The organism is Thalassotalea atypica, from assembly GCF_030295975.1.
In the GTDB taxonomy this organism is placed as follows: domain Bacteria; phylum Pseudomonadota; class Gammaproteobacteria; order Enterobacterales; family Alteromonadaceae; genus Thalassotalea_F; species Thalassotalea_F atypica.
In genome coordinates this window covers 1,557,130-1,614,800 of sequence record NZ_AP027364.1, presented here as the reverse complement: position 1 = coordinate 1,614,800, position 57,671 = coordinate 1,557,130, and the positions used below count along the sequence as shown (strand labels likewise).

The 57,671-nt window shown below is 39.8% G+C and carries 56 protein-coding genes (2 of these 56 only partly in view); 20 read left to right on the top strand and 36 right to left on the bottom strand.

Translation table 11 applies throughout. The features are described 5' to 3' along the window. Window positions 1-1,022 carry the 5' portion of a transporter substrate-binding domain-containing protein gene (locus QUE03_RS07480; RefSeq protein WP_286266707.1) on the bottom strand. 1,843 nt of this gene lie to the left of the window's left edge, so 1,022 of the gene's 2,865 nt are visible here — the first part of the coding sequence; the start codon lies at window positions 1,020-1,022; its stop codon lies beyond the left edge, outside the window. Window positions 1,023-1,128: 106 nt separating this feature from the next. Between QUE03_RS07480 and cmoA the strand changes: the two genes are divergently transcribed. The 3 genes from cmoA to QUE03_RS07465 are packed head-to-tail and all read left to right on the top strand — an operon-like array spanning window position 1,129 to window position 3,721. Then, window positions 1,129-1,863, top strand: a complete 735-nt coding sequence (gene cmoA / locus QUE03_RS07475) for a carboxy-S-adenosyl-L-methionine synthase CmoA (RefSeq protein WP_286266705.1) — start codon at window positions 1,129-1,131, stop codon at window positions 1,861-1,863. After that, window positions 1,860-2,825 (top strand): tRNA 5-methoxyuridine(34)/uridine 5-oxyacetic acid(34) synthase CmoB, encoded by a 966-nt coding sequence (cmoB, locus tag QUE03_RS07470; RefSeq protein ID WP_286266703.1) that lies wholly within the window; start codon window positions 1,860-1,862, stop codon window positions 2,823-2,825. Before cmoA ends, cmoB begins: the two co-directional genes overlap by 4 nt. Beyond that, complete coding sequence (locus QUE03_RS07465) at window positions 2,825-3,721, top strand: LysR family transcriptional regulator (protein ID WP_350227411.1); 897 nt, start codon at window positions 2,825-2,827, stop codon at window positions 3,719-3,721. The genes cmoB and QUE03_RS07465 overlap by 1 nt, the downstream gene beginning before the upstream one ends. Before the next feature lie 37 nt (window positions 3,722-3,758). Here QUE03_RS07465 and QUE03_RS07460 read toward each other — a convergent pair whose 3' ends face one another. Continuing rightward, window positions 3,759-4,562: a substrate-binding periplasmic protein gene (locus QUE03_RS07460; protein WP_286266701.1), complete on the bottom strand. Its 804-nt coding sequence runs from the start codon at window positions 4,560-4,562 to the stop codon at window positions 3,759-3,761. Between the two features lie 115 nt (window positions 4,563-4,677). On the opposite strand from QUE03_RS07460, the gene QUE03_RS07455 reads away from it, so the two are divergent. Continuing rightward, window positions 4,678-6,021 (top strand): anti-phage deoxyguanosine triphosphatase, encoded by a 1,344-nt coding sequence (locus QUE03_RS07455; RefSeq protein ID WP_286266698.1) that lies wholly within the window; start codon window positions 4,678-4,680, stop codon window positions 6,019-6,021. A gap of 62 nt (window positions 6,022-6,083) precedes the next feature. Here the strand turns inward: QUE03_RS07455 and QUE03_RS07450 are convergent, their stop codons facing one another. The 9 genes from QUE03_RS07450 to seqA form a co-directional block, all read right to left on the bottom strand. After that, the gene (locus tag QUE03_RS07450) at window positions 6,084-6,464 is read right to left on the bottom strand and encodes a VOC family protein (protein ID WP_286266694.1); all 381 of its coding nucleotides are present in this window, start codon (window positions 6,462-6,464) and stop codon (window positions 6,084-6,086) included. 22 nt (window positions 6,465-6,486) lie between these two features. After that, entirely contained in the window at window positions 6,487-8,325 is a 1,839-nt protein-coding gene (locus QUE03_RS07445; protein ID WP_286266692.1) for a protein kinase domain-containing protein, read from the bottom strand. 339 nt (window positions 8,326-8,664) lie between these two features. After that, entirely contained in the window at window positions 8,665-10,239 is a 1,575-nt protein-coding gene (locus tag QUE03_RS07440) for a dihydrolipoyllysine-residue acetyltransferase (protein ID WP_286266690.1), read from the bottom strand. Between the two features lie 9 nt (window positions 10,240-10,248). Continuing rightward, window positions 10,249-11,226: an alpha-ketoacid dehydrogenase subunit beta gene (locus QUE03_RS07435; RefSeq protein WP_286266688.1), complete on the bottom strand. Its 978-nt coding sequence runs from the start codon at window positions 11,224-11,226 to the stop codon at window positions 10,249-10,251. 2 nt (window positions 11,227-11,228) lie between these two features. Next, window positions 11,229-12,410: a thiamine pyrophosphate-dependent dehydrogenase E1 component subunit alpha gene (locus QUE03_RS07430; protein WP_286266686.1), complete on the bottom strand. Its 1,182-nt coding sequence runs from the start codon at window positions 12,408-12,410 to the stop codon at window positions 11,229-11,231. A gap of 416 nt (window positions 12,411-12,826) precedes the next feature. Further along, window positions 12,827-13,879, bottom strand: coding sequence for a succinylglutamate desuccinylase (gene astE, locus QUE03_RS07425; protein ID WP_286266685.1), 1,053 nt, complete (start codon window positions 13,877-13,879; stop codon window positions 12,827-12,829). 85 nt (window positions 13,880-13,964) lie between these two features. Then, entirely contained in the window at window positions 13,965-14,291 is a 327-nt protein-coding gene (locus QUE03_RS07420) for a hypothetical protein (protein ID WP_286266681.1), read from the bottom strand. Between the two features lie 2 nt (window positions 14,292-14,293). Continuing rightward, window positions 14,294-15,940: a phosphoglucomutase (alpha-D-glucose-1,6-bisphosphate-dependent) gene (gene pgm, locus QUE03_RS07415; protein WP_286266679.1), complete on the bottom strand. Its 1,647-nt coding sequence runs from the start codon at window positions 15,938-15,940 to the stop codon at window positions 14,294-14,296. Between the two features lie 8 nt (window positions 15,941-15,948). Beyond that, the gene (gene seqA, locus QUE03_RS07410; RefSeq protein ID WP_286266677.1) at window positions 15,949-16,497 is read right to left on the bottom strand and encodes a replication initiation negative regulator SeqA; all 549 of its coding nucleotides are present in this window, start codon (window positions 16,495-16,497) and stop codon (window positions 15,949-15,951) included. A gap of 164 nt (window positions 16,498-16,661) precedes the next feature. On the opposite strand from seqA, the gene QUE03_RS07405 reads away from it, so the two are divergent. The 5 genes from QUE03_RS07405 to QUE03_RS07385 all read left to right on the top strand — a co-directional run bounded on the left by QUE03_RS07405 (window position 16,662) and on the right by QUE03_RS07385 (window position 19,361). Next, complete coding sequence (locus tag QUE03_RS07405; RefSeq protein ID WP_286266675.1) at window positions 16,662-17,426, top strand: alpha/beta fold hydrolase; 765 nt, start codon at window positions 16,662-16,664, stop codon at window positions 17,424-17,426. A gap of 56 nt (window positions 17,427-17,482) precedes the next feature. Further along, window positions 17,483-17,704: a DUF2788 domain-containing protein gene (locus tag QUE03_RS07400; protein WP_286266673.1), complete on the top strand. Its 222-nt coding sequence runs from the start codon at window positions 17,483-17,485 to the stop codon at window positions 17,702-17,704. Between the two features lie 37 nt (window positions 17,705-17,741). Then, window positions 17,742-18,023, top strand: a complete 282-nt coding sequence (gene ybfE / locus QUE03_RS07395) for a LexA regulated protein (protein WP_286266671.1) — start codon at window positions 17,742-17,744, stop codon at window positions 18,021-18,023. 28 nt (window positions 18,024-18,051) lie between these two features. Continuing rightward, complete coding sequence (gene fldA, locus QUE03_RS07390) at window positions 18,052-18,579, top strand: flavodoxin FldA (protein WP_286266668.1); 528 nt, start codon at window positions 18,052-18,054, stop codon at window positions 18,577-18,579. A 281-nt stretch (window positions 18,580-18,860) separates the two neighbouring features. Further along, window positions 18,861-19,361 carry a SixA phosphatase family protein gene (locus QUE03_RS07385; RefSeq protein WP_286266665.1) on the top strand — a complete coding sequence of 167 codons (501 nt, stop codon included), beginning with the start codon at window positions 18,861-18,863 and terminating at the stop codon, window positions 19,359-19,361. A 16-nt stretch (window positions 19,362-19,377) separates the two neighbouring features. On the opposite strand, the gene QUE03_RS07380 is transcribed toward QUE03_RS07385, so the two are convergent. After that, entirely contained in the window at window positions 19,378-21,891 is a 2,514-nt protein-coding gene (locus QUE03_RS07380) for an EAL domain-containing protein (protein WP_286266663.1), read from the bottom strand. 334 nt (window positions 21,892-22,225) lie between these two features. On the opposite strand from QUE03_RS07380, the gene fur reads away from it, so the two are divergent. Then, window positions 22,226-22,669 carry a ferric iron uptake transcriptional regulator gene (fur, locus tag QUE03_RS07375; RefSeq protein ID WP_286266661.1) on the top strand — a complete coding sequence of 148 codons (444 nt, stop codon included), beginning with the start codon at window positions 22,226-22,228 and terminating at the stop codon, window positions 22,667-22,669. 79 nt (window positions 22,670-22,748) lie between these two features. Here fur and glnS read toward each other — a convergent pair whose 3' ends face one another. Together glnS and QUE03_RS07365 are read right to left on the bottom strand one after the other, a co-directional pair. Continuing rightward, window positions 22,749-24,419: a glutamine--tRNA ligase gene (gene glnS, locus QUE03_RS07370; protein WP_286266659.1), complete on the bottom strand. Its 1,671-nt coding sequence runs from the start codon at window positions 24,417-24,419 to the stop codon at window positions 22,749-22,751. A 306-nt stretch (window positions 24,420-24,725) separates the two neighbouring features. After that, a complete protein-coding gene (locus tag QUE03_RS07365) occupies window positions 24,726-25,196 on the bottom strand; it encodes a VOC family protein (RefSeq protein WP_286266656.1) in 471 nt (156 codons plus the stop codon). 115 nt (window positions 25,197-25,311) lie between these two features. Here QUE03_RS07365 and QUE03_RS07360 point away from each other — a divergent pair, with 115 nt between their 5' ends. Continuing rightward, on the top strand, window positions 25,312-25,950 hold the full coding sequence (locus QUE03_RS07360; RefSeq protein WP_286266654.1) for an NAD(P)H-binding protein: 639 nt from the start codon (window positions 25,312-25,314) through the stop codon (window positions 25,948-25,950). Here the strand turns inward: QUE03_RS07360 and QUE03_RS07355 are convergent. The 3 genes from QUE03_RS07355 to QUE03_RS07345 form a co-directional block, all read right to left on the bottom strand. Beyond that, the gene (locus QUE03_RS07355) at window positions 25,947-26,570 is read right to left on the bottom strand and encodes a glutathione S-transferase family protein (protein ID WP_286266652.1); all 624 of its coding nucleotides are present in this window, start codon (window positions 26,568-26,570) and stop codon (window positions 25,947-25,949) included. The genes QUE03_RS07360 and QUE03_RS07355 overlap by 4 nt on opposite strands. A 60-nt stretch (window positions 26,571-26,630) precedes the next feature. Beyond that, window positions 26,631-27,356, bottom strand: coding sequence for a hypothetical protein (locus QUE03_RS07350; RefSeq protein WP_286266650.1), 726 nt, complete (start codon window positions 27,354-27,356; stop codon window positions 26,631-26,633). A gap of 197 nt (window positions 27,357-27,553) precedes the next feature. Further along, window positions 27,554-27,880 carry a DUF6172 family protein gene (locus QUE03_RS07345; RefSeq protein ID WP_286266648.1) on the bottom strand — a complete coding sequence of 109 codons (327 nt, stop codon included), beginning with the start codon at window positions 27,878-27,880 and terminating at the stop codon, window positions 27,554-27,556. Between the two features lie 313 nt (window positions 27,881-28,193). Here QUE03_RS07345 and QUE03_RS07340 point away from each other — a divergent pair, with 313 nt between their 5' ends. Continuing rightward, window positions 28,194-29,120, top strand: coding sequence for an alpha/beta hydrolase (locus QUE03_RS07340; RefSeq protein ID WP_286266646.1), 927 nt, complete (start codon window positions 28,194-28,196; stop codon window positions 29,118-29,120). Window positions 29,121-29,197: 77 nt separating this feature from the next. On the opposite strand, the gene QUE03_RS07335 is transcribed toward QUE03_RS07340, so the two are convergent. The 3 genes from QUE03_RS07335 to QUE03_RS07325 all read right to left on the bottom strand — a co-directional run bounded on the left by QUE03_RS07335 (window position 29,198) and on the right by QUE03_RS07325 (window position 31,221). Next, complete coding sequence (locus QUE03_RS07335) at window positions 29,198-30,472, bottom strand: outer membrane protein transport protein (RefSeq protein WP_286266644.1); 1,275 nt, start codon at window positions 30,470-30,472, stop codon at window positions 29,198-29,200. A 192-nt stretch (window positions 30,473-30,664) separates the two neighbouring features. Then, entirely contained in the window at window positions 30,665-30,838 is a 174-nt protein-coding gene (locus QUE03_RS07330) for a DUF3545 family protein (protein WP_286266642.1), read from the bottom strand. A 209-nt stretch (window positions 30,839-31,047) separates the two neighbouring features. Continuing rightward, window positions 31,048-31,221: a hypothetical protein gene (locus QUE03_RS07325; protein WP_286266640.1), complete on the bottom strand. Its 174-nt coding sequence runs from the start codon at window positions 31,219-31,221 to the stop codon at window positions 31,048-31,050. A 511-nt stretch (window positions 31,222-31,732) separates the two neighbouring features. Between QUE03_RS07325 and trxC the strand changes: the two genes are divergently transcribed. Together trxC and QUE03_RS07315 are read left to right on the top strand one after the other, a co-directional pair. After that, the gene (gene trxC / locus QUE03_RS07320; RefSeq protein WP_286266638.1) at window positions 31,733-32,170 is read left to right on the top strand and encodes a thioredoxin TrxC; all 438 of its coding nucleotides are present in this window, start codon (window positions 31,733-31,735) and stop codon (window positions 32,168-32,170) included. Between the two features lie 125 nt (window positions 32,171-32,295). Beyond that, complete coding sequence (locus QUE03_RS07315; RefSeq protein WP_286266636.1) at window positions 32,296-33,048, top strand: tetratricopeptide repeat protein; 753 nt, start codon at window positions 32,296-32,298, stop codon at window positions 33,046-33,048. A 105-nt stretch (window positions 33,049-33,153) separates the two neighbouring features. On the opposite strand, the gene QUE03_RS07310 is transcribed toward QUE03_RS07315, so the two are convergent. Next, window positions 33,154-33,357, bottom strand: coding sequence for a hypothetical protein (locus tag QUE03_RS07310; RefSeq protein ID WP_286266634.1), 204 nt, complete (start codon window positions 33,355-33,357; stop codon window positions 33,154-33,156). Between the two features lie 211 nt (window positions 33,358-33,568). Then, window positions 33,569-34,873 (bottom strand): inosine/guanosine kinase, encoded by a 1,305-nt coding sequence (locus QUE03_RS07305; RefSeq protein WP_286266633.1) that lies wholly within the window; start codon window positions 34,871-34,873, stop codon window positions 33,569-33,571. A gap of 185 nt (window positions 34,874-35,058) precedes the next feature. On the opposite strand from QUE03_RS07305, the gene QUE03_RS07300 reads away from it, so the two are divergent. Then, window positions 35,059-35,538 (top strand): aminoacyl-tRNA deacylase, encoded by a 480-nt coding sequence (locus tag QUE03_RS07300; protein ID WP_286266630.1) that lies wholly within the window; start codon window positions 35,059-35,061, stop codon window positions 35,536-35,538. Between the two features lie 52 nt (window positions 35,539-35,590). Here QUE03_RS07300 and QUE03_RS07295 read toward each other — a convergent pair whose 3' ends face one another. The 3 genes from QUE03_RS07295 to QUE03_RS07285 all read right to left on the bottom strand — a co-directional run bounded on the left by QUE03_RS07295 (window position 35,591) and on the right by QUE03_RS07285 (window position 38,197). After that, window positions 35,591-36,649 carry a serine hydrolase domain-containing protein gene (locus QUE03_RS07295; protein ID WP_286266628.1) on the bottom strand — a complete coding sequence of 353 codons (1,059 nt, stop codon included), beginning with the start codon at window positions 36,647-36,649 and terminating at the stop codon, window positions 35,591-35,593. Between the two features lie 174 nt (window positions 36,650-36,823). Next, on the bottom strand, window positions 36,824-37,213 hold the full coding sequence (locus tag QUE03_RS07290; protein ID WP_286266627.1) for a hypothetical protein: 390 nt from the start codon (window positions 37,211-37,213) through the stop codon (window positions 36,824-36,826). A 192-nt stretch (window positions 37,214-37,405) separates the two neighbouring features. Then, window positions 37,406-38,197: a hypothetical protein gene (locus QUE03_RS07285; RefSeq protein WP_286266625.1), complete on the bottom strand. Its 792-nt coding sequence runs from the start codon at window positions 38,195-38,197 to the stop codon at window positions 37,406-37,408. A gap of 312 nt (window positions 38,198-38,509) precedes the next feature. Here QUE03_RS07285 and QUE03_RS07280 point away from each other — a divergent pair, with 312 nt between their 5' ends. Both QUE03_RS07280 and QUE03_RS07275 read left to right on the top strand, forming a co-directional pair. Next, a complete protein-coding gene (locus tag QUE03_RS07280) occupies window positions 38,510-38,908 on the top strand; it encodes a hypothetical protein (RefSeq protein WP_286266623.1) in 399 nt (132 codons plus the stop codon). 212 nt (window positions 38,909-39,120) lie between these two features. Continuing rightward, window positions 39,121-39,540 (top strand): hypothetical protein, encoded by a 420-nt coding sequence (locus QUE03_RS07275; RefSeq protein WP_286266620.1) that lies wholly within the window; start codon window positions 39,121-39,123, stop codon window positions 39,538-39,540. Between the two features lie 1,629 nt (window positions 39,541-41,169). Here QUE03_RS07275 and QUE03_RS07270 read toward each other — a convergent pair. From QUE03_RS07270 to sdhC, 9 genes are all read right to left on the bottom strand, one after another. Further along, complete coding sequence (locus QUE03_RS07270) at window positions 41,170-41,898, bottom strand: substrate-binding periplasmic protein (protein ID WP_286266618.1); 729 nt, start codon at window positions 41,896-41,898, stop codon at window positions 41,170-41,172. Between the two features lie 153 nt (window positions 41,899-42,051). Then, window positions 42,052-42,924, bottom strand: a complete 873-nt coding sequence (gene sucD / locus QUE03_RS07265) for a succinate--CoA ligase subunit alpha (protein WP_286266616.1) — start codon at window positions 42,922-42,924, stop codon at window positions 42,052-42,054. After that, window positions 42,924-44,090, bottom strand: coding sequence for an ADP-forming succinate--CoA ligase subunit beta (sucC, locus tag QUE03_RS07260; protein WP_286266613.1), 1,167 nt, complete (start codon window positions 44,088-44,090; stop codon window positions 42,924-42,926). The genes sucD and sucC overlap by 1 nt, the downstream gene beginning before the upstream one ends. Window positions 44,091-44,244: 154 nt before the next feature. Beyond that, window positions 44,245-45,708 (bottom strand): 2-oxoglutarate dehydrogenase complex dihydrolipoyllysine-residue succinyltransferase, encoded by a 1,464-nt coding sequence (gene odhB / locus QUE03_RS07255; RefSeq protein ID WP_286266611.1) that lies wholly within the window; start codon window positions 45,706-45,708, stop codon window positions 44,245-44,247. Window positions 45,709-45,749: 41 nt separating this feature from the next. Then, window positions 45,750-48,554, bottom strand: a complete 2,805-nt coding sequence (gene sucA / locus QUE03_RS07250; RefSeq protein ID WP_286266609.1) for a 2-oxoglutarate dehydrogenase E1 component — start codon at window positions 48,552-48,554, stop codon at window positions 45,750-45,752. A 166-nt stretch (window positions 48,555-48,720) separates the two neighbouring features. Further along, window positions 48,721-49,431, bottom strand: a complete 711-nt coding sequence (locus QUE03_RS07245) for a succinate dehydrogenase iron-sulfur subunit (protein ID WP_286266608.1) — start codon at window positions 49,429-49,431, stop codon at window positions 48,721-48,723. A 13-nt stretch (window positions 49,432-49,444) separates the two neighbouring features. Next, a complete protein-coding gene (sdhA, locus tag QUE03_RS07240; RefSeq protein ID WP_286266606.1) occupies window positions 49,445-51,214 on the bottom strand; it encodes a succinate dehydrogenase flavoprotein subunit in 1,770 nt (589 codons plus the stop codon). After that, on the bottom strand, window positions 51,215-51,562 hold the full coding sequence (gene sdhD, locus QUE03_RS07235; protein ID WP_286266604.1) for a succinate dehydrogenase, hydrophobic membrane anchor protein: 348 nt from the start codon (window positions 51,560-51,562) through the stop codon (window positions 51,215-51,217). Then, window positions 51,556-51,930, bottom strand: coding sequence for a succinate dehydrogenase, cytochrome b556 subunit (gene sdhC, locus QUE03_RS07230; protein ID WP_286266601.1), 375 nt, complete (start codon window positions 51,928-51,930; stop codon window positions 51,556-51,558). Before sdhC ends, sdhD begins: the two co-directional genes overlap by 7 nt. A 368-nt stretch (window positions 51,931-52,298) precedes the next feature. On the opposite strand from sdhC, the gene QUE03_RS07225 reads away from it, so the two are divergent. Together QUE03_RS07225 and QUE03_RS07220 are read left to right on the top strand one after the other, a co-directional pair. Continuing rightward, window positions 52,299-53,585 carry a citrate synthase gene (locus QUE03_RS07225; protein WP_286266600.1) on the top strand — a complete coding sequence of 429 codons (1,287 nt, stop codon included), beginning with the start codon at window positions 52,299-52,301 and terminating at the stop codon, window positions 53,583-53,585. Window positions 53,586-53,722: 137 nt separating this feature from the next. Continuing rightward, window positions 53,723-55,234, top strand: a complete 1,512-nt coding sequence (locus QUE03_RS07220; protein ID WP_286266598.1) for a hybrid sensor histidine kinase/response regulator — start codon at window positions 53,723-53,725, stop codon at window positions 55,232-55,234. Window positions 55,235-55,362: 128 nt separating this feature from the next. Here the strand turns inward: QUE03_RS07220 and QUE03_RS07215 are convergent, their stop codons facing one another. Further along, window positions 55,363-56,358 (bottom strand): GlxA family transcriptional regulator, encoded by a 996-nt coding sequence (locus tag QUE03_RS07215; protein WP_286266596.1) that lies wholly within the window; start codon window positions 56,356-56,358, stop codon window positions 55,363-55,365. Window positions 56,359-56,801: 443 nt separating this feature from the next. On the opposite strand from QUE03_RS07215, the gene tcdA reads away from it, so the two are divergent. Beyond that, the gene (gene tcdA / locus QUE03_RS07210; protein ID WP_286266592.1) at window positions 56,802-57,587 is read left to right on the top strand and encodes a tRNA cyclic N6-threonylcarbamoyladenosine(37) synthase TcdA; all 786 of its coding nucleotides are present in this window, start codon (window positions 56,802-56,804) and stop codon (window positions 57,585-57,587) included. Between the two features lie 63 nt (window positions 57,588-57,650). Here tcdA and QUE03_RS07205 read toward each other — a convergent pair whose 3' ends face one another. Continuing rightward, window positions 57,651-57,671, bottom strand: the 3' portion of a protein-coding gene (locus QUE03_RS07205; RefSeq protein ID WP_286266590.1) for a SufS family cysteine desulfurase. 1,614 nt of this gene lie beyond the right edge of the window; only the last 21 of its 1,635 coding nucleotides appear in the window; the start codon falls outside the window, past its right edge; its stop codon occupies window positions 57,651-57,653.

Below are 57,671 nucleotides of genomic sequence, written 5' to 3'. Positions count from 1 at the left end.
TTCTTTTCAGGGTAAGCCAAGTGAACATCGGCTTCTTCTTGTTTCACTAATTCTATAGAACCCGACATCGTTTCTGGTACAAATTCAACATCAATACCCGTGGTTTCTGACCACAATCGCCATATATCAATAAATAGACCTTGTGCTCTACCAGAAGGAGAAACCCCCATATAGGGTGAAAGATTTGAGGTAAATACCAGCTGCAGCGCATCTGATTTTCTAATCATCTGAGTCCATTTCTGATAAATCGCGTCTTTCTGTTCTTGACTGATTTTAGCGATGCCATCATTAATAAGTTGGAGAAGGTGCTTATTACCAATGCTCACTGCGGTGCTGTATTGGCCTTCAAAATACTTAAGTCGGCGATATTTGGGGTAAAATTCACGAATCGCATCAATGCGCTCATAACCTTGAGTTAATGTATTTGAAGCGGCAAATGCCATGATTTGATTATCTAAAGCAGCATCGAATTGTGTATTACGATCAGTAAACTCCCTTAATTTTATCGCTTTGTTTTTTTCTATAATTGATAAAGCTTGGCTTGAACCTTCGATAACGCCAATGGCATAAGGCGACAATTCATCTATTGATGTTATCATCGGCATATCACGATGTAGGTATATATAACTGTTTTGTGTGAATATTGACTCGCTGTAAGCAAAACGGCCTTTTCGACTTTCAACTTGCATCAAACCAGCATGAAAGTCGACTTGACCTTGCTCTACTGCCTCTAATGAATCCTGCCAATTATAGTGTTTAAAATTTATACTGACGTTTTGCTTCTCAGCCCACAGTTGCCAGAAATCTACCAACATACCCGCAGGTCGATTATTGTCATCGAGAAAATGATAAGGAAAGCTCTGATTGCTTAGTGCTATGGTCAGCGTTTGATTTACTGTGTTTGTATCTAGCTCTGGTTCTTGCGCATAAGAGACAATGCTAACTAACACTAACAAATAAAACAGAGAACCTTTGCTATAAAACATGAAAATGCGTATGAATTTAAAATAAGTATCGTTCATTATCACCTTGTTTCTTGTTGCTATGCAATAATATCTTATCAAGATCAAACAGTTCAGCTAAAATACACAGTAATTTACCATGATTATACATTTCTAAAGATAGATTATGACATCGTCTGATACCGATTTAATTTATTCAAACCCACACGGTCAAGTCAAAGACTTTACTTTTGACGCACAAGTTGTGGAAGTATTTCCTGATATGATCAGCCGCTCCGTACCGGGCTACAATACGATCATCGACACTATAGGGCGCTTAAGTCAACACTATGTTACAGACCATTCAACAGTCTACGATTTAGGTTGTTCACTTGGAGCGGCCACATTGGCCATGCGCCGAGCAATAACCGCAAATCACTGCAACATCATAGGTGTTGATAATTCAGCGGCTATGGTTGAGCGCTGCAAGACACATATTAATGCATTTAAAGGCAATACACCGGTCGATATCGTGCAAGCAAATATCCAAGACATTGACATAGAAGATGCGTCCATGGTGGTACTAAACTTCACCTTACAATTCATAGACAAAAATGAACGTCAGGGGTTGATAACTAAGATAGCAAAAGGGCTTAAATCAGGCGGGATTCTCGTTATATCAGAAAAAGTAGCCCATGATGATCCTGCTTGTAACGAATTACTCATTAACTTGCATCATGACTTTAAGCGAGCCAATGGCTACAGCGAATTAGAAATTGCTCAAAAGCGCTCTGCCCTTGAACATGTTATGAAACCTGACCCGCTTGAAACCCACTTTGAGCGATTAACGCAGGCAGGGTTTAGCCACATGACGCAGTGGTTTCAATGCTTTAACTTTTTATCTATTGTGGCCATCAAATGAATCAATTTAACACGTTTTATCAATCTATCGCGGTTAATCGTTTAAGTCATTGGCTTAATACCTTACCCAGCCAACTCGATGACTGGCAACGCAATCACTTACATGGCGAATTTAAGCATTGGCAGAAAACCTTAGATGCACTGCCGCAAACCACGCCAAGCACTTTGGATTTAAGTCACTCAGTGACCGCTGGAATTCGTTCAGACATAAATGAAGGCGAATATAAACGCCTTGAAAGCTTGCTCAAAAAACTGAAACCATGGCGTAAGGGACCGTACCATATTCACGGTTTGCATATAGATACCGAATGGCGTTCTGATTTTAAGTGGGATCGATTAGTCCCTCACATCAGCGATTTAAAAGATCGCTACGTTTTAGATATCGGTTGTGGCAGTGGTTATCATTTATGGCGCATGCGCGGTGAAGGGGCAAAATTTGTTGTAGGTATCGACCCCACTCAGTTGTTTGTTATGCAATTTAATGCCATACAACATTTCATTAAAGATACCAACGTCAACTTGTTGCCTTTAGGTGTTGAGCAACTACCTGAATTAAAGGCATTTGATACTGTCTTTGCCATGGGCGTGTTATATCATCGCCGTTCGCCGATAGATTTTTTATACCAATTGAAATCTCAACTGAACAAAGGGGGTGAGCTTGTCCTCGAAACTTTGATTGTCAACGGCGATGAAAATACAGTATTGGTTCCTGGCGAGCGCTACGCAAAAATGCGAAATGTTTGGTTTTTACCAAGCGGTGAGGCCATGTGTGCTTGGCTAGAACGTTGTGGCTTTAAAAACGTTCGCATGGTTAATACTGACATCACAGCTGTCGAAGAGCAAAGAAAGACGGATTGGATTGATACAGAATCCTTAAGCGACTTCCTTGACCCTAACGATGAGACAAAAACCATTGAAGGTTACCCTGCTCCACAACGTGCCATTTTTATAGCAAATACATAATGGATAAAATATTCAGGGCCAAATCTACGCTTGAACAGTGGCGCATACTGCAATCTGTAGTAGATTACGGCGGTTATGCCAAAGCCGCCGAAAAACTCAACAAAAGTCAGTCTTCGCTAAATCACGCCGTCGCTAAATTGCAAACACAACTGGGCATTCAATTACTGGAGATCAAAGGAAGAAAGGCCTTTCTCACCAATGCTGGTGAAACCATGTTACGTCGTGCGAGGCAAATTTTACAAGACGTTGAAGCGCTTGAATCTCTAGCTGACACATTGAACAAAGGCTGGGAACCTGAAATCACTTGCTCTGTTGAATTAATCTACCCAAAAGAAATTTTATATCAAATACTTAAACAATTTTTACCACAAAGTCGTGGTAGTCGCATAAAAATCATCGACGCTGTCATTTCCGGAAGCGAAGAGGCTATTAATGAAAAAACCGTCGACCTTGCAATAACGAATATAGTACCTAAAGGACATCTCGCGAATACGTTATGCTCGGTAAAAATGATCCCGGTGACAAGCATCAACAATACCGAAATAAGTTCTGATGAAATTAGCCAAGACCAGCTAGCAAATTCACTGCAAATCGTTATCAGTGATACAGGAAAAGCTAAAAGATCTCAGGGTTGGCTAAAAGCAGAACAGCGATGGACAGTTGCAAATTTTCATGAGGCCTTATCTATTTTGGCGACAGATATAGGGTTTTGTTGGATACCAGAGTCAATTGCCAAGCCTTATCTGACGCGCAAAGAAATCCGAAAAATCAAAATAAAGCACTATGATGAACGCCATATTCCTTTACATTTAGTGATCCCTGATCGGGACAATGTAGGGCCCGCCACATTACTACTGGAAAAACTATTCTATCAATACCACCAGTTAGAATGCTAACTTTGGCATTTTAGACGTAATAAAAGATACTAGGTGGTTAGTGCATTACTTTAGAAAATTGTCCTTTATCGTCCTGATAACGAGCGAGAATTTCCAAATATTGTCCATTAGATTTTAACTTGGCAACGCCTTTGATAAATTTATCACGGATGATCTTATCCCTAAAGCCTGCGACATAACCTCGCATAGGGAAGATGTGGTGAACTGAAACTGATTTATTGTAAATGCCGCCTCGCCTTATTTTACGGAAATAATTATAAATATTGACATCAGCAATAACGATGTCCGATTTATTTTCAAAAAGGTTACGCATTTGTTTAAATTGATCAGCAAACTCCTGGTAATGGCACGATTGCGCAATTGCTGCCTGATACTCGGCCCCTAAGAATTTAGTCGCATTTTGGAATGCTGCGACACGCTTGCCGCTCAAATCCATTACTTGCTCAATAGAGAATTTATTCGCACTTAAGCTTAATGCGACATTTTCATAAAAAATATAAGGGTTAGAAAAATGAATGCCATCAAGCTCTTGCGTCTCACGCATAGTAATAATGCCATCAAAATTCAATTTTTGATAACTTGATTGATGCCGAGCAAGAGGAACATGAACAAAATTGACCTCAATTTCACTCAATTTGAACGCTTCTCGTATGATTTCTAGCTGTAGGCCTTTACCATTTTCTTCAATAATAAAAGGCGGCTTAACCATTCCTGCAATTAACGTAACAACTTCACGATCATCAAACGGTTTACTATAAGACATCGCACAATAGCCAGCGACGAAAAAAGCAACACTAGCTAGCAGAGTTATCCGATTTTTAATCCATTTTAACTTACTCAACAAAATTCCTTATTGCACAGCGCCGTACATCTTGATAAATGTAATAGCACAGGACTGTTTAATACAACTTAATTTAAACGACTCTCATTTAATTATTATACTAGAAGAGTGCAAAATGCAAAAATCATGGTTAGATCGTCGTTTGAATAAAGTAAGTGAACGTCAACAAGATCACCGCAGCCCTTTTCAACGGGACAGAGCAAGGATATTACATTCAGCCGCCTTTCGGCGATTGCAGTCGAAAACACAAGTCATTGGTAGTGGTCAAAGCGATTTTTATCGTACACGCTTGACCCATTCGCTCGAGGCCTCTCAAATAGGCTCCGGGATTAGTTCTCAATTACGGTCAAAATACCCTGAACTAACAAGCCAGTTTTTTCCTGACGATGATACTTTAATTGAGTCTATTTGCTTGGCACATGATATCGGTCACCCGCCCTTCGGTCACGGTGGTGAAGTGGCGTTACATTATATGATGAGAGAGCATGGTGGGTTTGAGGGGAATGGTCAAACGTTAAGAATCGTATCAAAACTAGAGCCTTTTAGTGAACATCATGGTATGAATTTGTCACGTAGGACTTTACTTGGCTTGATAAAATACCCTCAAACGCTTGATGTATTACAAAATAAACCTGATGTCATTGAGCCAACAAATTTACGTGGATTGAAAGCCAGTGATTGGCATCCTCCTAAAGGATTGTACGTTGATGATAACGATATAATCGATTGGGTTTTTTCTCCACTTAGCGAAAGCGATCGAGCCTTATTTCAATCCATTAAGAAAAGAGAGCATCAACACTTTAAGACCGTCTACAAATCACTTGATTGTTCGATCATGGAACTAGCTGATGATATTGCCTATGGCATTCATGACCTTGAAGATGCAATTGTAACCGACGTAGTGAATCGCAATGACTTTGACGAACATGTAATTGAAAAGCTTAAAAGTATTGATGACAAATGGTTGGTGCAATATTGCGATGGACTGACCGAAAGAATGTTCTCGGCACAACATCACCTGCAAAAGGACGCAATTGGCGGCTTGGTAAATTACCTTATTACCGCAATTGAACTTAAACTAGTTGATACTGGTGACGGGCAATTTATCGAGCCTTTATTAAAATACAATGCACAGCTCCCATCAGAAAAAGCTAAAGTACTGCAAATATTCAAAGACTTTGTCTTTCAATTTGTTATCAAACAACCGTCTATTCAGCGAATAGAATATCGCGGACAACAAATTGTCATGGAATTATTTGAGGCACTTGCCTCAGATCCAACTCGGCTACTTTCACCGAATACTGTTAAAAGGTGGCAACATGCGGGTGAAAAAGGTGAAAACCAACATCGCATTATTGCAGATTATGTCTCAGGAATGACTGATGATTATGCAACAAAACTGTACCAAACACTGTTCTTGCCGCTTAATACCAGCTCACACCCAGAATCTACAATGTAGTGCCCCTATTATTAGCCAGCTCTTAAAATAATGATATAGATTGCTGACAATTCCAGACCGTATTAACCTTTTTGATACAAAGCACAGGCAGCGCCAGCGGGATCTTTGATAACAACATATTTGTCTTTGCCCATGGTTTTAATCGGTGTGACTAAATGACCTCCCTGCAATTTTACTTGTTCAGTCGCACTGGCCACGTCTTCCACTAAGAAATACGGGAGCCACATCGGTGGCAAATCTTTGTTGCCACCACGTGCATGGCAAATACCGCTAACAGCCTGCCTTGACTCTGCACTTATCATGGTAAAGTCTTCGTACTCACCCATTGATACTGCTTCGCTCTTCCATCCAATTACGTCTTGATAGAAAGACTTTATCTCCTCTGCGTTATCAACAGTTAGATCTAACCAAGCCTGTTCACCTGTTTGCTGATTTTCCATCATGATTCCTTACTTAAGTTAACGTCTAGTCATTAATTACTTTTCTGGGGTTTTTCGGATAGTACTTTTCTGGCAATGTATTTAGGTGTTCAAAGAAACGTGTGTCTTTATATGGAAGCTTCATAAACCCAGAAATACCGTTACCTTTAATTGTAGGTAGTAATTTCATTATGTTATCTAAACATTGCGCAAACTCTTCACGTTTCTCATGGTTTAATAGCATCAAATAGCTATGAATTTTCAAGTGAGTCGGCAACACCTCAAAAATAATACAACCGGTGTGATGAATTAAATTCAATTTAGCAAGCTCCGCCATAATAACGTCAGGTAGGTACAAATATTCATCCGGATCTTTCCCGTCCTCAAAATACGAGTGTAGCTTGGTAATATCGTCAAGCTCGGGAACCACACTGACGTCAAATGGAATAAATTGCTCAAACGTAGGGACAAAAGACTCTTTTTCATTATCACGTTCCACATGCAGCGTATTACGGGCGTTAAACAGGCAGCTTTTAAACATACCAACCCTGAAAATGCCTTGCGCTAAATGAACCATATTATTCACCGCACTATGAAAAGACGCTTTTAGAGATGGATTAAACATGGTCAAATTGGAATCTATATAAACACCATCTTTTTCCCAACGTATGGCGAGGCCACCAACAACGGGAAAGTTTCCCAATCTACTCACAGCAGCAATAAACGCTTTTTCTGTATCCCCCATGCCCATTAAGTAATTCTTGTAGTATTTTTCTAATTGGACATCATCAACTGTAGAAAGGGCCTCTCCTTCACTTTGTTCGCGCAGAAACGATTTTCGAGAGCCATAGACCACGGTATCGATTAACTCATCATCTAGTGTTGATTTACACCACACAGGGATCATAGGCTCTGATGGCACTATTGCTTTAGGTTTTGCCAACACCAATTGTTTTAAGTAGTGCAAATTATTAAAAAAATAGTCGCCCGCTCGGGCACGAGTTTGATCATTACCACTAAGCATGCCGTCTATCATTTTTGCCAACACTCTTGGTAATCCCAATGCGCTGGCGGAAATCACATCTTTGCCATATCGACATGATTGCCCTGATGCCAGCGCATACAAAGTTGCAGCGAGACCTTGTTCATCAAATCGTGGCGAAGACAGTCCACCATTAAGCTGTTCCGGTCCTATAAAGTAGACATCACCAAGCCTTGCGTTACTGTTTTGCAAATCACTGCTCATCAAATCCATGACGTTAGTGGCTGTACTTTGGCCATTAACGTCTTGCTGCGCGGCAACTGACGACCCCCAATCCACTAAATAAACTTTGTCAGTGGATTCATCATAAACCACATTCGACGGTTTAATATCGCCATGTACGTATGGCTTATTGGTTGAGTGAAGACTCGAATTACGCAAATAGATCAGTATTTCACCCAGTTGAATCGCAATATTAACAACCAACTCTGGCAACAAAGGGCCATGAAGATGAGAATACTCTTCTAAATTAATGCCTGGAGCACGGGTCATCTGTAAAATACATTGACGTTTGATTTTTCGATATTCAATTACTTGTGGAATGCGGCTATGGTGTAGGTGTTGTTGAATATCAGCTTCTTCTTCTAACCTGTCTTGAACATGTTGCGGTAGGTTTATTCTAGAGAATTTAAAGACAAATTGATGCTGCTGCTCATCTTCTCCAGAAAAAACAAAACCGTATGCGCCTTTACCGACCAGTTCAATATTTTGATAACCCAATAACGATAATTGCTGTTTGCAGAGTTCAACCCAGCGTTTAAGTTTGGTTGCGTCTTTCTGGCTCAATAAATAAATAGATTGCTCTTCAGCAATATAAAAGTGTTGCAACTTTTTCTCGGCCAATGGTTTACCTACCGTTTATGATTTTTCTTGATTGTAGCGCTTATCGATGTCCAGTCTACAGGTTAATTAAATTAACGTATTCTAATCATCAGCTTTTGTCATTAAATTGTCATATTCATCGACTACGATGAACAACAGTCATTCGCCGTACACTTTAATTTGTAAAGTGGTTTAGCAAATTTTTGTAATTCTTAATTCGCATTCACGACTCTCCCGTCTTGTTGATGCTTAGCCCTACTACGGTAGGGCTTTTTTTATGCTACAACTACAAAAAAGCCTGACAAATAAAAAATGTCAGGCTTTTTTTAATAAGCAAACTCAATAGGCTAATTAAGCCGTTTAGCTCATCGCCACTAACATTGAGCTTGGATCTTCTAGGTATGACTTCCAAAGATTGCTAAAACGAGCAATGGTCCCGCCATCTATCACACGATGATCGCCAGACCAGCTCACTTGCATAATTGAACGTGCAACTACATTTCCTTGATCATCAAAACGAGGAAGTTTTTGCAATTTACCTAGTGCAACAATAGCAACTTCTGGTTTATTAATGATCGGTGTAGCAACCGTACCACCTAACGCACCAATGTTAGATATTGAAATTGTGCCGCCTTTAATGTCGTCCGGACTAACACGGCCAGAGCGTGCATCATTGGTCAAACGCGTAATGTCTTGTGCTAAGTCAATGATGGTTTTAGTTTGCACTTGCTTAACATTAGGCACTAGCAAGCCAACTTTTGAATCTACTGCCATGCCAATATTATGATCGTCAAAATAGGTCAATTCAGTGCAGTCATCGTTCACCTGAGCATTAACAACAGGGAACTCTTTTAACGCTAATGACATTGCTTTCATAAAGAATGGCATCATCGTCAATTTAATGTCCTGCTTAGCGTACTTCTCTTTTAACTTAACGCGTAGTGCAATCAAATCAGTCATGTCTATTTCTTCGCAATAAGTGAAATGCGGAATAGATGAAACAGAAGCAACCATAGCTTTCGCCATAGCGGCTTTTACGCCACGTATAGGCTCAACTCGAGTGCCACCAATAACAGGCGCAGCTGCTGTGACTATCGTTTCTTCAGTAACCACAACAGCACCATTATCATTAAACGAAATCACATCTTCTTTATACACACGGCCTTTTTTACCGCTGCCAGGCACTTGATGAATGTTAACCCCTAATTCACGGGCTACGCGTCTAACGGCTGGGCTAGCGATGGCTTTAGAGTTACCTTCTTTTGCTTTAACTGGTGTTGTAGCTTGCGCATTAGTAGCAGATTTTTCTGCTGGGGATGCTTTAGCAGGTTCATTTTTAGAAGCCACTGGCATAGTTGTTGACGGCATCACGTTACCATCACTTATACGTTCTATGGCAAATAAAGGAGCGTGTACTTTTGCTATTTCACCTTTGGCGTAGTAAAGCTTAACCACTTTACCTGAATGCATAGCAGGAATTTGTACCAGCGCTTTATCGGTCATTACATCAGCAACAGGTTGATCTTCTTCAATTTCATCACCTTCACCAACCAGCCACTCAACCAGTTCGCATTCAACAATACCTTCACCAATATCAGGCAAGATAAAGTCTTCCACTTGAGTGCCTCCCCCATTAACAGGCGCTGAATCAACTGAATCTTCAACAACAGACTCAACTGGTGCAGCAACGGCTTCTCCGTCAGGTGTCATCGCAAATAGTGGCTGGTGTACTTTAGCAATGTCGCCTTTTTGGTAATATAACTTCTCAACTACGCCAGAATGCATAGCAGGGATTTGGACTAGTGCTTTGTCAGTCATAACATCAGCAACAGGCTGATCTTCTTCGATACGTTCACCTTCAGTCACTAACCATTCAACTAGCTCACATTCAACGATGCCTTCGCCAATGTCAGGTAAAATAAAATCTATACTCATGATCAGTTCCTAAAAATTTACTGTTCGTTTTATCGCTTCAAACACTTTCAAATGGTCTGCCATATGTTCACGCTCTAGTGATAGTGGGTACGGTGTATCAACACCACAAACACGAGCTATGGGCGACTCTAAATGTAAAAAGCACTCACTTTGAATCGTCGCTGCAATCTCACCAGCAAAACCTGCCGTTAAAGGTGCTTCGTGGCTAATTAATAAACGACCCGTTTTCATTACTGAGTTGGCAATCGTTTCTACATCCCAAGGTAGGATGCTGCGTAAATCAAGCACTTCACAAGAGATACCTTCAGCTTCAGCCATTTCTGCCGCTTTTTCGATGATTTCCATCTGAGCGCCCCAAGCTAATAGACTGATGTCAGCCCCCGTTTTAACCACTTCAGCTTTACCCAGTGGTAATTGATAATCATCTTCTGGTACTTCACCTACCGAGGCGCGGTATAAACGTTTTGGTTCAAAGAAAATAACAGGGTTATCATCGCGAATAGACGCTAACAACAAGCCTTTTGCTTGATAAGGATTACGCGGCACAACCACTTTTAAGCCTGGTGTATGAGCAAAATAAGCTTCTGGTGATTGACTGTGGTATAAGCCACCAGCGATACCGCCACCGTATGGGGTACGAATGGTTAATCGTCCAACGTCAAATTGGTTACCACTGCGGTACCTAAATTTAGCTGATTCATTAACAATTTGATCAAATGCTGGGAAAATGTAATCAGCAAACTGGATTTCGGCGATGGGGCGTGAGCCTTGCGCCGCTAAACCATTGGCAAATCCCATGATACCTTGTTCAACTAGCGGGGTATTGAAACAGCGTGCTTTGCCATATTTCTCTTGTAATCCACTGGTTGCGCGGAATACGCCGCCAAAATGACCAACATCTTCACCAAAACAAAGGGTTGAATCATCTTCAGCCATGGCAATATCGAGTGCATTATTAATCGCGTGTAATAAGTTCATCTGTGCCATGATTAAATTCTCCCCGCTGTAAATGGATAGGCTTCTGGGTATTTCTTGATGTGCTCTTTAAGCTCATCCAATTGATCTTGAAGATGCTTAGGCACTTCGGCATATACATCAGTCACTAGATCTTCAACTGGCGGTTTATCAATTTTTTCAGCAACTTTTACAGCAGCTAATATTTCTTCACGTAAGCGCGCAAATATTTCATTTTCTTGTGCTTCACTCCACCAACCTTGAGCGATCATCCAAGATTTAAAGCGAGCAATAGGATCATGCTCTTGCCATTTTGCTTCTTCTTCTTTGGTGCGATATCCGGATGGGTCGTCTGAGGTAGAATGCGCACCTAAGCGGTAAGACATGGCTTCAATGATAACGGGCTCTTCGCTTTCGAGGGCATGTTGACGAGCTAACTGCACAGCTTTAATGACAGCTAAAATATCATTGCCATCAATTCGAATTGTTTTAATGCCGTAACCGACACCACGAGAGGCGATACCGTTACCCACATATTGCTCGTCAGACGGCGTTGAAATGGCATAACCGTTATTTCTACAGAAGAATATCACCGGTGCTTTGTGCACCGCTGCCATATTCAGGCCAGCATGGAAATCCCCTTCTGACGCAGCTCCTTCACCAAAATAACAAATAGTCACTGCATCTTTACCTTGCAGTTTTTGACCGTAAGCATAACCTGCTGCTTGCGGAATTTGTGTACCTAGTGGTGATGAAATGGTCATGTAGTTCAACTCATTACTGCCGTAGTGAATAGGCATTTGGCGACCTTTACCCAAGTCTTTCTCGTTAGAGAACATTTGGTTCATGAAATCTTCTAAGGCGAAACCACGGAAAATCAGGCAACCTTGCTCACGGTACTGCGCCATGATCATGTCTTGATCTTCCAACGCAGCTGCCCCTCCCACAGTAGTGGCTTCTTCGCCTAAAGCACTCATATAAAAACTTAAACGACCCTGACGCTGCGAGGCTATCATTCGTTCATCTAACACACGATGAAAAACTAGCGCTTCATACGCCTTAACAGCTAATGCTTGCTCTAATTCTGGCAATTGTGCATCAGGATAGGTTGTACCATCTTGTTTAAGGATTTTAAGGATTGGAATTTCTACTGAATGACCATCAATAAAAGCTGGCGAGTGAACCACTGGCCCTTCTTTATAAATATCAGTGTTCATAGCGTTCTCTTCGTTAGGGCAAACAATCAAATTTTGTTTGCATAAGCCGCATCAAAAGTTGCATTAAGTATAGTCAGCAATACAAGTTTAGATGAGCGAATTGTTATAGCTTGTTGTAATGCGTAAGACTTTACCTTTACGTAAACTGAGTTTCAAGCAAGTGGATAAGAACCCACTATTTTTGAGGTGCTAAGTGCTCAGAAAAGTTTACAGATGAGCTTTCATTATCAATAAACTGCTGAATAAACCAACATAACACGGTCAAACAATCGTTAACTTTCCATCACAAATATTAATTAACAAAAACTGCATAATTAAATGTTCAACAAATTAAAAAGTAAAAGAATGTACTTATAAAAAAAGGCTGCTGATTTAATCAGCAGCCTTAAGAAAAGCAATACGTTATATGTTTGGCATTAAATAGTAGTCGGCTTGACTGTTAATAATGCCCGTTGGCCTAAGGCAACATCGGCATTTGGAAAGATGATCGCCTCACCCTCTGTTCTTACTTTATGCTCAATATCACCATCTGTTGCTAGCACAAAGCCAAGGGGAAAATCCGTGAAGTTTTCAACATCATCCGCAAAATGTAAAACAAAATCTTGAGTTTCACGGTTGATGGTCTGATCGATTTCAAAAATATTAAAGTCATTCGCTTTATAAGGTGTTGTATCAAGTGCTTGCCCAGACACAAAACGAGTTAGTGTTTGTTTAACCGCTGCAAACGATGCCATATCGTTTTCACCAAATGGTCTCACTTTGCCTAGCTCAACCGTAAAGGCGTCGGCACCAAAATTATTTGACGAAAAGTAGCTAAAGGTAGTGGTTGGCGAGTGTGAAAGTAATATAGTACTGACATCACATGCGGCAAGAAATTCCAATTGTGAAGTTTTCCAAGGACTACCATGTCTAAACGGATAAACAGCAAACTTGTCATTTTTAGAGCCACGAATTGCTGTATGTAAATCGTAGTGGTATCGCTCTCTATTACCTGATAAGCCGTGCTCTGTGAAGAACTCAGTAACTGTTTGCTCTAACTTTTTCGCGCGATGGCGCTCTTTGTTAATTAAACCGCCGTCACTGTGTGCGCCAGAGAACAGACGATTTAGGTTTTCTTCAACAAAACGTTTTCCAATATTCATTGAAGCCGGGTTTCCAAATAAAAACAACACACGCTCAGCAAGGTGCAACTGCCCTTTTATTAGCTTTTCAATGAGCTCCGCACAAATTTCAATTGGCGCCGTTTCATTGCCATGAACTGCGCATGACAACACGATATCTTTGGTAGATGTTCGATCAATAGGTTCGAATAAGATAATCCCCGTATCTAGAACACTTACTGTTGATTTGGTGTTTGTTGCCTGGTGAATAACGTCAAAGGAAAATGATTCCGGGATTGACCACTCGTTTTCACGAGTTAAGCTGAGAAAGTCGCCAGAGGCTTGTAATTGATGTTGTAATGATTGCACGGGAACTACTTTTTGAATAAACTTGGCTGTATTGTACTCGAATTTAACCGTAACGAGAACTCGCCCCCCAATTTAGAGCAACTTATTAATGAGTAATAAAATTGCTTTCCATTATAATTACAATACTTTCAGGGGTTAATACCGCTGTATCTTGCTTTTCAGAAGAGTATATATCGCCGTCTTTATTTCCTAAAGCAACTTCAACAACATCGGGCTCGGCATCCCTTAATAGAAAAACAATTTTCTTATTAAGCGCAACCGCATCAATAGTCACGGCATCAGCCGCCATGCCTTGTTTGCGTAATACTTTATCCATGATACCGATAACCGTATCTACTTTTTGATGGCGTTGAGTGAAAAGATCATTGGCTTTTGCAATCACTTCCGCCAATTCATTAAGTGCGGGCGTCATAACTACAGACCCGCCGCTTTAAATACATCGCCCACTATCGATTGCGCTTCTTCGATAATTATTTCTAAGTGCGTTTGGTCAATAAAGCTCTCAGCATAGATCTTATAAATATCTTCAGTACCAGAGGGACGAGCGGCAAACCAGCCGTTGTCAGTTTCCACTTTTAATCCACCAATAGCAGCGTTATTACCGGGTGCATGGCTAAGTACTTGAGTTATTTTTTCGCCCGCAAGTTCAGTTACCGTGATCATATCAGGGCTCATGTTAGTCAGTATTTTCTTTTGCATACTGCTCGCCACAGCCTCAACACGGCCATAACAAGGCTTGCCCAGTTCATCAACCAGCACTAAATAATGCTGATAAGGATCTTTTCCTGTTACCGCTAAAATTTCAGCAGCAAGCAGCGCCATAATAAAACCGTCTTTATCCGTGGTCCAACAGCTGCCATCTTTTGCGATAAAAGAAGCTCCAGCACTTTCTTCGCCGCCAAATGCGTAAGTTGCATCTTGCAAGCCATCTACAAACCACTTAAAGCCGACTGGCACTTCGGCCAGAGGTTTGTTTAATTTTTTTGCCACGCGATCGATTAATGAACTAGACACTAAAGTTTTACCAATTTTGGCTTTTGCAGGCCAATCTCGGTTAGTCATCAGATAATTGATGGCAACGGCAAGGTAATGATTGGGGTTCATTAGACCGCCCGATTTAGTGACAATGCCATGGCGATCAAAATCAGGATCATTACCCACGGCGATATCAAATTTATCTTTTAGTTCAATCAAGCCGGCCATCGCATAAGGAGATGAGCAATCCATGCGAATTTTTCCATCTTTATCTAAAGGCATAAACGCAAAGCTAGCATCAACTACAGGGTTTACGACATCAATATTTATACCATATTTTTTGGCGATAACAGGCCAATATTCGATGCCTGAGCCACCTAAAGGGTCAACGCCAATGGTCACCCCTGCTTTTGCGATGGCTTGCATATCGATGACCTGATCAAGCTGATCAACATACAATTGAATAAAGTCTTGTTTAAACAGTAATGAAGAAGCCATTGCCTCTTCAATAGCGACATCAAGCACTCCTTCAAGTTCTGCTGCTAATAATTCATTGGCACGTTGTTCAATAACTTTGGTGATGTCACCTTCAGCAGGACCACCATGAGGAGGATTATATTTAATTCCCCCATCCGCTGGCGGGTTATGAGACGGCGTAATGATCAATCCGTCAGCCGTTGTGGTTTGTGTTTGATTATGGCTAATTATCAGACGGGAAATGACAGGTGTAGGTGTATAACCTTCATCAGCTTGAATAACAACAGGAACATCATTAGCAATTAATACGGAAATTGCTGTGTTAAATGCGGGCTCAGACAATGCGTGCGTGTCTTTACCCAAATAGAGAGGACCATCAAAGCCCTGTTTTTTTCTGTACTCAACAACAGCTTGCACAATCGCTAAAATATGATTTTCATTGAAGCTTGATTTTAAAGAGCTACCACGATGACCCGATGTTCCAAAACTTACTTGTTCTGTTTCATGGTTAACATTCGGTGTTTTCAAAAAATAATCACTGACCACTTTTGGAATGTTAATTCTATCTTCTGGTCGCGCTTTCTTCCCTGCATGCTGATGAACTGTCATTTTACTTCCTATAATAATTCTCGAATTTTTTCGGCATCACTAGCACTGTAATTTAAGGCGACAGCAACTTCAGTTAACATCATCTTTTTACGTGTTGTATTTGAATTAGTGATCACCCAATATTCACTTTCTGGGATCTGACGTGGCTTCGTACTGCTGCCCGTTTCAGCCAATGCTTTTTCACTGTCAGCGAAATAAAGGCGATCACGACCACGGATGTTACACACAGCTGAAAACTTATCTGCATGTACACGATGCAGTGCTGCAAGGATCAACAAGAAACGTCCTACAGCGCCGCGCTGCATGGCTAATTCTTCTTTATTAATATGATCAAATACAGAACCATGGTTTTCAACATTCGTGTCTTTCTCTGGAACAGAAGACTTTACAGCCTCAGACTTAACTTCAAGCTCAACGACAGGAGAATTTGACGTAGTTACAGCATTTGAATCTAATGCCAATAATCGACGTAAAATGGAAGATGCACTTTCACCAATAAACTCGGTTTTACTGGCAATGTACTGATAAAGCTCTTCGTCTATTTCAATGCTTTTCATTTATTATCCCGGATTTTTTATAAGCGCGATGATTATACTTAGCAATGCGTCATCTCTCTAGAGTAAAATACCTAAGATTTCATATTTATTTTTCAAGTCTGTTAAATTCATTGCAAGTAAATGAGAAAGCAACGACAATCCGCTCAGTTTTACAGGAGAACTTAATGACATTGCTTAATTTTAATGTTCTAGGTGAAGGTACACCTTTGATCTTAATTCATGGTCTTTTAGGCAGTTTAGATAATCTAGGCATGGTGGCTAAACCATTGTCTGAAAAATATCAGATCATTAGTGTCGACGTGCGAAATCATGGCGATTCTTTCCACAAATCGTCGATGAAGTACACGGAACTTGCTCAAGATGTAATTAATGTACTCGAGCATCTGAATATTAAACGAGCACATATACTTGGTCATTCAATGGGTGGAAAAATTGCAATGCAAATCGCCCTGACATTTCCTGCATATGTCGAAAAACTGATTGTTGCTGACATTGCCCCTGTCGCTTATCCCCCTCATCACCAACAAATTTTGACCGGCCTGAAAGCGCTCGATTTACCCTCACTAACATCAAGAAAAGAGGCTGATTTGGCACTAAGTCACTACGTTAAAGAATTAGGGGTTAGACAGTTTCTGCTGCGCAATTTGACCACGAAAGATGGCAAGCTATCGTTTAAATGTAACTTAGACAATATTATTAATTGCTATCCACACATTGCAGAAGGTTTTGCCGATGATCAGAATTTTACAGGTCAAACATTATTTATAAAAGGAGGCAATTCAGACTATATCACCGCCGCCCATCGTGAAATCGTTGGTGCGTACTTTCCAAGCAGCAAAGCAAAAATCATCGCTGGCGCAGGTCATTGGCTACACGCAGAAAAGACCATCGCCTTTAATAAAATTGTTCAAGATTTTTTAAGCTCATAAGTCGATTGAATAAAGCCGTTGTGATATAGTGCCGCCAGTTTTTTTCGGGTGAAGTTATGTTAGCAGAATATCTAGAATTGATAGAGGCGGTAGGCCTTAATTTATTTTTTGCTTTTATCTTTATTTTCATAGGCTTATCGATTCACGATGTCATGAAAAAAAACGATGTCCCAAAAACGGGACGATTTGTTGTTTATTTTGTATTGTTTTTAGGTTGCGCAGGATTCATTGCTAAAGGCATTATTCAAATGGTTTGGGAGAGTCAAGGTGTTGGCTAAAGACTAAACAAAACAAAAGAAAAGTGACAAAAGAAAGATGGCAAAAGAAGTTACTGATTTAACCACTATTGATTTGTTTAATGACGAAAAACGTCCGGGTCGACCGAAAACAAATCCGCATCCACGTAGTGTGCAAATAAAAATTAACAAGCGCAATCAAGTAAAGCGCGACAAAAATAATGGCTTAAAGCGTGTTGAATTTAAAATTCACACCAGCCTATTTGAAGAATTAGATAAGCTTGCGAAAGATCAACACTTGAGCCGCGGCGAGCTGATAGAGTCATTGTTATTAAAAGCATTGGCTAATGAACAAAATTAGAATCAATTGAATAAAAGGTTTACATTCGATGGCAATTGTAGGTTTATTTTTTGGTAGCGATACAGGCAATACCGAAGCTGTAAGTAAAACAATCCAGAAAAAACTGGGTAAGAAAATGGTTGAAGTTAAAGATATCGCAAAAAGCACGAAAGAAGATATCGCAGAATTCGACCTGATCATTTTAGGCATTCCAACATGGTATTACGGTGAAAACCAATGCGACTGGGATGACTTTTTACCTGATTTAGAAGAAATTGATTTCACCGATAAATTAGTCGCTATTTTTGGTCTGGGTGATCAAGAAGATTATGCCGAGTATTTCTGTGACGCTATGTTGCCGTTAAAAGAAATTGCAGAATCAAAAGGCGCTATTCTAGTGGGTCAATGGCCAGTAGAAGGTTATGAGTTTGAAGCATCTAAAGCATTAATTGATGAAAATACTTTCATCGGTTTATGTGTTGATGAAGACCGTCAGCCTGAGTTAACAGAAGAACGTGTTGATAAATGGGTTAACCAAATCTACGACGAAATGTGTTTGGCTGAATTGGCTGACTAGTCATAAGGTATTAACGTATTTTTTTAAGGCCTCTATTGAGGTCTTTTTTGTGTCTTCGATAGAGGCTCCTGTTGTGCGAACCACATCCAGACAACCAATCATAGTCGAGGTTTAGTTTTGACGATATATAATCAAATGCAGGCTAATACTTAAGATAGGTGATAACGAATCAGATAAAATTACTAAGCTCAAATCTGTTTCTCTAACCCCATTGTTATTGATTTTCTTCGTGCCTTGATTAATGTTTAAAGAGTAGCTTAAATATTGTTCAAGGCTTTACTATGAAAAATATTCATTTGATCCGACATGCGAAATCAAGTTGGGAAAATGCAACATTAACAGATCATCAACGACCATTAAATAAACGAGGAAGAAAGGCATGTGAGCGAATGGCTCCGAGGATTTGGTCGCATGGCTGCAGTTTTAAAAATGTCTATGCAAGTACAGCCATTAGAGCACAGCAAACAATCGAGCTCATTAGTCAGCAATTACAATTGAACATGCATTGGCGATCTGATTCACTACTCTATACTTTTGACTCAAATGAGCTTTATCATTGGCTTGTCCAAAGACCAGAAGACGAAGAGAGTGTTGTGATCATAGGCCATAACCCTGCACTTATGTCACTTAGCAATTTACTCGGTGATCAAGAGCTCGCGCACTTACCCACCTGCAGTTACGTTCATTTGGCGGCAAATGTTCAGCATTGGAATGCACTGGATAATCACTGCGCCAATATACAGGCTTTTTACCACCCTAAGATGTTCATTGATGAGTGGTAACCTTTGGGCTTTATTTTTAAGCTTGTATGCCAAGCTCTAGCATTTGTTGTTCAATCACCGCAGCACTTTCAGGCTTGCAATAATAAAAACCTTGGAAGACAGAGCATCCTGCTTCGGTTAAAAAGGTTACCTGTGATTGTTCTTCCACCCCTTCGGCGACGATATCCAAATCAAGCCCCTTTGCCATGGCAGTTATAATAGATACCATTTGACTGTCTTTTTTGTCATCGGGTATTTTGGCAACAAAGCTTCGGTCAATTTTCAGCACATCAATTGGCAGTCGAGTTAAATAGCTTAAAGATGAATACCCCGTTCCAAAATCATCTAATGCTATCTTAATACCTATTGCCTTGAGTTGATTCAATATGTTTTCAGTGTTGTTAAAATTGTCAATGAAGCTTGATTCTACAATTTCAATTTCAAGGTATTCGGGCGCCAGACCAGAGACTTCTAATGCATCTAGTACCGAAGCAACTAAGCCTTTTTTAAAATGGCGAGCCGAAATATTCACTGCAATTCGCCCACATTGAATCCCTTTATCTAGCCACGACTTTCTAGTATTACATGCTTCTATCAAGACCCACTTTTCTATGCCAACAATAACACCTAGCTCTTCTGCCACAGGTATGAATAATGCTGGAGATATCTGACCTTGTTTTTCATGATGCCAACGTAGCAAGGCTTCTACATTGATCGTTCGCTTTGTTTTTACATCATATTGCAATTGAAAATTCAGTGAAAATTCATTATTTTTCGCAGCAGCAATGAGGTTATTTTGTAATGTTGCCTTACTTCTTGTCGCGACATTTAGGTCTTGATGAAATAGCTGAAAGGAATTTCTACCGGAATCTTTTGCTTTATACATAGCTATATCAGCATTAATAAGTAATTCTTCCGCGTCCTCCCCATCTTCTGGAAAAACAGCTGCACCGATAGAAGACGTTAAATACAATTCTTTGTCATCAATAATAAATGGTTCATTAAGTAAATCAGTTATTCGTTCAATGACATTAACCACATTGCCCTCAGATGCTATTTCAGATAATAAAATGACAAACTCATCTCCGCCTAATCGAGAAACCGTGTCTCCTTGCTTAATACTTGACTCAATTCGTTTAGCAGCAATTTTAAGTAATTCATCGCCAACACTGTGCCCTAAGGTATCGTTGACTTGCTTGAAACGATCTAAATCCAAAAAAAGCAAACCGACTAAGTGATTATGGCGTCTAGCCGACGATATAGCGATCTCTAAGCGATCATTGAACAATCGTCTGTTTGGCAATCCAGTAAGTTCGTCATAAAAAGCCATCGCTTGAATTTTGTTTTCATTATTGCGACGAGCGGTAATATCACTAAAAATTCCCGCATAGTGCACATCCTTATCATTAAAATCACCTACTCGAATGATATTAAGTGCTTCCAAATAAGGTTCGCCAGACTTCTTTTTGTTCCAGACTTCGCCTTTCCAGCGCCCATTTTTGTCGATCTCTGACCACATTTCTTCATAAAAAGCGTCATCATGTATGCCGGAAGAAAGCAGTTGAATGTTATTACCGAGCACATCAGATTCTTGATAACCGGTTAATTCTGAAAAAGCTGGATTGACTGAAACAATAATGTTTCTATCGTTTGTAATAACGATACCATCTGGGGAAGAAGCAATAATTTTTTCCGCTAAAATTAAGCTTCGTTCCGACAGCGCTAATGCGTCATCACGTTCAATTAAAATAGATTCTAGCTCTTTCAAATGAGCAAACTCAATATCAGCAAGAATATTCTCTAACGTTAACAACCCACAAACTTGGCCTTCTGGACCTGTAATTGCCAAATGCCTAATGTGATTTGCTTTCAGCGTCACATAAGCGTTAAGCAAGCTATCATCTACAGATAATGAAATCACAGGGAACTTAGCGAATTTCCATGCAGGTTGGGCGCTCCAGCCGGCCGCAAGCAGACCGACTAAGTCTCGCTGGGTAATTATGCCAATTTCACCGGATGTAGGGTGAAAGGCCAATGCTGCAGAGGTGCGGTTGTCGGCCATTTGCTTAACTAAAATTTGAACGCTATGGTTTCCATCAGCTGGCGCAATTTGACTATTGTAACTGTCGCCAATTTTTCGACTTTTTAAGTAATACTCAATACCTTGTTTTTTGATGATATCGGATTGACTGATAATACCTACGGTTTCATTTTCGCCATTGTGAACCAATAAATGACGAATTTTGTATTTAGTAAAAGATAATAAAATTTCAGGTAAAGGGACATCATGTGCAATGCTGATCAAAGGAAAGCTCATGTACTTCGAGATAGGCTCTTGATCAAAATTAGCTTTTGCAAAGTCAATTTTGGTAGCATCAGCTTCCGTCCAAATTCCCAAGTTTTCACCAGCGAGAGACTTGATAACTATCGAACTCACGTTATTCTTTTTAAGCAGCTTGGCAACATCTAAGACTTTAGTGTCTGGCAGACAATGCAAAATATTTTTTTGCGCTATATTAATTGCCACTAGCGAGACGTTTGGGTTTTGCACAGTCAGAGCCCATCCACTGAAATAAAAGGGCACGTTATATCAAGCCGGAAGGTCAAAAACCAGTCGGCATTTAGCAAACTTGTTACATAACCGTGATACAAGGATGATTACTAACCATTCATTGATCCAAATTAAACTTTTTTAGCTGTCGTTCACCAACTAGAACGACTCTGCGAATCATTGCTAGAAGATTAAAAAGCGATAAAAAGTGTCGATTTAGTAGGTATTTTGAAATAAAAGTTAATAATTTGGACTTAGCAATTAACAAAGGCTTTTCTCTTGCACAATAAACTCCTATAATTTTGGTTATCTATTTGAAATAAAAGTTTACTTTATGCCAGATCAAAACGAAGAACTAAAACGCGCCGGCTTAAAAATCACGCTTCCACGAGTTAAAATCTTAACCATTTTGCAAGATCCTAATAATCAACATATTAGCGCGGAAGATGTTTACAAAATCTTATTAGAGCAGAATGAAGAAATAGGCTTAGCAACAGTTTATCGTGTACTTAACCAATTTGATGACGCAGGAATCGTCACCCGACATCATTTTGAAGGCGGAAAGTCAGTATTTGAACTGTCTCATAAACAGCATCATGATCACTTGGTATGCTTGAAGTGCGGAAAAGTTGTTGAGTTTGAAGACGATACAATTGAAAAGCGCCAATTAGATATAGCTAAATCTCACAACATTAAATTAACTAACCACAGTTTGTACCTTTATGGTGAATGTGAAGATGAAAATGCTTGTGAAAGCTTTAGAAAGTCTCATTCATAAATAGCACAATTATTAGACATAAAAAAAGCCGACATCTGTCGGCTTTTTTTATGTCTGTTGTTTCAATCTCGCGATAAAGCTATCCGTTTATTTTTGACCAAGTATCACGCAAACCTACAGTGCGATTAAAGATTAAATGCTCCGTTGAGCTGTCTTTATTGTCTAAGCAAAAATAGCCTTGGCGCTCAAACTGGAAAGCTTGTTCTGGTTTTGCGTTAGCAAGCGATGGCTCAACTTTTGCGTGTTCAATCACCACTAGCGATTCAGGGTTAATGACCGTATGAAAATCTTCCGCAGCTGCAGGGTTGGCCACAGTGAATAAACGATCATATAAACGAATTTCAGCATCAAGCGCTTGCTCTGCAGCGACCCAATGGATAACCCCTTTAGGCTTAGTACCATCGTCTGGATTTTTGCCCAAAGTCTTTGAATCGTAAGTACAATAAACTGTGATGATGTTGCCATCCGCATCTTTATCGCAACCTGTCGCCGTCACAACGTATGCACCACGTAAACGCACCGCTTTACCTAGTACTAGTCGTTTGTATTTTTTATTGGCTTCTTCACGAAAATCTTCTGCTTCGATATACAAGTTTTTAGCAAAAGGAACAATACGTGAACCTTGTGATTCATCACTCGGATGATTCTTCACACTCAGCTGTTCAACGTTATCTTGGTCGTAGTTCTCAATCACCAATTTGATCGGATCTAAAACAGCCATTGCACGTGGAGCATTGTCGTTAAGGTCTTCGCGAATACACGCTTCAAGCACCCCCATTTCTACCGTATTGTCCATTTTTGTAACGCCAATACGTTTAGCAAATTCAACAATAGAGCCTGGTGTATAACCTCGACGACGAAATGCTGCAATGGTTGGCATACGGGGATCGTCCCAGCCATTAACCAGTTTTTCTTCCACTAACGTATGTAATTTACGCTTACTCATCACCGTGTATTCAAGGTTTAAACGTGAAAATTCGTATTGTCGAGGCTCAGTTTCGATTGAAATATTCTCAATAACCCAATCGTAAAGTCGACGGTTATCTTGGAACTCCAATGTACATAATGAATGCGTAATACCTTCAATGGCATCAGAAATACAGTGAGTAAAGTCGTACATCGGATAAATGCACCATTTATCACCTGTTTGATGATGATGGGCAAATTTCACTCGGTAAATCACCGGATCGCGCATACACATAAAGCTTGAGCTCATGTCAATTTTCGCGCGTAGCGAGCATTCACCTTCTTGAAACCCACCGGCTTTCATTTTTTCAAACAACGCTAAATTTTCTTCAGCGGAAGTATCTCGATAAGGACTATTTTTACCGGGCGCTTTCAATGTGCCGCGATACTCTCGTGTTTGCTCCGCATTTAAAAAACAAACGTATGCTAATCCTTTTTCAATCAGCTCTACTGCATAGCCGTAAAGACGATCAAAATAGTCTGAAGAGTAATGAACCTTACCTGCCCACTCAAAACCTAACCAATTCACATCAGCTTGAATTGAATTAACATAGTCAATGTCTTCTTTTTCAGGGTTGGTGTCGTCGAAGCGTAAATTACATAGGCCCTTGTAGTCTTGTGCAATACCGAAATTTAGACATATAGATTTCGCATGGCCAATATGCAAGTAACCATTTGGCTCGGGTGGAAAACGCGTCTGCACATGATTGTGTTTACCACTTTCCAAATCAGCATCGATAATTTGACGAATAAAATTAGTTGGACGGTTTTCAGAATCCGACATCCACAGAACCTCAAAAAGCTTAGAAATAAAATTGTATAGCCAGACATTATATCAACAGAACTCCCGATAAAATACCTAGCAAAGCCAAAATACTATGAGATATTATCAAAATTAACGTGATTTTCGTAAGCGAGCAGGCTCGCCGTGTCTTGTCTTAATTATTCACTGGCGGTTGTAATGCAAGGATTCAAGCTTTTAACGCAAAAACAGTACTCTTTTAACATAAAAATGGACTGATGAGCTGTAAACAAGCACAAATTAAGACGTTGTCTTCTATGTGACTTACTTATTAATTCTTCAACGCATTTATTCATCGGCCTTTTTCATATAATCAAGCATGCGAGCACTAAGCTCTTCATCGGTTAAATCTTCTGTGTGTGTGCCTATGGTCCACACATGTCCATAAGGGTCTTTTACTGTGCCTGCTCTATCACCGTAAAATTGATCTATAACTGGACGCAATAATTCACAGCCCGCATCAATTGCTTGGTTGCAAAGCAGGTCAACGTCTTCAGTGTATAACATCAAACTCACGCCAGCGCCGCCTAACGTTTCTGGCCCCACAAACCCCATGTCTGGGTACTCTTCTGTGATCATTAGATAAGAATTTCCGATTTTCATTTCAGCATGAGCAACACTGCCATCTGGAGTATTTAGCTCCAAAGTGGTAACGGCATTAAACGCCTGCTGGTAGAAGGTAAGAGCTGATTTTGCATCTTTAACCACTAAATAAGGAGTGAGAGAATGGAAACCTTGAGGAATAGGTGATACCGACATAATTGATTACCCTCTTAATTGAGATGAACGACTTAATTGTAGTATACAAACATTGATTTTTGCTTAGTCGGCACAAACCTTACAATAATCAGAACATTTTTAGGATAAACAAAACGTGACAACAGCTGTCGTATTAGGCGCAACAGGGTTGGTTGGTCAAGAACTGATTAATTTACTCGTTCAAGAAGAATCTATTGAGACGGTTATTATGATCACTCGTCGTCCTTACTCTCACATATGTGAAAAGGTAGAGAATCACGTGATTGACTTTGAGCAACTAGATCAATACGAAACATTGTTTCAGGGAAATTTGCTTTTTTCTTGCCTTGGTACGACAAAAAAACAAGCAGGCAGTATTTCGCAGCAAAGAAAAGTAGATGTCGACTATCAATTACAAGCAGCTACTATTGCGGTAAAAAACAACATTGAACATTACTTGTTGGTGTCATCCAGTGGTGCAAACGTTAAAAGTAGCAGTCCCTACCTGCAAATGAAAGGAGAGTTAGAGCAATCAATAAAGGCACTGCCATTTGCAAAAACCACCATAGTGCAACCCTCATTATTACTCGGTAGTAGGACACAGCTACGATTGGGTGAATTTGTTGCTTCAATCGTCATGCCTATTTTTACTTGCCTGCCTGGTTTGAAAAAATATCGCCCAATCAAAGCACATACAGTTGCCGCTAGGTTAGTACAACAAGCACTAACCCAGCCAGAAAGTCACAAAATAGTCAGACTTGACGAAGTTTTTTAGCCATTAAGTTGTTTATCGATTCGCTGATACCATTGACGTAACGCATTACAATCCTCAGGAATGCTTGCTTTGATCCAACCAGCAAATGAACAAACGACAAATAAGTCGATATCAGCAAGGGTTAATGTATCGCCAACGATATAATCTTTGTTTTGCAAATGTTCATCCATTTGCGGCCAAAAAGCGCTTAAACGATGGTTACCGCGTTCAATTAGCGCAGGGACTTGCGCTATGGCAACACGTCCAGGTAATGCTCGCCCCTTGAATGCCTCGCTTTTATTGCGAAGCACTTCCGCTACAGACATAAAGCCTTCAAGAAATAGTTTATGACACCAACCAATAACCTGTGCCTGTTCGATATCTGTAATGCCCAATAGCGGATTTTCAGGGTATTTTCTTTCTAAAAACACACAAATAGCAATAGTATCTGTTAGCACAACATCATCGTTTACAACCAAAGTGGGGACAGTACAATCAGGGTTTACAGCCTTAAATTGCTCATTAAAGTGCTCGCCCTTAGCGAGATCAAAGCTTGTTGTAGCTAAGGTAATATTCTTATGTGCTAAAAAATGTTTTAACCGTTGTGGATTGGGCGCACGTTCGTAAGTATATAAATGCATTACTTCATTTCTGATAGAGTGATGAATTCACTATATTACGAAGCTTTACCCTTGAAAAGTCTAAACTTTCTTATTCTTTCTAACGAGTCGACGATAACGAGATGAAATATTCATAAAGAGCCAGTACAAGGAAACTGGGAACGTTAACAAGAACACATATTTAGCATAGATTAACGGTAACATCACCGATAACGATAAAACGAGTGCGTAGCCTAACATCGCCAACTTACAACTTTTAGCAAGGCGAAAACTCGCGACGAAATTGCCTATCACGCCTTGATTATTCAATCGGGCGACTAAGCAAGGCAGTAACCCGATAACTATGGATAACAGCGCAAAGAACCATGCTAAAAGCAGGTTAACAACATAGAATTGCTGACTAAAGTCTCCCTTACTTTCACTGCTAATATTGAACGCTTGAGCTAAAAATGAGGATTGGTCTACGTACATGCTATAGACCGCTATAGCGTCTGTGATCCAAATAAGAAAAAACAAAAATTGTACAAATATAACTAAACCAATATTTGCTAATAAAGTGGATAAGTAGGAGCGATCAAATTCCTTTGCATCTTTTACTACAAAGGGATGCAGTACGATTGAAACCAAGGGGACAAATAAGATGAACCCAGTACAGAAAGAAACATACAAGGAATTGAGTTCATAAGATTCAAGCATTAGACGAATCGATTCGGCAATAGCAAATATAAATACTGTTGCTAATAACAATAAGCTATAGCTTAATAATTGAGTAAAGTTAAAGGATTTGAACGAAGTATTGGTACTCACAAAATCTTGCTTTTAAAAGGAACTTTGTCACTAATAATAACGGAAAATAAAAAGATTGAATTGATTTACATTAAGACTTTCAAAAGCGGCGATGAATTATTTTTGTACTGTTTTAGCCGTTATTGATCCATGCCCGTTCGTGCGACGCAAAAAAAGGAAGAAGCATTTACCTCTTCCCTATCTCAATTTAGAAGACATTACTCTTCTAGCTCAGCATCTGCGTCAAATTCGCCAGCAAATGGATTCATTTTACGCACTGCAGGTTTCGCCATTATCTCGAGGTAAAATGAGGTCAAATCAGCCGCTACAGCTTTATCGATAGACTTATTAATTTCTTTCATATGTATATCTTCAGCTTCTTGCTCTGATGTACCGTATTTACAATCAAAATCCCAATAATCAGCATCTTGAGGTAAAGTTTTATTTCTTTCCCGCTTTATGTATTTCTTGACTTCGTGCTTTATTGAGTCGACTAATCGAGCTGGCTTAATTTTTTCATGGGTAAGCGAAAATGTTTTTTTCATTACTATCCTAATGTGACTGAATTAATGAACGACGTTATCATTAATTTTAATGACGCCATTTTACCTGATAAAATAGTGACTATCGACTAGATCGTCATTAATCACGCAAATTAATGCGGAATTTTCCGGCGATTAGATGGGCTCAATATTCGACAAGTTTGATCACGGACTCAAAAAAAGTGCTTTTTGAGTGCCTCCTTGAACCGAAATATGGTACTAAAAAAGGATATTTCGCTTTCACATCAGACCAGTACTTGGTATTTTAAAAGTCTTGCAAAAGTTAATTCCGTTTTTCAAATAAAGTACTCACACAATGATCATCAAAGAACACCTTACCTTAGATATGCTGCGCCTTAATTCTTTGCAAAATTGGCAATACTCACCCAGCGGTGGAAATTTAATGAATGGCTATACTCGCACAGGTATTAATAGCGCACCACGCCTACATTTTTTACACGGCACTGGCTTTTCAAGTAAAACTTTAGCACCATTATCCGCCCTGCTACCCGAAGAGTGGGAGTTATGGTTTTCCGATGTTCCCGGGCATGGCGGATCTGAGCAGCCTAATCACAGAATGCCAAACTGGCAAAAACTCGCGAACACTATCGCCGATACACTTTATGTAAAGGCTGAAGTAGAAAACAAAGGGCCTCTTATTGGCGTTGGCCACTCCATGGGCGGCGTAGTCACATTATTAGCCGCAGCTAAATATCCTAAATTATTTAGTAAAATAATCTTGTTAGATCCTGTGTTATTTAAGACCGAGATTATCATCGCTCAACACCTTATGCGTACAACAGGTGCATGGAAAAAGAGCGCATTGGTTCGTTCAGTAAGTAATAGGCGATCTGTTTGGCCAGACATCGATACCATGATAGATGAGCTCAAGTCCAAACCACTTTACTGTAAGTGGCACCCTGAAGTATTAACACAGTTTGTCCATGATGCGACAAAGAGCAATGACGACGGTTCGATTGAGCTATGCTGTGATCCTCGGTGGGAAGGCTCAATTTTTGGCTCTTACCCTGCAGGGTTATGGCGCGCAGTAAGGAACATTGACACGCCTGTCGAGATCCTTGCTGCCGAAAAAAGCTATGGATTTATAAAAACTGCGGCCAAGAAAGCCGCTAAAATCAATAATAACATCAGTTGGCAAATTTTCGGAAAACGCCATTGTTTTCCAATGGAACAACCGTTAGAAGCCGCACAAAAAATAAAGCAGCTAATATCCGATGGATAATGAGCTGCTTTATTTGAGCAAGTAAATCGATTAACACTTTGAAATGTCAGGTTCAAATTTAGCTTGTATTTGAGCAATTAGAAGGCGTGGTTGTATTGCAAAGAAGCGATAGAAGCATTGCCTTCGGATTTAAAGCCCCACTGTTGACCTAACTCATCACTTTCAGTGAATTCCTGCTCATCACCTTTAATGTACGCTAAACCAAAATCAACTGAACTGCTGTCAGAGAACTTATAATTAACACCGGTAGTTAACCACAAACGGTCAGTATCAGGGATTGAAATAGACAAATGGTTTTTATCTGCTGGCGACTCATCATACGCAACACCCACTCGAAGTGTAACAACATCATTTAACACATGAGTTGCGCCAAGCGCGAAACGATACGAGTCAGAGAAATTTTCAGTTTTAGCAAATACTGGCTCTTCCGCAATATCAACATAGGCTTCAAGCTTGTCAAAGCTGCTCCACCCTGTCCACATAACAGAGTAATGAACTGATGTTGTAGGTGTTACTTTGTGCAAACCAGAAAACTCAGCAATTGCAGGTAACGTGATGTCAAGCGAACCACCGACTTTAGCACCTTCAAGGCCGCCTAACATAGCCGGTAACTCGTTTGTGTATTCACCCTCTAACGCCACATCAACTTCACTACGGTATGAAAAACCTAATCGGTGGCTATCGTTGATTTGATATGTTGCACCAATATTCCAGCCAAACGCAATATCATCGCCTGCCATGTCTGCAGCCACTGTTTCTGGGGCTGGTTTAATAAAGTCTGGTAACAAACTAGTTTCACCAAAATGTCGAGTCAATTCAGCATCTGCATAGACCACATTCGCGCCCAAGCCTAAGCTAATTTGCTCATTCAACTTATATGATGCACTTAAGTTTAGGTTAATTGTTGTAATGCCTGTTTCACCTGCAAGCTGACCGGCTGCATAATCATCAGAAAACTCTGTCGCTAGACCAAAATTGGAAAATGTACCGACACCTAAAGCAAGTTTGTCGCTCATTGGCTTAACATAATAAAATGCAGGAATAATTGCAGACGGGGCAATACTTGATTGATCCAGTGATGATGGCGTTGATCCCGCAGGAGCTTCTGTACCGTCTAGTGAAACATCTGGTTTTACGTAACTTGCGACAACGGTAAGCATTTCCTTGTCAAATTGCGACATTAGCGCTGGATTGCGTGCAACAACAGAAGCATCTTCAGCAATGGCCGCTTCACCGGCAAACGCTCGGCCTAATCCTGACGCACTGTGCTCCGCTAATTGAAACGCAGCTGACAAAGCTTGCGTTGAGGTCAAGGCGCAACTAAGGAGTAAAAATGTTTTGTTTAATTTCATCGGGCTTTCTATTCTGAACTACTTAAATTAGCGTCGCAGAGTACGTTAGATAAGCCGTGAAAAATGTTACGTTATGTACAACTTAAGTTTTCACACCAAAATTATTAAAACTTTAAAGTTTTAATACAACAAGTTACTAAAGAGAGCTGACCAGATAATTTACAATTATATGGTTTCGCAACGACCAACCAGTTATGAATAAAAGTTATCGCTATCATAAGTAGATAGTTCTCTTTTCAAACGTTGCTTTTCTTTGACGTTTTCTATTTCTCGCCATTTCCTTTTCTTTAATCGCTTGCTGTTGTCACGATTGATTTGTTCTATGTCATCTTGAAAATCAAATTCATCCCACTGACTATCTACCATGGTACACCTCCGTCATTTATTTCAAGCCAATGTAAATAATTATTGTGACACCTTTATTACAGTTACAACTTACTTTGATATCAATAAAGCAATAATGCCGCTTAAAAAACAATCAGGCTTATTTCATTAACCACAATTTGCGAATGTATGTGACAATCAGCTGCTACGCGGTGCATCCTTCATAGTGTAAACGGCATTATTTTTTATCTCTAATTAAAGCCATAGTCTATGCCTTGTCCTTCAGAATAGCTTGGCTCAACGTAATCCATTAAATCATCAGAAAAATCTTCATAGTCAAACGTGTCTGCATTTTCAGCATCACTATAAAGCATGGATTCTAGGTCTGTATTATCTGACATTTGTTCATTGTTTAAGAACGACATAATTCACCCCAATTGATAATTATTTTGCTGTTACAAGGTTTATCAAAGCGTAAATGTGATTTATACACAAACGTAAAAACCACCGTACAAATAGTCAATTAACTAGCTAATTAAACTAAAATTAACTAAAGCGCCTCTTTGAAAACCTGAACAAAGCATACGACAAAACCCTGTTACAAAGCGTTATCAAGCAGGACTGATTTGTTACAAATCAGTATTAAATTGCCCGTAACAAAGCCACTATGTAACAGTAATACTTAACTCCAATAATATGGAGCAAACCCAATCATATTAAGCTTAGAAACGCCAACGCATAAGACGATATAAAACGTGGATTTGTAAATTTAAGACTTCAAATATCAATTACCTGAGGATAATATTATCGAGTTTGAACCCGATTTACCGTTTTCAAGTTAGTCAGACTCGATATAATCGCAAACTGAATGCTCAATGCATCTATTGGGCGTTTAACGTCATTAATTTTATTTATGTATGTATGTATGGAAGGACTATGAATATCACTTGCTCACATTGTTTTGCTACGAACCGTGTGCCCGATCAGCGCGATCATACACAAGCCTCTTGCGGAAAGTGTAAGAACGCAGTTTACAGTTCAACACCTATCGATTTGGGCAATAACACCTTCTACCCTTTCATTGAAAAAAACGACTTACCCATTATTGTAGACTTTTGGGCTACATGGTGTGGTCCTTGTCAGCAGATGGCGCCTGTCTTTAACGATATGGCTAAAACATCGAGTACAATATTGTTTGCAAAAGTTGATACTGAACAAGCTCAAAAAATCTCAGCCGATGCCAACATTCGCAGCATTCCAACCTTAATCTTTTTCTTCCGTGGCGAAGAAGTTGATCGGGTGTCTGGCGGCTTAAGTGAGATGCAGATGAAACAATGGATCATGCAGTGTGTACAAAAACTCGCACAGAACTAGTCGATAAAAAGGCGTTTTAGAGTGCTGATTATAAGGGCACTGAATGTAAAGACGTTGAACATGGTTATTTATTGTACTAACTTAACTTAGAACAATAAATGAACATATTAATGATTAGGGATAAAATGATGAAATGGACTTTAATAGCGCCTTTGATTTTGGCAAGTACATTGTTATCTCTGAATTCAATTTCTGCGACCTTATTAGCATGTCAATCAGAACAATGCCTTGAATACTTTAATAAATTCAAATCCAGTGCAAAAAAAGGCCACCCTCAAGCTATGGCTATGCTTGGTGAATTCTACTATCACGGTTATGGCGTAGATAAAAACAAGGGGCTCGCTTTAAAGTATTACCTCAAAGCTGCAAGAAAAGGCAATACCTCTGCTCAATATAAAGCCGGGTTATTGTCTTTGTTATATAATGAACACAAAAACGTGCCACTAGCAATTAAATACCTCAATAAAGCTGCAGTAGAAAATTACAAAGACGCAAATTATATACTTGCTCGCATTTACCTGACCAATGAGTTTGGTATTAAAAACCTTGAACTTGCTGATATCTATTTAGCAAAAGCCTATAAAAACAAACAACAAGATGCGGTTAAATTTATCAGCACACTTGACGCACGTTTCATTAATCAACTGCCTAAGACTGAGCAATACGTTGCATTGCACCCAGTCAAAGTTCTTGATAAGGACATAGAAACGATTACCGTTACTTCCGACCCAATAGAAACAATATTTGACGCACAGCTAGCCACCTACAGAAAGCCAATAAAATCATTGGGGACACGACTTAAAGGTGTTGACTGTAAAGACGTAGTTGGCTGTTATAAATTATCATCAATGCAAGAGTTGGGTGACTTTATTTTCTAATGCTACTGTGATCTCCGCCTTATCAATGAGGATTATTCACTCATCAAATATTCTTTGAGGAGTGAACAACCCATTGCCTTTCAACCATATGCATTCATCTTCGCCCTAGTTATACCCTAATAAAAAGTTTACGTTGTCCTGGCTATCGACCAAAAGTGCAACTTTGATAACGTCTTGCTTTAGGTAGGCAAACTCTTCGACTAGATGCCCAAGTTCACCCAGCTCACCTTCAAACTGTCTCTTGCGAGCAAGTAACTCGTCTGCTGGTAAGATAATCCGTCTAGACGCTCTCTTTGGTACATATGACATAATCAACTCCTCAATCGGTTTAGTTATGTTCGCTCAAGGAGTTGCATCACAAGTGCCAACGTTAAAAGCACAGTTAAATCATTGAAAATATGCCAAATAAACTACTTACAACTTAGAGTGTTAAGCACGCAAATTGCAATTTGCTTTCACAAAAATGCAATTCGCAAATAGAATTGCCAATAACGAAAGCGGTGTCCGTTAAGTGAAGAACTTACTTAGCCCAATATGCTTGTTCTAAACTGTCTTCACGCTCGGGTAAGCCGCGAGACAATCGAGGAGAATGTTGTACTAGCACTTCATAACTGGCACGGTTTGCATATTTGCTCATTTGAGACAATGAAGAATACGTTAACGCAGGTTGTTCATGTTTGCTGGAGTTATCAACATTTTGCTGATGATATACGTTAGCACTTAGATCATGTAACACAGCCGCGAGCGCAGCATCGCCCGCACCATTGGTATTTTTGATGCTCTCAGGGCCGCCCATATAAGGAGCAGTATGAGAATAAATACGAAGTGGTGCTTGACAATCTTTATGTAACATCGGTCGAGAATATTCAAAGCGATTAAAGTCTGCGATGTAGCCAGGTAACAAAGGATATTCAGTTTCACGTTTAAACTTATCATCAACATAACCGGCCATGTACAACCCTTCAGGACCTGCGGTGCAAATAACCATGTCAACCCAATCTAAACACTTATCCGCCGCTTGAAGTGGGTCTTTAAAACCGGTGATCGCCAGTGCTTCTTCTTCGTTCATGGTTAAGACATTCACGTGTTTTTGAACGAACTCGCGCCAAAACTGAGGCTCTTTCTCAATCAAAAACTTAGTACCTAAAGTCAAAACCACAGGAACACCCGCAGCATTGGCACACTTAACTGCTTTAATGGCGGCTTCTGTCATGGTGTCCCCAGCTTCCGTGCGCATTAAATAAGAGCTGATCACTAGTGCGGAAGCACCAGCAATTAGAGTCTCATCTATAGCGTCAGGGTGTAAACGGTTAATCAACCCCGCATTAATGCCAAACGTTCTCTCACCTGAATCATCAATCAACGTAAAACAACGCCCAATCGGCCCATCAACAGGCTGCAGATAATTGAGGTCAACACGAGAAGACGTATTACTAATAAAGCGATAAGCATAATCACCAACATGGATGTTTCGTGACATAACGCCTAGCAGCACTGAACGATCGTCCGCTAGTACCGAATAGTTATGTATGGTATTGCCAATCGTCCCGCCCGCAAATTCGTAATTAATTAACGACTCATCTTTAAGTCTTGCATAAAGTCGCTCGGTAACTTCATCAGAAATGACTTGTGACATGCCTCGGCGCAGATCAAAGTCATCTAAAAAAGCTTGATCTACTTTGGCTTCAATATCCACCAATATTTGATCAATGCCAACGATATAATTTCTGACAAGCTGAGCATCTTGATTAACTTGGTTGGTTAACGGGTTTTTATTGTCAACGGGAAAGTAATGTTTGTGTTGACGGCGTCCGGGGAACTTCATGAAGAATATTTGTAAATAGTAATAAAGGCGCAATTATAGCGTAATCGGATTTGGTTTGACCAGAAATCATCGACGCCCATTAAAGTTTAAGAAAGTCCTCCTTACAATATCGTGTGCAACATACATCAAAGCAGGGGGAAATTGTTCTATACTTTATCTGACGCAATTTTACATTGGAGGTCAATATGGCCATTTCAAATCGCGTAAGTTCTTACCTCAATGAGCATGATATTCATTATCAAGTGATCAAACATAGCCACAGTAATAGTTCAATAGGTAGTGCAATCAGTGCTCAAGTTCCGTTAGACAATATCGCCAAGGCGGTCATTTTAAAAGACCATGAAGATCGAAAGCTTATGGCTATTTTGCCTGCTAGAAATAAAATCAGCATTTCTATGCTAAATGAACAACTTTATGCCAGCTATCAATTACTGAAGGAGGAAGAGATATATCAAATGTTTGGTGACTGTGACCACGGAGCTGTTCCACCGTTAAGTGATGCTTATAATATGGCCTGTGTTGTTGATGAGTTGTTGGATAATTTGGATGACATTTATATTGAAAGCGGTGATCACTTAAACCTTTTGCACTTAAAACACCAAGACTTTGAAATCATGGTAGCTAATGCAAGGCACATGAGATTCAGCCATGAGGTCTTTCATTAAACAATTACCTTAATAAGCTAACTAAGTTGCTATTAGTGAATAAAGTAGCAGCTTAGTTAAGCTGATTTATAAGGTTTTGATATGTTGAGTTGGCAATACTTTCTGAACTTCCACCCGTAGTATTTATAAACTGGATCACTACCGCATCTATGCTGCTTTCATAATTTGCTACACTTTGATAGCCCGGCAACCAACCTGAATGGTTAAACCAATACACAGTTCCATAAAGCTCCCGCTCTTCTGGTGTTAATAAACTGCCCGTGTTTAATGCGCGAATAAAAAGGGCGATATCTTTAACCGTTGAAATCATTGAACCACCAGGAATGACATAATCTTGCGTGGAACGCTCAATGCCGCCCCAATATCCTTTTGCTAAACGTGCGGAATCAATATCGCCTAACTGAGCATAGGTATCATGCATACCAAGAGGAATAAGAATATTTTCAGAGATAAATACATGATGAGAATAACCTAATGCCCTATCAAGAATTTTGGCGAGCAATAAATAATTGGTGTTGGAATATTCATATCGACTGTTGGGTTGAAAATCGGAAGGCTTATCTAGCGCAAACAATAAAGTGCTATCGATATCAGTATGGGCATTTTGCCAATCAAAACCAGCTTGACTGTCAAAGTCGGCAATACCGCTACGATGTTGGATTAAATGGCTGATGGTAATAATATCTGAATTTTCAACTCTATCTGCCAACTCAGGTAACCAACTAGCTAGGGTATCGTTTATAGAAATTTGCTCTTTCACCGCCAACTTAGCCGCGCTGACAGCAATAAATAACTTACTGATACTGGCAATTTTAAATAGCGACTCAGCGTTTGCAGCTTGTTGTGTCAACTTGTTTTCAATGCCAGCTGCATAGCTTTCATCTACTTGATTAGTTTGATCAATATAGACAAAGATACCATCAATACCCGAGCTTACAGCTTGATCTAAAACGCCTTGAATGCTTGTCGGTGTTGGCACGGCAGGTGTTGTATTGCTACTGGAGTTATCACTACTACCACCGCTAGAGCCACCACAACTGGCCAAGAAAACAAAGCAAAAAGACAGCAACAAGCTAATGTTTTTGCTCTTTTTATGTCGTAGTATCCTCACAGCCATACCTTTCATTTTTAAAGGAGTTGTAATTAGATTCTACGCTGACAAGTAAGTAAATGACATAGGCTTGTCACATCGATAATCAAGTCAATATAAGATTTTATCCGAATTGATCATATGAAGAGACAGGTACGCTCAAAAATAATAAGTATTTACTAAGAGGAGTATGAGCTAACTACAATAGGCTTTATCTAGCTCAACTCTAGCCTTTGAAATTGCCTTCCCCATGGCTTTATTTAGCGTGACTAAAATTTCATCTTCACCAGAATTCCAATTAACGTCAACCTCATGTCCTCGGACATACACGATCTTATTCTGTTCACTTTTTTCAGGGAGGTATTCTACCTTTAATACCACATTAGCTGCCATTGAGGTCATCAATGAGTGAATATAAGCTTTTAGTAAAGTTACTTTCACATAGGGCGAGACTTTAGCGCTTGCCGTATCGATATTGTATTGTTCCAATGCCGACAAGACCCACTGCTCGACATCTCCTTCGACAATAGTCAAAGCCACAACGCCGAATGATTTCGATGCTCTAGCATCACTGAAGCTATCCAATCTATAGGAGCACTTTGCAATCTCACTTAATTTACTAGCTTTAGCCGAACGTTTAAATTTATGACTATATTCAGGTGCAAGTGTCACTGTATTGACCGAGCAGCCAATCAAAAACACGCTAACAAAAATTAGGATTAAGTATCGCATAATAATAGGTAGGGCTTAATGCCCTACCTTCCTAGGTAAATACAGCTATTTAGGCGCAACTTCTGTCGTGTTCATGCTGAATACAACTTGTTTAGCCAATTCTGATGCAATAGTCACCATTTGCGTTTTTAGGTTGTCAGAGTTTTCTGAGATCTTTTTCGCATTTTCTTCTTTGTCTGTCGCCGTTGCAACCAAATTATTTAAGATAGAAATATTATCTCGGTAAATATTGTTGTCATTATGCCAAGCATATTGCTTTGCTTTTTTCGATGTCGCTTTTTCTGAGTATTTTTTTAAGGCATCGGCTTTGGGTAACATTGAAATATTAGCGTTTGCTTTTAACATTGAAAAGTCAGGCGAGAGCGAATAGCCCGCATTAATAAAGGTCACCGTTTCAGCGTCTGCTTTATCGTAATTATCTTGTCTAGTGGTTTCTGTAACATCAGTAATCAACTGAACATCATCAACTTTCATCCAATTTACAGCATCAAATTCTTTTTTTAATGCATTGATGAATAAGCTATTAAAATCTGTTTCTATTAACGAGTCTTTAATAGGCTGTATTAACTCTTCCGCACTACTTGCTCGGCTATTTTCTACGGCAACATCGATCAATGCTAAAAGTAAACCACCACCACCGGCGGCAGCAACACCAGAAGCTTCCACCTCAGCAACAATTTCCTTTTGCGGCACAACAACATAAACGTCTGTTGTTTTGATTTCATTTGTGGCGGCGACCGGCAAATAGTTGTTAGGCGTAGTACCACACCCAATCACCGAACCAGCTAATAATGCGACAACGGCAAACTTGTTCATTCCTTTATACTTAGAAAACATTTTTATTCCTTTCATATTTTTTGACAACCCAAGCATTAACATTTTGTTAACAACAAAGCGAGCGGCAATATAAATTAAAAAAATCAATTTTTCAATAAGATAACGAGAGTTAATACGGATAATTTGAATTAAGAATGAGCAAAAAATACAAAGTATATTTACCGAGTGCATTGAGAACACATGAGCCAATATTTAGATGCTTTTTTGATATAGCTCTAATAAAAACTTGTTTCTAAACATTGCGTTATTAAGTATTCCCGCAATAATTAAATTATAGTCATCATGAAGTAATCTTTGTTGGATGGAGATTGTATGAAAATAGCACACGGTGAGTTTGATATATATATTAATCAGCAATATGACACTGCCATGGTTTGCACTCGCTTGTCAGACAGCTTTAATGCTGAAGGGTTTAAACTCTGGATGGAAGCCATGAAATTAACAATCACATCCTTACAAGGCCAACCATTTGTGATGCTAGTGGATGAGTTATCTGCCACAGGAGCTACCCCAGAAGCGCTGGAACTCGCAAATAAATACAATACATGGCTAAATTCGCAAGCCATGATTGCCAAAGCCGTGGTTTATTCTGCGCCAATTTATCGAGAAATAGACAAGAAAAACATCCCTGCTCGCCAGGCTCAAAACATTAAATTTTTTGAAAAGGTTTCAACCGCCAAAGCGTGGTTGGCGCAACAGGAATTAACTTAGTGTTCTTGGTGTATTTGCCTCTAATAATTTTGGAATCAAAGAGTAAGCATTAACAATAACTTTAGTACGCCACAAAAAAACATTGCAAACTCCGTCAAGAGATTCAAACCTTAAACAGTTTAAATCCAGCTCAATTAATGATTAAATAACAATCGATTAAATAAATAGTCATAGTATCAATAATAAAAATTTTAAAAGGGAAAGGTTTAAAAATGACAATAAAAAACGAACACCTCTTTAGATCATTGGTTTGCATACCGCCGGTAGCTTTTTTTGTATTGTTAGCACAAAATTCAGTGATGAGCTCTGGGCTGGTACTTTTTCAAGTAATATTCACGCTTATCGCGCTATATTTTACATTGACTAGCTTGGCTCATGCCGCGCATTACACAAATGAACGATATGAAGGAAAGGCTGAACGTCTATTTGAAGACAAGAATCTATCATACGCGTTAACGTTTTCACTATTAGCGATAATATTTGTGTACTTTGCAGGTATAGCAATTTCATCGTCATCACATATTGTTTTTCAAGGAATATTAGTATTGATGGCATCTTTGCTTGTTTTAGGTGCTCTAGCAAACGCAGCTTTTTATACGAACAATTATCATGCAGTAAAAGCTGAACATTAAGTTTTCTAGTCAAGGTTTCGCCACTACTTTAGCAACTGTCGCGGTGGCGACTACACAAAAGAGGGAAAAAGCGCTTGTTTCCCCTTTGTATCCCTCGGCAACTGCTCCTGCGTTGCTCTACCTCCTGCATCCATGCAGTCGCCTCACCGCCATGCTCAGCAATTACTCTCAGATTAAATTTACGCTCAAGCAATACTTGCTTTAAGAGAATGTCGCGGTGGCGACTTCACACAAAGTGGAAAACGCGGTTCTTTCCTCTTTGTATCCCTCGGCAACTGCTCCTGCGTTGCTCTACCTCCTGCATCCATGCAGTCGCCTCACCGCCCTGCTCAACAAAGCTTTCAGATTAAATTTAAACTTATGTGGTACTTGCTTTAAGTGAATGTCGCGGTGGCGACCACACACAAGAGGGAAATAACACCAGTTTCCCCCTTGCATCCCCCTCGGTGCCCAATCAGCGGTATCATTGAGAATCACCTAGCGTTTATTGCCATTCCTGATAATGGCACGTCCTGTACCACATCAGCACTCGTCGTCCTGACTCGTGTAGCAAACACTTTATCTAGTTAATTCTCAAACCGCTTCAATGGGAATAGGTGTTGAATTCAAAGCTCAGCTCTTTTTCGAAAAGCGCAAGTCCGAAAGACCAGAGATCAAAAACAACGAAATTAATCACGGAATTAAAACGAAGCATTAAACTGCTTTAGCTATTGCTTGAATTAATTTGATTTAACCATGTATTGCCATCAAGGATGATGGCAAAAGCAATGTAGCGCAGGACGCGCGTTCATTGCTGGTACATCGAGGTTAAATCAATTTAATAAAGAAAAGCAGTTGCGAGCAGCGCCAAGGGATTCCAAAGGGACAGCGGCGCTAGCGTCCCTTTGGGTGGTGTCGAGCACCCTCGACAATACGCGGATTTACTATGCTTTTATATATAACTAATAGTTATCAATTATTTTTTCTTATACCATAAACTTGATCGATATAACTAATAGCGATATACTAATAACAGTTAGGAATAACGAGTTATTGGAACTGATATATCATGATTGAGTATAAATCTCGTATTTTTATTGCTTCTTCTAGTGAAAGCTTAGAAATAGCAAAAAATTATGCAGAAAGGATAAGTGCTGTAATTAAAGCTATAAATACAGCTTTAGCATGAAGATTAAAAACCAAAGCCAATTGGCTTTGGTTTTTATAGAGAAATGGAAGACCCACTCCCCATGCTTAGAACCCTTAGGTTAGTGGATTTCTCTTTATAAATCAATTACTGCTATTTGTCTCCAATAGCAGAAGAGGAACTTACTATGAAGAACATAAGTCACAAACCAGCCCCGCCTGGCTATAAATGGGTGTATTGTCGTTATAGACGAAAGAGAAATAGTAATGAATTACTTGATTCTCATGAATATGGATACAATGCTTGGTGCTTTTTAACTAAGGGCTAAAGACAAAAACCCGCCTGATGGCGGGTTTTTAAATCTTTCAAAAAGAAAGGTTGATTACCAACCAGCTTTCTCTTTACCTACAGCACCCTTATCCGCTAAAGAATAAACGCTTCAAGCACCCACTAGCCTCATCAAGGCAAATAATATAAAAAACAACCAACCTAACAACCACCAATCAAAAACCCCGAGCAATAACTTGTTGCTCTGCCTTTAAAATCATCTCCTGTAGCGAACCATTATTCTTTAACCTCAAAATCTCTTCGTTAATAACAGGCACTAAAGCACGATTTTTTTCGTTAATATAGTGATACAGAGGAAGAGTAGCTAGCGGCTTATTGACTGCAATAACATTCTCCAAACCAAGCCTTTTTGATACTAACTCTCCATCAAGTGAATTTGTTAATACAACATCAACTTTTTTTCTTAGTAACACTTTGAACATGTTTTCAGTACTATTCATAACATAAACATTGGACAGTCCTTTGGTAATGTTATTGGTATGTTTTACGCCTCTTATTTTTGCTAGCCTATATTCCTTTAATTCTTCTTTTTCACGAATATGAACGTTGCTGTCTTTAAGCGTAAACGCCACCGTTTCTAGATAATAGTATGGAGTCGGAACCCTTATGGTTTGGCTGTTTTCGTCGCCGTAAGTCCAAATCCGCATGATCTCTCCATCTTTACTACCTTGATTCGCTTCAAATTGAGCACGCTGACCAGGCAAAGGAGTGATACTAATATCAATACCTACATTCTTGTATATTTGCGGCAAAACAATGCGACCAACTTCTTGTTCAATAAGATATTGGATGGATGCATATTCATATTTTTTTTCAAAGATAGAAGCTTGCGAAAGCGCAAATGGAATAAATAGAGTAGTAATCAAAAGTACTAGAAACTTCACTTTAATTTATTACCTTGAAAGTTAACTTATTAAATAGGTCCTTTATTTATTAGAAATGTATCAATACCTTTAGTATATACATAAAATAAAAAACCCGCATTCTAGATAAGAAAGCGGGTTTGTCGATTCTTTCAAAAGATGGAAGCTAGTCGATTACCAACCAGTTTTCTCTTTAAGTGCTACACCGATATCCGCTAAAGAACGAACCGTTTTAACACCTGCCGCTTCAAGAGCAGCAAATTTCTCATCAGCTGTACCTTTACCACCAGCGATAATCGCGCCAGCATGACCCATACGCTTACCTGCAGGTGCAGTAACACCAGCGATGTAAGAAACAACAGGCTTAGTAACGTTCGCTTTGATGTATTCCGCAGCTTCTTCTTCAGCAGTACCACCAATTTCACCAATCATTACGATTGCTTCAGTTTGGTCGTCTTTTTCAAACATTTCTAGAACGTCGATAAAGTTAGTGCCTGGGATAGGGTCACCACCAATACCTACACAAGTAGATTGGCCGAAACCTGCATCAGTTGTTTGCTTAACTGCTTCGTACGTAAGCGTACCAGAGCGAGAAACAATACCAACTTTACCTGGCTTGTGAATGTGGCCTGGCATGATACCAATCTTAGTTTCACCTGGCGTGATAACACCTGGGCAGTTAGGACCGATCATGCGAACACCTGACTGCTCAAGTTTAACTTTCACGTCAACCATGTCTAACGTTGGAATACCTTCAGTGATAGTAACGATTAACTCGATACCAGCATCGATAGCTTCTAAAATAGCATCTTTACAAAATGGCGCAGGAACGTAGATAACTGTTGCCGTTGCACCAGTTGCTTCTACAGCATCACGTACTGTGTTGAATACTGGTAAGCCAAGATGCGTTTGACCGCCTTTGCCTGGTGATACACCACCAACCATTTGCGTACCGTATGCGATAGCTTGCTCAGAGTGGAATGTACCTTGACCACCTGTGAAACCTTGACAGATAACTTTAGTATCTTTGTTAATTAATACAGACATTATTTGCCCTCCGCAGCTGCAACAACTTTTTGTGCTGCATCAGTTAATGACTCAGCTGCAATGATGTCAACATCAGAGTTAGCTAATACTTCACGGCCCGCTTCAGCGTTAGTACCTTCTAAACGTACAACTACTGGTACGTTTACGCCTACTTCTTTAACTGCGCCAATGATACCTTCAGCGATCATGTCACAACGTACGATACCGCCGAATATGTTAACTAAAACAGCTTTAACGTTGTCGTCAGAAAGGATGATTTTGAATGCTTCAGCTACACGCTCTTTTGTCGCGCCGCCACCAACATCTAGGAAGTTAGCTGGCTTGCCGCCGTGTAAGTTTACGATATCCATTGTACCCATTGCTAGGCCGGCACCGTTAACCATACAACCAACGTTTCCGTCTAATGCTACGTAGTTTAATTCCCACTGCGCTGCATGTGCTTCACGCTCATCTTCTTGAGATGGATCGTGCATTTCACGGATTTTAGGTTGACGGTATAAAGCGTTACCATCGATACCAATTTTACCGTCAAGACAGTGAAGGTTACCTTCGTCTGTAATTACTAACGGGTTAATTTCAAGTAATGCGAAATCATGGTCGTTGAACATGTTTGCAAGACCCATGAAGATCTTAACAAATTGCTTCATTTGTGTAGGGTTTAAACCTAACTTGAAGCCAAGCTCACGAGCTTGATATGCTTGTGGGCCAACTAAAGGATCGATTTCTGCTTTATGAATCAACTCAGGCGTTTCTTCAGCAACAGTTTCAATCTCAACACCACCTTCAGTAGATGCCATGAATACGACTTTACGAGTACCACGGTCTACAACAGCGCCAAGGTATAATTCGTTAGCAATATCTGTACAGCTTTCAACTAAGATTTTTGAAACCGGTTGACCGTTCTCATCAGTTTGATAAGTAACTAGGTTTTTACCTAACCAGTTTTGTGCGAAATCTTTGATTTCTTCTTTAGTTTTAACTAGCTTAACACCGCCAGCTTTACCGCGACCACCTGCGTGAACTTGAGTTTTAACAACCCACATATCACCGCCAATCTTGTCAGCAGCTTCTGCAGCTTCTTGAGGGGTATCGCAAGCGAAACCTTCAGAAACTGGTAAACCATATTCAGCGAATAATTGTTTCGCTTGATACTCATGCAAATTCATGGTGTTTTTCCATTTATCTGTAAATAATAATGGCAGCCAATCGCGAGTAATGGCTGCCAGTTAAAAAGCCGACCAAGTATAGTACAAAAGCTCTAGCCACGATAGTCTAAAACGTTACAACTAATCACTTAAATCGAACAAATTTGAAACACTATTAAATATCTAATAGCAATCTTGTTGGGTCTTCTAACAATTCTTTAATAGTAACCAAGAAGCCAACTGACTCTTTACCATCAATTAAACGATGATCGTATGAAAGCGCCAAGTACATCATAGGTAAAATTTCTACTTTACCGTCAACAGCCATAGGTCTGTCTTGAATTTTGTGCATACCTAAAATACCTGCTTGAGGTAAGTTAAGAATTGGCGTTGAAATCAATGAGCCAAATACGCCACCATTAGTAATGGTGAAGTTACCGCCCTGCATCTCATCCATGGTTAGCTTACCGTCACGGCCTTTGATCGCTAAATCACGAATACCGTTTTCAATGCCTGCCATACCTAACTGATCGGCATCGCGAAGTACTGGCGTAACCAAGCCACGAGGAGTGGATACAGCAATAGAGACATCAAAAAAGTTGTGATAAACGATGTCATCACCATCAATTGATGCATTAACTGCTGGGTAGCGCTTTAACGCTTCAACTACAGCTTTCACGTAAAAAGACATAAAGCCTAAACGTGTATCATGGGTTTTCTCAAACAAGTCTTTGTATTGCTTACGTAAATCCATAATTGGTTTCATGTTAACTTCATTAAATGTTGTTAACATGGCTGTTGAATTTTTCGCTTCTAAAAGACGAGTTGCAATAGTTTTACGTAGACGTGTCATCGGAACACGTTTTTGACTGCGCTCACCAGTAGGCTGTACTGCCACAGGCGCTGATGCTTTAGCTGGTGCAGCTACTGGCGCAGATTTAGTTGCTGCTTGTACGTCTTCTTTAGTGATACGGCCACCTTTACCTGTACCTTTAACATCACTAGCAGATAAGCCTTTTTCTGTCATTAAGCGACGTACTGACGGACTTGCTACATCATCGCCACTTGCTGTTTCTTCAACAACAGGCGCTGCGGCAGCTGATGCGCCAGCAATTAGCTCAGCTAATTTTTGTTGACCTAAAACAGTCTCGCCTTCAGCATGTAAAATTTTACCCATTACACCATCAGCGGTTGCTGGTACTTCAAGCACCACTTTGTCTGTTTCAATTTCAACAAGCACTTGGTCACGTGCAACTGTATCACCTTCGGCTACATGCCATGTTGCGACTGTTGCATCTGCTACAGACTCAGGGAGCACAGGCACTAATACGTCTTGCGCTTCGCCACCACTACTTGCAGGAGCTGTTGCCGCTGGTGCTTCAGCAGCAGGAGCTTCACTTGCGCCTTCAGAAAGAATAGCAATAACTTGCTCACCCAATACTGTTGCGCCTTCCTCTTGGCTGATGTCAGTGATCACGCCATCAGATGTTGCTGGTACTTCAAGTACTACTTTGTCTGTTTCAATATCTACTAATACTTGGTCACGAGATACTTTGTCACCAACTTGAACATGCCAAGTCGCAATTGTCGCGTCAGCAACTGACTCAGGTAAAACGGGAACCTTAATTTCGGTTGTCATTAATTTATTCCTTACTCACAAACTCTTAATCAATAATGTGTCTATTCGACGTTAAGCGCATCATTGACTAGCGCTTGCTGTTCTTTTACATGGACCGACATATACCCAACCGCTGGTGCAGCTGACGCCTTACGGCCTGCATATGTCAAATAAGTACCTTCAGGGATTGCCGCACGGAAATGGTGCTGTGAACAATACCAAGCCCCTTGGTTTTGTGGCTCTTCCTGGCACCAAACAAATTGCTTCACATGGCTGTATTTTTCAATTTCAGCTTGCAGCTCTTTCTCTGGGAACGGGTAAAGTTGTTCGATACGTATAATGGCAACGTTTTCTTGCTCATTTCTACGGCGTTGCTCAAGTAGCTCGTAATATACCTTACCGCTACAAAATACGACGCGTTCAACTTTATTTGGATCGATTTCATCAATTTCGCCAATCACGTTTTGGTAAACACCGTTAGCTAACTCTTCTAAAGAAGACACTGCTAATGGGTGACGTAATAGTGATTTAGGTGACATAACAACCAATGGACGACGCATAGGACGCACCACTTGACGACGCAACATATTAAACACTTGTGCAGGAGTTGAAGGAATACACACTTGCATATTGTGATCCGCACAAAGTTGTAAGAAACGCTCTAGTCGTGCAGACGAATGCTCAGGGCCTTGACCTTCATAGCCATGAGGTAACAACATGGTTAAACCACATAAACGGCCCCACTTTTGCTCACCCGATGATATAAATTGGTCAAATACTACTTGTGCACAGTTAGCAAAGTCACCAAATTGTGCTTCCCAAATAGTCAAACCATTTGGCTCTGCCGTGGTGTAACCATATTCAAACGCAAGTACTGACACTTCTGATAACACTGAGTCATGTACGTCAAAAGGACCTTGGCCTTCTTTGACGTTTTGAAGTGGTAAATAGTTACTGCCATCTTCTTGGTTATGCAAAACTGCATGACGATGAAAGAACGTGCCACGACCAGCATCTTGTCCGGTAATACGCACGCGATGACCTTCGTCAACTAATGAGGCGTAAGCCAAATTTTCCGCAAAGCCCCAATCAAGCAATTTCTCACCTGATGCCATTTTTCTGCGATCATCGTATATTTTCTTAACACGAGAGTGGACAGGGTTAGATTCAGGAATAGTTGAAATAGAATTTGCTAACGCTTTTAAATGCTCAATTGGCATTTCACCAGCGTATTCATCATCCCAGTCATGTCCTAAAAACGGAGTCCAATCCACAGAGTGCTCTGTCATTGGGCGCCATTGCTCAACTGTACACTGCCCTTCGTCAAGTAACTTACGGTAGTATTCAGCAAGCTCATTTGATTTACTGGCGCGGATGCTACCTTCGGCGTCTAACTGGTTGGCGTACAATTGGCGAGGCGTTGGGTGCTTTTTCACTTTCTTGTACATTAACGGTTGCGTTGCACTTGGCTCATCCGCTTCGTTATGTCCATGACGGCGATAACAAACTAAATCAATTACTACATCGCGTTTAAATGTGTTTCTAAAATCTAGTGCAATTTGTGTTGCCAAGATTACCGCTTCAGGGTCATCACCATTAACGTGTAAAATAGGAGCCTGTACCATTTTAGCGATTTCGGTACAGTATTCACCGCTGCGAGTATCTTCTGGCTTCGATGTAGTAAAACCGACTTGGTTGTTTACTACGATACGAATGCTGCCGCCCACTTTAAATGCTCGCGCTTGCGACATGTTAAAGGTTTCTTGCACTACACCTTGACCTGCAATAGCTGAATCACCATGAATCGTGATAGGTAAAACCATATCACCTTGATTACAGTCTCGTCTGTCAAGTCGTGCTCTTACTGAGCCCATAACTACTGGATTAACGATCTCTAAATGCGAAGGGTTAAATGCTAATGCCAAGTGAACATTGCCGCCTGGTGTAACAAAGTCAGATGAATAACCTTGGTGATATTTAACATCACCAGAGCCTAATGCTTCATCGTGTTTACCGCCGAACTCATCAAATAACTTCGATGGGTTTTTACCCATCACATTAACAAGTACATTTAGGCGACCACGGTGAGCCATGCCCATAACCACTTCTTTAGTACCGTGGGTACCAGCGCGAGTGATCAGCTCTTTAAGCATCGGAACTAAACTATCGCCGCCCTCAAGCGAGAAGCGTTTAGCACCTGGAAATTTCGCACCCAAGTATTTTTCTAAACCATCGGCAGCGATCAACCCTTTTAAGATCTCTTCTTTCTGCTCGGTTGAAAAAGTACCTTTTGACTGTACCGATTCTAATCGTTGTTGAATCCAACGTTTTTCTTCAGTAGACGTCATGTGCATATATTCAGCGCCAATAGAGCCACAATATGTTTTTCGTAACGACTTATATAAATCGCCGAGTTTCATCGTCTCTTGGCCAATCGCAAACGAACCTACATTGTATTCTTTGTCGAAATCGTTTTCGGACAGTTCATGGTGTGACAATTGTAAATCTCGTACTTTGTCACGCTGCCACAATCCAAGCGGATCGATATTGGCATTTTGATGTCCACGGAAACGATAAGCATTGATCAGCTGCAAAACCTTAACTTGTTTTGCATCACCGCCGCCTGATACGACAACTTGCTTACTAGGTTGTTTGGCGAGCTCTTTAAATTCTTGACGAATTTCAGAGTGACGATATTCAACGTCAGCGCCTTCAATTTTGGGGAGATTTTCAAATATTTCTCGCCATTCTGCAGAGACAGATTGAGAATTATCTAAAAATGATTCGTAAAGTTCTTCAATGTAAGCAGCGTTGGCGCCACTTAAATGGGAAGACTCTATCCAAGCCTTCATTACACCTTCGGGCATTGCCTGTTCCTTTATGGGATAAAAGCAATAAAAATAATGCTTATTTAGTTGGGTAAGATTACTCTAGCTTAGCTAAATAAACGACTCAAAAATCAGGTCATGCTATTCCATTTTATAGTAGCTTATTTCATGAAGGTTATACCCCATGAAATAAGCTAATAGAATATTAAACTGCGCGAGAAAGCAACATCGACTTAATATGGCCGATAGCTTTAGTTGGGTTTAATCCTTTCGGACAAACATCAACACAGTTCATGATACCGTGGCAGCGGAAAACACTGTAGGCATCTTGTAAATCCTCCAAACGTTCTTCTGTTGCAGTATCACGGCTATCGATTAAGAAACGATAAGCATGCAATAAGCCAGCAGGACCGATGAATTTGTCTGGATTCCACCAGAATGACGGACAAGATGTTGAACAACATGCACATAAAATACATTCGTAAAGACCGTCTAATTTTTCACGATCTTCAATCGATTGTAAATGTTCACGTGCTGGTGCATCTTTACCATCATTAATCAGATATGGTTTGATTTTTTCATATTGATTATAGAACTGAGTCATATCAATAATTAAGTCACGAACAACAGGTAATCCTGGTAAAGGACGTAAAACGATTTTAGACGCTTTAACCGCAGATAACGGTGTAATACAGGCTAAACCATTTTTACCATTCATGTTCAAACCATCTGAGCCACAAACACCTTCACGACACGAACGACGGAATGACAACGTTGCATCTTGCTCTTTAAGCAAAATTAACGCATCGAGTACCATCATGTCAGAGCCTTCAGGAATTTCTAACTCGTAGTCTTTCATGTAAGGGGCATTATCAACATCAGGGTTGTAACGGTAAATTGAAAATACTTGTTTCATCGTTCAATGCTCCTTAGTAAGTTCTAGCTTTCGGAGGGAAAGCTTCACGGTGAACAGGACTCATATTTACATCACGTTTTGACATTTCTTCAGTGCCTGGTGAGTAAATAGAGTGACATAACCAATTTTCATCATCACGTTCAGTGAAATCTTGGCGTGCATGAGCACCACGAGATTCAGTACGGAAGTTAGCTGCTTTAGCTGAACAGAACGCAGTTTCCATTAAGTTGTCTAACTCTAAACACTCAATACGCTGGGTATTGAACTCAGATGATTTGTCATCAAGTTTAGCATGTTGTAGACGTTCACGAATTTCAGTTAATTCTTTCATACCTTCAGCCATAGCTTCACCTTCACGGAACACCGAGAAATTAAGCTGCATGCACTGTTGTAAGTCTTTACGGATTTGTACCGGATCTTCTCCTGTTGTTGAAGATTCCCAACGGTTAAAGCGTGATAGTGCAGCATCTACATCTGAACTAGAAGCATCGGCAGCCGTTTGTGTATCAGCTAGGTATTCACCTAAGAAGTTACCCGCAGCGCGACCAAATACCACTAAATCAAGTAGTGAATTACCACCTAAGCGGTTTGCACCATGAACCGATACGTTGGCAATTTCACCAACAGCAAATAAGCCTTCAATGATGGTATCTTGACCTGTTTCAGGGTTGAAGCTGATTGCTTGACCGTTCACATTACAAGGGACACCACCCATTTGATAATGACACGTTGGAATAACTGGAATAGGCTCTTCAGCAGGATCAACGTGAGCAAATGTCTTAGATAAATCACAAACACCCGGTAAACGTTGGTTTAACGTTTCACGACCTAAATGATCAAGTTTCAACTTAATGTGTGGACCCCAAGGACCGTCACAACCACGACCTTCGCGAATCTCTGTCATCATAGAACGAGCAACAACATCACGACCCGCTAAATCTTTAGCGTTTGGCGCGTAACGCTCCATGAAACGTTCGCCGTCTTTATTGAGAAGATAACCACCTTCACCACGACATCCTTCAGTGACAAGCACACCTGCACCAGCGATACCCGTTGGGTGGAACTGCCACATTTCCATGTCTTGCATTTGAACGCCTGCACGTAGCGACATACCAACACCGTCACCAGTATTGATGTGAGCATTCGTCGTCGAGGCAAAAATACGGCCTGCGCCACCAGTAGCTAATACTGTGGCACGCGCTTTAAAGTAAACAACTTCACCCGTTTCGATGCAAATCGCCGTTGTACCAACAACTGAACCATCAGCATTCTTAACTAAATCTAATGCGTACCATTCAGAGAATACGTTAGTTTTGTTTTTAACGTTCTGTTGGTACAAACAGTGAAGCAATGCATGACCTGTACGGTCTGCCGCAGCTGCGGTACGTGCCGCTTGTTCACCACCAAAATTCTTTGATTGACCACCAAATGGGCGTTGGTAAACCTTGCCTTCTTCTGTACGAGAAAATGGTAAGCCCATTTTTTCTAACTCGATGATTGACTCAGGACCGGTTTTACACATGTACTCAATTGCGTCTTGGTCACCGATATAATCAGAGCCTTTAACGGTGTCGTACATATGCTGTTCCCAATGATCTTCATGCGCATTACCTAACGCAACAGTAATACCACCTTGGGCAGAAACTGTGTGAGAACGAGTTGGGAAAACTTTAGAAATCAAAGCACAAGATTTGCCTGATTCAGAAATTGCTAGGGCGGCACGCATACCTGCACCACCAGCGCCAATAACTATGGCGTCAAACTCACGAACTGGAACGCTCACTTACACACCCCATACTGTAATAAACCCTGCCGCTAAATACACAAGCAAAGTAATAGAAAATAAAAATTGCAATCCACCACGTAAAAACGCTGGTTTAATGTAATCAGAAAGAACCTGCCAAATACCAATCCAAGCATGAGCAAGTAAGCTAAACATCGCAACTAAAGTAAAAATCTTCATACAAACATTTGAGAATAAACCATGCCAAATTTCGTATGTTACTTCAGGAGTTGCAATAAAAAAGCCAGCCATGAATAGCACAAATGCGGCCAAAACAACGGCACTAGCTCTTAATAAAATAAAATCATGTACGCCACTACGGCCTACTGTTGCTGCGTTATTTACCATAACCAAACTCCCACTACTGCAGTAAGAACAACCCAAAGTGCGATGATTAGTTTCGCGGTTGCATTACCAGATTCCAATTCTTCGAAATGACCTAAGTCCATAAACAAATGACGAATGCCACCAAGTAAGTGATAAATTAAGGCAGCGAGAATGCCTAAAATAATCAATTTAAAGAATACGCCGTCAAGCATTGCTTGTACTTGCGCGAAACCTTCTGCAGAAGATAAAGATAATGAAAGTACCCACAACAAGATACCGATTGCAAACACCATAATCACACCACTGATTCGATGTAAAATCGAAGCATTAGCGGCTGGGTGCATCTTTATTGTAGTCAGGTCTAAATTTACAGGACGTTGTTTTTTCACGATTGATGCCTAAAGAGCTTTGAAGCCTTCTATTTTTTTATTGTTGCTCACGTCAAAAGCGATAAAATGAGCAACCCCCCTAAAATAACCCTAAACTTAATACTATCGACAATAGATATTAAGTTTAGGACGCCTTGATTATATAATTGAACTTAGCGAATTACAATTTATGTATGATTTTAATAGCTTGCGTACAAATTTTAACCGAATGTATTTTTTTATTAGACTTTAGTCAATTCAAACGCACATTTGAATTGACTTTATGGGGTGTATCTGAAGTAGAATACCCGCAGTTTTATATTCATAAAAGCTGACTAGTTAATCATTTCTAAGTTTGCTTAAACAAAATTTAATAGGGGATAAAACTTATGGCTGATTCAAAAGCCTCTCTGAGTATTAATGGTAAAGATGTTGCAGAACTGCCTATCCTTTCGGGTGTTGCAGGCAATGATGTAATCGATATTCGTACGCTTGGTAGCGCAGGATATTTCACCTATGACCCTGGGTTTTTAGCAACGGCTTCGTGCGAATCTGCTATTACATTCATTGATGGTGGTAAAGGTGTACTACAGCATCGCGGCTACCCTATTGATAGCCTTGCTAAAGAAGCTGATTATTTAGAAGTTTGTTATATTTTATTAAATGGTGATGCACCAACTAAATCACAATATGATGAATTTAAAAGCATTATCACAAACCACACCATGGTTCATGAGAAGCTAGCTCATTTCTTCCAAGGTTTTTTGCCTGATGCGCATCCTATGGCGATGATTTGTGGTGTTGTAGGTGCAATGTCATCATTTTATCACAGTGATTTAGATATCACTGAGCCAGATCAACGTATGCGTTGTGCACATCGATTGATTGCAAAAATGCCAACAATTGCAGCAATGGCGTACAAATACAGCATGGGTCAACCATTTGTATACCCACGCAATAAACTATCTTACGCTGAGAACTTCCTACATATGATGTTCTCTGTGCCTGCTGAAGAGTACAACGTCAGTCCAACAGTTGCTAAAGCAATGGACCGTATATTCACTCTACACGCGGATCACGAGCAAAATGCATCGACGTCAACAGTACGTTTAGCTGGCTCTTCGGGTGCTAACCCATATGCGTGTATCGCGGCGGGGGTTGCGTCACTTTGGGGCCCTGCGCACGGCGGCGCTAACGAAGCATGTTTAACAATGCTTGAAGAAATTGGCGATGTGAGCCGCGTTGATGAATTCGTTAAGAAAGCAAAAGATAAAAATGATCCGTTCCGACTAATGGGCTTCGGACACCGTGTTTATAAAAACTTCGATCCTCGCGCCACTGTAATGCGTGAAACATGTCATGAAGTATTAAAAGAGCTAGGTATTAACGATCCATTATTAGACGTTGCAATGGCACTCGAAAAAGTGGCATTAGAAGACCCATACTTTATTGAGAAGAAATTATACCCTAATGTTGACTTCTACTCAGGTATTATCTTAAAAGCTATTGGCATTCCAACTAGCATGTTTACGGTAATTTTTGCAATGTCTCGCACTGTTGGCTGGTGTGCACATTGGGACGAAATGTTGACTCAACCGGGTCAAAAAATTGGTCGTCCTCGTCAAAAATACACAGGCGAAATCAATCGAGAATTTGTGCCTTTGCACAATAGATAATAAGTTCTGTAAAAAAAGGCAGCTTTTAGCTGCCTTTTTTTATGCCGCAACGAAATAAATTAGCACTATACAATTTACATTTGGCTTTGCTAAGCTACGATAAATTACAAATTCATAACAAGTGTATCAGGTAAATAATGCAAATTTTGGTTGCTGACGAAAGCCGCTTAGTAAGAGACGCTATCATTCAAATGCTACTTGCTTGTGGCATTAAAAAAAAAGACATTGCGAGTGTAGAATGTGATGATGACATTGCGGAATATCTAGCATTATTTCCCGTCGAATTACTTATTTATGGTGGCCACCATGATATGAAAGCACTCGATGATATTCTTGATCCCAAAAAGCATTATCGCTCTCCTATACAATTAAAGGTATTATTTGTCCAAAATAGCGCTAAAAATATTGATATCAATGGACTTTCGTCTGAAATTTCCTTCCACATAATTCATAAACCATTTAGTAGAGAAAGCTTCATAAAAGCACTGGAAAAGTTAACCCGGAGTAAGTATTTTAGCGAGAGTTTACCGAAAGAAATTGAACAAGTAGCCACTCGTTCCATACCCGAAGAATCGCATAAAAATTCACCACCAACAATTTTAATTGTTGAAGATGAGCCAAGTAATATCGACGTTGCCATTAGCTTTTTGAAAAATAGTTACAAAATTTTAGTCGCTAAAAACGTAAAGCAAGCGTTTTGCATATTGCAAAAACAACATGAAGTTATTGATTTGATCTTATCAGATATCATGATGCCTGAAGTCGATGGATATGAATTTTGTCGCCAACTTAAACAGAGCGAAAATACAAAAGATATTCCTGTTATTTTTTTAACTGCTATGGCAGAAGTAATTAATATTACAAAGGGCTTTTCTGTTGGTGCAGTTGATTACATCACTAAACCCTTACAAGGCGATGTACTGCAAGCGCGTGTCAAAACACACGTGACATTAAGGCATAATCAACAGTTACTTGCAAAACAAGTCGAACAGTTAAAGGAAATTGCTAAATTAAAAGAAGACGTAGAAAAAATTACTCAACATGACTTAAAAGGCCCTCTGGCCAGTATTTTATTTCATGCAGAGCAAATTGAGTCTCCTAATACAGCGAGCGCGATTAAAACGACCGTCAACAATGTTATTTCAATGATTAATCGCTCTCTAGAACTATACAAAATTGAGCAAGGCGCCTTCATATTACATGCACAAACTACAGATCTATGCAGTATCATCCATGACGCAGTAAACGCTGGGCATGTTGAAGGTGAGCTAAAAGAAGTGACAATTAACACCTCGGGGATAACTCAACCTGCACTCGCTTATGTTGATCCTTTGTTATGTGTTTCTATCTTTAATAATTTGATTAAAAATGCCGTAGAGGCGTCGCCGCAACAGGGTTTAGTAGAAGTTAGTGCATATAACAACATTGATGGTTCTTTCACATTTATATGCAAAAATGAAGGGGTAATTCCTGTTCATATACGAGCCAATTTATTTAATAAGTATTCAACAAGCAACACAAAACAAGGTACTGGATTAGGTACATATTCTGCAAAACTCATGGTGGAAGCTCAAAATGGTAGAATATCGTTCGAAGTTTTAGACGAAAAATGTACGGTATTCACCGTAAAACTGCCTCAAACTGCTTAATTTACAAACAACAAACTCCGGATTTTCACCGCCAAGTATTTATTTTATTAATAACTATTATCACGTTAATAAATTAATAACGCCAAAAATCGCAAATATTTTCCGCTTAAAGTGTATCAATACAATTTTCATGCAAATTTTTGACGATAATCTTTTGGCGTTAGCCCTGTAAATCGTTTAAAAAGCAGTCGAAAACTACTGACATCTTCATAACCGACCGACCAAATAATATTATTAATAGAATCATTTGTTCTTTCTAATTTACTTTTAGCCAGTTCGACACGAATTCTTTGCAGGTAATTAATCGGATTCACCCCTGTCGCTAATTTAAATCTGCGCTTGAAAGTTCTTGAACCAAGCCCAACTTGTTCAGCCAAAGCGTCTATTGATATGTCTTTTTTATAATGACTTTCCAACCACTCTTGTGCCGATAATATCGCTTTATCTTCATGATTTTTATGCGCTTTAAAAGAAACATAAGGCGATTGCTTTTGTCGTACAGGATCAAAAACAATGAGCTTAGCACAATCTGACGCTACGTCTTTATCGAATATCTTTTCCACTAAATACAGCACCATATCAATATATGACATAGAACCTCCAGAGCAGATGATGCCGTCATTATCAATCAGTAACCGATCGCAGTCTAATCGGATATAAGGAAAAATGTGACGAAATAAATCAGCGCTACGCCAATGCGTTGTTGCTATTTTTCCCGCTAATAATCCAGATGATGCCAACAAAAAGCTTCCAGTACAGAAGCTGGCAATAACGCTTCCCTGCTCCCTACTGCGATTAAGCCAAGAACAAATTTCTTCCCGTTGAGCGACCCCAATATCCATATCACCATCGCAGCAATCAACAACAACTTCAACGCTCGAAGAAACAATAACGACGTCTTGTTTACTGTCAAAATTTAATAGCTGAGTGGGCATTATTTGGATGCCGTTATATCCAATAACGGGTTTATTATCTATGGTAACTATTTGGCAATTTATTTTATTATAGTTACCCGTCCCGTAACGACGCTCAGCACAATAATTTGCGGCCGTAACGACATCTAACACACCATATACGGCGGAAACCATACATCCATTTGTTGCTAAAACCACAATTTCAGTCATTGCCCAACCTGTCACTAATAACACTCAAGATGTCAAATATGCCACCTCTATTTATCATAATCAACGTATATCATTAATTTATTCTTTAAAAGGAGTGAAAAATGAAAAACCTCATCACATTGGTAAAATTGTTATATAGGCTTATTTTGATAACTGCATCGCTTACGATAACTGTATGGCCATTATTAGTTCCACTTCCTGTAGTAACCAATATAGTTGTCATACCCAGTCTATTGTTATGTGTTTTTGCAATAACCATTTACCTTGAACATAAAGTCGATGCATGGAGCAGCTCTTCTCTCGATATAGCGAGTAACGCCAATAACAAAACAAACAACAGATGTATTATTTCAGGCTGTCCTATTTTTCATTGATAAAAGGAAAGATCATTAACACTTAGTACTGATATAATAAGCCGTTTTTTATTTTAGGCTCGTATTTAGATGACAGATTATGCTTTACGTTTCGGTGGGATTGAACGCCTCTATGGTGCAAGTGCTGCCCAAATTATTCAAAACGCGAATATATGTGTAATAGGTATTGGTGGTGTTGGTTCTTGGGTTGCTGAAGCATTGGCTCGCAATGGTGTTGGTCGTTTGACACTTATTGATCTTGACGACATCTGTGTAACAAATGTCAACAGACAAATTCATGCACTTACAAACACCGTTGGCGATAGTAAAGTAGATGTAATGGCAGAACGTATTGAACAAATAAACCCAGATTGCCAAGTCAATACTGTCGAAGACTTTGTTACCATGGATAACCTAGTAGAGCTCATTAACAAATCATTTGACTATGTAGTAGATGCAATCGATTCCGTGCAAGTGAAGTCGGCACTTATCGCACATTGTAAGCGCAATAAAATTCCAATCATCACTATCGGTGGAGCTGGTGGGCAAACTGACCCAAGTAAAATTGAAATTGCAGATTTGAGTAAAACCTACCAAGACCCGTTACTGGCCAAGGTAAGAAATCAACTTCGCAGAGAGTACAACTTTTCACGGAATGTAAAAAGAAAATTTGCTATTGACGCGGTTTTTTCTTCTCAACAACTGGTTTATCCCGATAATGAGGGCAACGTGTGTCATGCTAAACAGCAAAATGAAGGCGCAATGAGACTAGATTGTAGTGGTGGATTCGGCGCGGCAACTCATGTCACCGCATCTTTTGCATTTTTTGCCGTTGGTCATGTAATGAATAAGCTACTAAAGAAAAAACTAAGCTAGCTAATAGCATCCTAAAAATTAGCGAAAATAAGCTACTTTGATATCAATGATTTAAGCGAGTATTTAAATAGCGCTCGCTTTTAT

Excerpts from the sequence above, each read along its gene's own strand:
- cmoA (WP_286266705.1), top strand. The coding sequence starts at position 1,129 with ATGACATCGTCTGATACCGATTTAATTTATTCAAACCCACACGGTCAA.
- cmoB (WP_286266703.1), top strand. The coding sequence starts at position 1,860 with ATGAATCAATTTAACACGTTTTATCAATCTATCGCGGTTAATCGTTTA.
- QUE03_RS07465 (WP_350227411.1), top strand. The coding sequence starts at position 2,825 with ATGGATAAAATATTCAGGGCCAAATCTACGCTTGAACAGTGGCGCATA.
- QUE03_RS07455 (WP_286266698.1), top strand. The coding sequence starts at position 4,678 with ATGCAAAAATCATGGTTAGATCGTCGTTTGAATAAAGTAAGTGAACGT.
- QUE03_RS07450 (WP_286266694.1), bottom strand. The coding sequence starts at position 6,464 with ATGATGGAAAATCAGCAAACAGGTGAACAGGCTTGGTTAGATCTAACT.
- QUE03_RS07440 (WP_286266690.1), bottom strand. The coding sequence starts at position 10,239 with ATGAGTATAGATTTTATTTTACCTGACATTGGCGAAGGCATCGTTGAA.
- QUE03_RS07435 (WP_286266688.1), bottom strand. The coding sequence starts at position 11,226 with ATGGCACAGATGAACTTATTACACGCGATTAATAATGCACTCGATATT.
- QUE03_RS07430 (WP_286266686.1), bottom strand. The coding sequence starts at position 12,410 with ATGAACACTGATATTTATAAAGAAGGGCCAGTGGTTCACTCGCCAGCT.
- QUE03_RS07420 (WP_286266681.1), bottom strand. The coding sequence starts at position 14,291 with ATGACGCCCGCACTTAATGAATTGGCGGAAGTGATTGCAAAAGCCAAT.
- pgm (WP_286266679.1), bottom strand. The coding sequence starts at position 15,940 with ATGACAGTTCATCAGCATGCAGGGAAGAAAGCGCGACCAGAAGATAGA.
- seqA (WP_286266677.1), bottom strand. The coding sequence starts at position 16,497 with ATGAAAAGCATTGAAATAGACGAAGAGCTTTATCAGTACATTGCCAGT.
- QUE03_RS07405 (WP_286266675.1), top strand. The coding sequence starts at position 16,662 with ATGACATTGCTTAATTTTAATGTTCTAGGTGAAGGTACACCTTTGATC.
- QUE03_RS07400 (WP_286266673.1), top strand. The coding sequence starts at position 17,483 with ATGTTAGCAGAATATCTAGAATTGATAGAGGCGGTAGGCCTTAATTTA.
- ybfE (WP_286266671.1), top strand. The coding sequence starts at position 17,742 with ATGGCAAAAGAAGTTACTGATTTAACCACTATTGATTTGTTTAATGAC.
- fldA (WP_286266668.1), top strand. The coding sequence starts at position 18,052 with ATGGCAATTGTAGGTTTATTTTTTGGTAGCGATACAGGCAATACCGAA.
- QUE03_RS07385 (WP_286266665.1), top strand. The coding sequence starts at position 18,861 with ATGAAAAATATTCATTTGATCCGACATGCGAAATCAAGTTGGGAAAAT.
- fur (WP_286266661.1), top strand. The coding sequence starts at position 22,226 with ATGCCAGATCAAAACGAAGAACTAAAACGCGCCGGCTTAAAAATCACG.
- glnS (WP_286266659.1), bottom strand. The coding sequence starts at position 24,419 with ATGTCGGATTCTGAAAACCGTCCAACTAATTTTATTCGTCAAATTATC.
- QUE03_RS07365 (WP_286266656.1), bottom strand. The coding sequence starts at position 25,196 with ATGTCGGTATCACCTATTCCTCAAGGTTTCCATTCTCTCACTCCTTAT.
- QUE03_RS07355 (WP_286266652.1), bottom strand. The coding sequence starts at position 26,570 with ATGCATTTATATACTTACGAACGTGCGCCCAATCCACAACGGTTAAAA.
- QUE03_RS07345 (WP_286266648.1), bottom strand. The coding sequence starts at position 27,880 with ATGAAAAAAACATTTTCGCTTACCCATGAAAAAATTAAGCCAGCTCGA.
- QUE03_RS07340 (WP_286266646.1), top strand. The coding sequence starts at position 28,194 with ATGATCATCAAAGAACACCTTACCTTAGATATGCTGCGCCTTAATTCT.
- QUE03_RS07335 (WP_286266644.1), bottom strand. The coding sequence starts at position 30,472 with ATGAAATTAAACAAAACATTTTTACTCCTTAGTTGCGCCTTGACCTCA.
- QUE03_RS07330 (WP_286266642.1), bottom strand. The coding sequence starts at position 30,838 with ATGGTAGATAGTCAGTGGGATGAATTTGATTTTCAAGATGACATAGAA.
- QUE03_RS07325 (WP_286266640.1), bottom strand. The coding sequence starts at position 31,221 with ATGTCGTTCTTAAACAATGAACAAATGTCAGATAATACAGACCTAGAA.
- trxC (WP_286266638.1), top strand. The coding sequence starts at position 31,733 with ATGAATATCACTTGCTCACATTGTTTTGCTACGAACCGTGTGCCCGAT.
- QUE03_RS07315 (WP_286266636.1), top strand. The coding sequence starts at position 32,296 with ATGATGAAATGGACTTTAATAGCGCCTTTGATTTTGGCAAGTACATTG.
- QUE03_RS07310 (WP_286266634.1), bottom strand. The coding sequence starts at position 33,357 with ATGTCATATGTACCAAAGAGAGCGTCTAGACGGATTATCTTACCAGCA.
- QUE03_RS07305 (WP_286266633.1), bottom strand. The coding sequence starts at position 34,873 with ATGAAGTTCCCCGGACGCCGTCAACACAAACATTACTTTCCCGTTGAC.
- QUE03_RS07300 (WP_286266630.1), top strand. The coding sequence starts at position 35,059 with ATGGCCATTTCAAATCGCGTAAGTTCTTACCTCAATGAGCATGATATT.
- QUE03_RS07285 (WP_286266625.1), bottom strand. The coding sequence starts at position 38,197 with ATGTTTTCTAAGTATAAAGGAATGAACAAGTTTGCCGTTGTCGCATTA.
- QUE03_RS07280 (WP_286266623.1), top strand. The coding sequence starts at position 38,510 with ATGAAAATAGCACACGGTGAGTTTGATATATATATTAATCAGCAATAT.
- QUE03_RS07275 (WP_286266620.1), top strand. The coding sequence starts at position 39,121 with ATGACAATAAAAAACGAACACCTCTTTAGATCATTGGTTTGCATACCG.
- sucD (WP_286266616.1), bottom strand. The coding sequence starts at position 42,924 with ATGTCTGTATTAATTAACAAAGATACTAAAGTTATCTGTCAAGGTTTC.
- sucC (WP_286266613.1), bottom strand. The coding sequence starts at position 44,090 with ATGAATTTGCATGAGTATCAAGCGAAACAATTATTCGCTGAATATGGT.
- odhB (WP_286266611.1), bottom strand. The coding sequence starts at position 45,708 with ATGACAACCGAAATTAAGGTTCCCGTTTTACCTGAGTCAGTTGCTGAC.
- sucA (WP_286266609.1), bottom strand. The coding sequence starts at position 48,554 with ATGCCCGAAGGTGTAATGAAGGCTTGGATAGAGTCTTCCCATTTAAGT.
- QUE03_RS07245 (WP_286266608.1), bottom strand. The coding sequence starts at position 49,431 with ATGAAACAAGTATTTTCAATTTACCGTTACAACCCTGATGTTGATAAT.
- sdhD (WP_286266604.1), bottom strand. The coding sequence starts at position 51,562 with ATGGTAAATAACGCAGCAACAGTAGGCCGTAGTGGCGTACATGATTTT.
- QUE03_RS07225 (WP_286266600.1), top strand. The coding sequence starts at position 52,299 with ATGGCTGATTCAAAAGCCTCTCTGAGTATTAATGGTAAAGATGTTGCA.
- QUE03_RS07220 (WP_286266598.1), top strand. The coding sequence starts at position 53,723 with ATGCAAATTTTGGTTGCTGACGAAAGCCGCTTAGTAAGAGACGCTATC.
- QUE03_RS07215 (WP_286266596.1), bottom strand. The coding sequence starts at position 56,358 with ATGACTGAAATTGTGGTTTTAGCAACAAATGGATGTATGGTTTCCGCC.
- tcdA (WP_286266592.1), top strand. The coding sequence starts at position 56,802 with ATGACAGATTATGCTTTACGTTTCGGTGGGATTGAACGCCTCTATGGT.